At 45.9% G+C, this 57,671-nt stretch carries 55 protein-coding genes (2 of these 55 cut by a window edge); 12 read left to right on the top strand and 43 right to left on the bottom strand.

Annotated elements, in window-relative coordinates; translation table 11 throughout:
- Both BK120_RS22555 and BK120_RS22550 read left to right on the top strand, forming a co-directional pair.
- Positions 1–904, top strand: partial view of an N-acyl-D-amino-acid deacylase family protein gene (locus BK120_RS22555; RefSeq protein WP_076269752.1) — the 3' portion only. Its footprint begins 701 nt before the window's first position; only the last 904 of its 1,605 coding nucleotides appear in the window; its start codon lies beyond the left edge, outside the window; the stop codon is at positions 902–904.
- 43 nt (positions 905–947) lie between these two features.
- A complete protein-coding gene (locus tag BK120_RS22550; RefSeq protein ID WP_076269751.1) occupies positions 948–1,412 on the top strand; it encodes a RidA family protein in 465 nt (154 codons plus the stop codon).
- 102 nt (positions 1,413–1,514) lie between these two features.
- On the opposite strand, the gene BK120_RS35470 is transcribed toward BK120_RS22550, so the two are convergent.
- From BK120_RS35470 to BK120_RS22510, 9 genes are all read right to left on the bottom strand, one after another.
- Positions 1,515–1,682: a hypothetical protein gene (locus tag BK120_RS35470; RefSeq protein WP_179089870.1), complete on the bottom strand. Its 168-nt coding sequence runs from the start codon at positions 1,680–1,682 to the stop codon at positions 1,515–1,517.
- A 150-nt stretch (positions 1,683–1,832) separates the two neighbouring features.
- On the bottom strand, positions 1,833–2,900 hold the full coding sequence (locus BK120_RS22545; protein WP_179089869.1) for an S-layer homology domain-containing protein: 1,068 nt from the start codon (positions 2,898–2,900) through the stop codon (positions 1,833–1,835).
- A 115-nt stretch (positions 2,901–3,015) separates the two neighbouring features.
- Complete coding sequence (locus BK120_RS22540) at positions 3,016–4,128, bottom strand: putative 2-aminoethylphosphonate ABC transporter substrate-binding protein (protein ID WP_076269750.1); 1,113 nt, start codon at positions 4,126–4,128, stop codon at positions 3,016–3,018.
- A 210-nt stretch (positions 4,129–4,338) separates the two neighbouring features.
- The gene (locus BK120_RS22535; RefSeq protein ID WP_076269749.1) at positions 4,339–5,124 is read right to left on the bottom strand and encodes a DeoR/GlpR family DNA-binding transcription regulator; all 786 of its coding nucleotides are present in this window, start codon (positions 5,122–5,124) and stop codon (positions 4,339–4,341) included.
- A gap of 55 nt (positions 5,125–5,179) precedes the next feature.
- The gene (locus BK120_RS22530; RefSeq protein WP_076269748.1) at positions 5,180–6,367 is read right to left on the bottom strand and encodes a saccharopine dehydrogenase family protein; all 1,188 of its coding nucleotides are present in this window, start codon (positions 6,365–6,367) and stop codon (positions 5,180–5,182) included.
- Positions 6,368–6,380: 13 nt separating this feature from the next.
- Positions 6,381–7,523, bottom strand: a complete 1,143-nt coding sequence (gene phnW, locus BK120_RS22525; protein ID WP_076269747.1) for a 2-aminoethylphosphonate--pyruvate transaminase — start codon at positions 7,521–7,523, stop codon at positions 6,381–6,383.
- Positions 7,520–8,317: a phosphonoacetaldehyde hydrolase gene (gene phnX / locus BK120_RS22520; RefSeq protein WP_076269746.1), complete on the bottom strand. Its 798-nt coding sequence runs from the start codon at positions 8,315–8,317 to the stop codon at positions 7,520–7,522. The genes phnW and phnX overlap by 4 nt, the downstream gene beginning before the upstream one ends.
- 63 nt (positions 8,318–8,380) lie before the next feature.
- Positions 8,381–10,117 (bottom strand): putative 2-aminoethylphosphonate ABC transporter permease subunit, encoded by a 1,737-nt coding sequence (locus BK120_RS22515; RefSeq protein WP_076269745.1) that lies wholly within the window; start codon positions 10,115–10,117, stop codon positions 8,381–8,383.
- 3 nt (positions 10,118–10,120) lie between these two features.
- Positions 10,121–11,188 carry an ABC transporter ATP-binding protein gene (locus BK120_RS22510; protein ID WP_076269744.1) on the bottom strand — a complete coding sequence of 356 codons (1,068 nt, stop codon included), beginning with the start codon at positions 11,186–11,188 and terminating at the stop codon, positions 10,121–10,123.
- A gap of 260 nt (positions 11,189–11,448) precedes the next feature.
- On the opposite strand from BK120_RS22510, the gene BK120_RS22505 reads away from it, so the two are divergent.
- Both BK120_RS22505 and BK120_RS22500 read left to right on the top strand, forming a co-directional pair.
- On the top strand, positions 11,449–12,234 hold the full coding sequence (locus BK120_RS22505; protein ID WP_076269743.1) for an HAD family hydrolase: 786 nt from the start codon (positions 11,449–11,451) through the stop codon (positions 12,232–12,234).
- A 295-nt stretch (positions 12,235–12,529) separates the two neighbouring features.
- Positions 12,530–15,775, top strand: coding sequence for a LamG-like jellyroll fold domain-containing protein (locus tag BK120_RS22500; protein ID WP_076269742.1), 3,246 nt, complete (start codon positions 12,530–12,532; stop codon positions 15,773–15,775).
- Positions 15,776–15,913: 138 nt separating this feature from the next.
- On the opposite strand, the gene BK120_RS35465 is transcribed toward BK120_RS22500, so the two are convergent.
- The gene (locus BK120_RS35465; protein WP_179089868.1) at positions 15,914–16,075 is read right to left on the bottom strand and encodes a sporulation protein YjcZ; all 162 of its coding nucleotides are present in this window, start codon (positions 16,073–16,075) and stop codon (positions 15,914–15,916) included.
- A 179-nt stretch (positions 16,076–16,254) separates the two neighbouring features.
- Here BK120_RS35465 and BK120_RS22495 point away from each other — a divergent pair, with 179 nt between their 5' ends.
- Positions 16,255–16,632, top strand: a complete 378-nt coding sequence (locus BK120_RS22495; RefSeq protein ID WP_076269741.1) for a PH domain-containing protein — start codon at positions 16,255–16,257, stop codon at positions 16,630–16,632.
- Between the two features lie 40 nt (positions 16,633–16,672).
- Here BK120_RS22495 and BK120_RS22490 read toward each other — a convergent pair whose 3' ends face one another.
- From BK120_RS22490 to BK120_RS22395, 21 genes are all read right to left on the bottom strand, one after another.
- A complete protein-coding gene (locus BK120_RS22490) occupies positions 16,673–17,359 on the bottom strand; it encodes a peptidoglycan recognition protein family protein (RefSeq protein ID WP_083682323.1) in 687 nt (228 codons plus the stop codon).
- The gene (locus BK120_RS22485; RefSeq protein WP_076269740.1) at positions 17,352–17,897 is read right to left on the bottom strand and encodes a phage holin family protein; all 546 of its coding nucleotides are present in this window, start codon (positions 17,895–17,897) and stop codon (positions 17,352–17,354) included. Before BK120_RS22485 ends, BK120_RS22490 begins: the two co-directional genes overlap by 8 nt.
- Before the next feature lie 519 nt (positions 17,898–18,416).
- A complete protein-coding gene (locus tag BK120_RS35460; protein WP_179089867.1) occupies positions 18,417–18,554 on the bottom strand; it encodes a CD1375 family protein in 138 nt (45 codons plus the stop codon).
- A 56-nt stretch (positions 18,555–18,610) separates the two neighbouring features.
- Positions 18,611–18,754 (bottom strand): CD1375 family protein, encoded by a 144-nt coding sequence (locus BK120_RS35455; RefSeq protein ID WP_179089862.1) that lies wholly within the window; start codon positions 18,752–18,754, stop codon positions 18,611–18,613.
- On the bottom strand, positions 18,751–19,278 hold the full coding sequence (locus BK120_RS22475) for a PWWP domain-containing protein (protein WP_076269738.1): 528 nt from the start codon (positions 19,276–19,278) through the stop codon (positions 18,751–18,753). The genes BK120_RS35455 and BK120_RS22475 overlap by 4 nt, the downstream gene beginning before the upstream one ends.
- Positions 19,279–19,288: 10 nt before the next feature.
- On the bottom strand, positions 19,289–21,037 hold the full coding sequence (locus tag BK120_RS22470) for a pyocin knob domain-containing protein (RefSeq protein ID WP_076269737.1): 1,749 nt from the start codon (positions 21,035–21,037) through the stop codon (positions 19,289–19,291).
- Between the two features lie 4 nt (positions 21,038–21,041).
- On the bottom strand, positions 21,042–21,659 hold the full coding sequence (locus BK120_RS22465) for a putative phage tail protein (RefSeq protein ID WP_076269736.1): 618 nt from the start codon (positions 21,657–21,659) through the stop codon (positions 21,042–21,044).
- A 3-nt stretch (positions 21,660–21,662) separates the two neighbouring features.
- Positions 21,663–22,157 (bottom strand): tail fiber protein, encoded by a 495-nt coding sequence (locus tag BK120_RS22460; protein ID WP_076269735.1) that lies wholly within the window; start codon positions 22,155–22,157, stop codon positions 21,663–21,665.
- Between the two features lie 12 nt (positions 22,158–22,169).
- Positions 22,170–23,192: a DUF2793 domain-containing protein gene (locus BK120_RS22455; protein WP_076269734.1), complete on the bottom strand. Its 1,023-nt coding sequence runs from the start codon at positions 23,190–23,192 to the stop codon at positions 22,170–22,172.
- Entirely contained in the window at positions 23,193–23,606 is a 414-nt protein-coding gene (locus BK120_RS22450) for a phosphoglucomutase (protein ID WP_076269733.1), read from the bottom strand. It abuts the gene before it with no gap.
- Positions 23,607–23,609: 3 nt separating this feature from the next.
- Complete coding sequence (locus tag BK120_RS22445; RefSeq protein WP_076269732.1) at positions 23,610–24,647, bottom strand: baseplate J/gp47 family protein; 1,038 nt, start codon at positions 24,645–24,647, stop codon at positions 23,610–23,612.
- Positions 24,640–25,041 (bottom strand): DUF2634 domain-containing protein, encoded by a 402-nt coding sequence (locus BK120_RS22440; RefSeq protein ID WP_076269731.1) that lies wholly within the window; start codon positions 25,039–25,041, stop codon positions 24,640–24,642. The genes BK120_RS22445 and BK120_RS22440 overlap by 8 nt, the downstream gene beginning before the upstream one ends.
- Positions 25,038–25,340 carry a DUF2577 domain-containing protein gene (locus tag BK120_RS22435; protein ID WP_076269730.1) on the bottom strand — a complete coding sequence of 101 codons (303 nt, stop codon included), beginning with the start codon at positions 25,338–25,340 and terminating at the stop codon, positions 25,038–25,040. Before BK120_RS22435 ends, BK120_RS22440 begins: the two co-directional genes overlap by 4 nt.
- On the bottom strand, positions 25,340–26,308 hold the full coding sequence (locus BK120_RS22430) for an XkdQ/YqbQ family protein (protein WP_076269729.1): 969 nt from the start codon (positions 26,306–26,308) through the stop codon (positions 25,340–25,342). The genes BK120_RS22435 and BK120_RS22430 overlap by 1 nt, the downstream gene beginning before the upstream one ends.
- Positions 26,309–26,312: 4 nt before the next feature.
- On the bottom strand, positions 26,313–26,978 hold the full coding sequence (locus BK120_RS22425; protein ID WP_076269728.1) for a LysM peptidoglycan-binding domain-containing protein: 666 nt from the start codon (positions 26,976–26,978) through the stop codon (positions 26,313–26,315).
- Entirely contained in the window at positions 26,975–29,242 is a 2,268-nt protein-coding gene (locus BK120_RS22420; protein WP_076269727.1) for a phage tail family protein, read from the bottom strand. Before BK120_RS22420 ends, BK120_RS22425 begins: the two co-directional genes overlap by 4 nt.
- A gap of 229 nt (positions 29,243–29,471) precedes the next feature.
- Positions 29,472–29,894: a phage tail assembly chaperone gene (locus tag BK120_RS22415; RefSeq protein ID WP_076269726.1), complete on the bottom strand. Its 423-nt coding sequence runs from the start codon at positions 29,892–29,894 to the stop codon at positions 29,472–29,474.
- Positions 29,895–29,926: 32 nt separating this feature from the next.
- A complete protein-coding gene (locus BK120_RS22410; protein ID WP_076269725.1) occupies positions 29,927–30,385 on the bottom strand; it encodes a phage tail tube protein in 459 nt (152 codons plus the stop codon).
- A gap of 1 nt (position 30,386) precedes the next feature.
- Complete coding sequence (locus BK120_RS22405) at positions 30,387–31,703, bottom strand: phage tail sheath family protein (protein WP_076269724.1); 1,317 nt, start codon at positions 31,701–31,703, stop codon at positions 30,387–30,389.
- A gap of 3 nt (positions 31,704–31,706) precedes the next feature.
- Positions 31,707–31,895, bottom strand: a complete 189-nt coding sequence (locus BK120_RS22400; RefSeq protein WP_083682321.1) for a hypothetical protein — start codon at positions 31,893–31,895, stop codon at positions 31,707–31,709.
- 178 nt (positions 31,896–32,073) lie between these two features.
- Positions 32,074–32,694: an ECF-type sigma factor gene (locus BK120_RS22395; protein WP_076269722.1), complete on the bottom strand. Its 621-nt coding sequence runs from the start codon at positions 32,692–32,694 to the stop codon at positions 32,074–32,076.
- A gap of 255 nt (positions 32,695–32,949) precedes the next feature.
- Between BK120_RS22395 and BK120_RS22390 the strand changes: the two genes are divergently transcribed.
- Both BK120_RS22390 and BK120_RS22385 read left to right on the top strand, forming a co-directional pair.
- Positions 32,950–33,375 (top strand): helix-turn-helix domain-containing protein, encoded by a 426-nt coding sequence (locus BK120_RS22390; protein WP_076269721.1) that lies wholly within the window; start codon positions 32,950–32,952, stop codon positions 33,373–33,375.
- Positions 33,376–33,383: 8 nt separating this feature from the next.
- A complete protein-coding gene (locus BK120_RS22385; RefSeq protein ID WP_076269720.1) occupies positions 33,384–33,794 on the top strand; it encodes an ImmA/IrrE family metallo-endopeptidase in 411 nt (136 codons plus the stop codon).
- 356 nt (positions 33,795–34,150) lie between these two features.
- Here BK120_RS22385 and BK120_RS22380 read toward each other — a convergent pair whose 3' ends face one another.
- The 10 genes from BK120_RS22380 to BK120_RS22335 form a co-directional block, all read right to left on the bottom strand.
- Positions 34,151–35,383, bottom strand: coding sequence for an aminopeptidase (locus tag BK120_RS22380; protein ID WP_076269719.1), 1,233 nt, complete (start codon positions 35,381–35,383; stop codon positions 34,151–34,153).
- A gap of 224 nt (positions 35,384–35,607) precedes the next feature.
- Entirely contained in the window at positions 35,608–35,847 is a 240-nt protein-coding gene (locus BK120_RS22375) for a YolD-like family protein (RefSeq protein WP_076269718.1), read from the bottom strand.
- Between the two features lie 253 nt (positions 35,848–36,100).
- Positions 36,101–38,839, bottom strand: a complete 2,739-nt coding sequence (locus tag BK120_RS22370) for an alpha-mannosidase (protein WP_076269717.1) — start codon at positions 38,837–38,839, stop codon at positions 36,101–36,103.
- A gap of 20 nt (positions 38,840–38,859) precedes the next feature.
- Positions 38,860–41,991 (bottom strand): alpha-amylase family protein, encoded by a 3,132-nt coding sequence (locus BK120_RS22365; protein ID WP_076269716.1) that lies wholly within the window; start codon positions 41,989–41,991, stop codon positions 38,860–38,862.
- Positions 41,988–43,307 (bottom strand): glycoside hydrolase family 125 protein, encoded by a 1,320-nt coding sequence (locus BK120_RS22360; RefSeq protein WP_076269715.1) that lies wholly within the window; start codon positions 43,305–43,307, stop codon positions 41,988–41,990. The genes BK120_RS22365 and BK120_RS22360 overlap by 4 nt, the downstream gene beginning before the upstream one ends.
- 32 nt (positions 43,308–43,339) lie before the next feature.
- Positions 43,340–44,254 (bottom strand): carbohydrate ABC transporter permease, encoded by a 915-nt coding sequence (locus tag BK120_RS22355; protein WP_076269714.1) that lies wholly within the window; start codon positions 44,252–44,254, stop codon positions 43,340–43,342.
- A gap of 50 nt (positions 44,255–44,304) precedes the next feature.
- Complete coding sequence (locus BK120_RS22350) at positions 44,305–45,243, bottom strand: ABC transporter permease (protein ID WP_179089866.1); 939 nt, start codon at positions 45,241–45,243, stop codon at positions 44,305–44,307.
- 80 nt (positions 45,244–45,323) lie between these two features.
- Positions 45,324–46,790 (bottom strand): ABC transporter substrate-binding protein, encoded by a 1,467-nt coding sequence (locus tag BK120_RS22345; protein ID WP_076269713.1) that lies wholly within the window; start codon positions 46,788–46,790, stop codon positions 45,324–45,326.
- A 195-nt stretch (positions 46,791–46,985) separates the two neighbouring features.
- A complete protein-coding gene (locus BK120_RS22340; protein ID WP_076269712.1) occupies positions 46,986–48,506 on the bottom strand; it encodes a response regulator transcription factor in 1,521 nt (506 codons plus the stop codon).
- Complete coding sequence (locus tag BK120_RS22335) at positions 48,499–50,418, bottom strand: sensor histidine kinase (protein ID WP_305953901.1); 1,920 nt, start codon at positions 50,416–50,418, stop codon at positions 48,499–48,501. Before BK120_RS22335 ends, BK120_RS22340 begins: the two co-directional genes overlap by 8 nt.
- A 106-nt stretch (positions 50,419–50,524) precedes the next feature.
- On the opposite strand from BK120_RS22335, the gene BK120_RS22330 reads away from it, so the two are divergent.
- The 5 genes from BK120_RS22330 to BK120_RS22310 all read left to right on the top strand — a co-directional run bounded on the left by BK120_RS22330 (position 50,525) and on the right by BK120_RS22310 (position 54,191).
- A complete protein-coding gene (locus tag BK120_RS22330) occupies positions 50,525–50,767 on the top strand; it encodes a hypothetical protein (RefSeq protein WP_076269711.1) in 243 nt (80 codons plus the stop codon).
- 150 nt (positions 50,768–50,917) lie between these two features.
- Positions 50,918–51,226, top strand: coding sequence for a hypothetical protein (locus BK120_RS22325; protein ID WP_076269710.1), 309 nt, complete (start codon positions 50,918–50,920; stop codon positions 51,224–51,226).
- A 144-nt stretch (positions 51,227–51,370) separates the two neighbouring features.
- Positions 51,371–52,204: a non-homologous end joining protein Ku gene (gene ku / locus BK120_RS22320; protein ID WP_076269709.1), complete on the top strand. Its 834-nt coding sequence runs from the start codon at positions 51,371–51,373 to the stop codon at positions 52,202–52,204.
- Positions 52,204–53,109: an ATP-dependent DNA ligase gene (locus BK120_RS22315; RefSeq protein ID WP_076269708.1), complete on the top strand. Its 906-nt coding sequence runs from the start codon at positions 52,204–52,206 to the stop codon at positions 53,107–53,109. The genes ku and BK120_RS22315 overlap by 1 nt, the downstream gene beginning before the upstream one ends.
- 38 nt (positions 53,110–53,147) lie before the next feature.
- Positions 53,148–54,191 (top strand): hypothetical protein, encoded by a 1,044-nt coding sequence (locus BK120_RS22310; RefSeq protein WP_076269707.1) that lies wholly within the window; start codon positions 53,148–53,150, stop codon positions 54,189–54,191.
- A gap of 55 nt (positions 54,192–54,246) precedes the next feature.
- On the opposite strand, the gene BK120_RS22305 is transcribed toward BK120_RS22310, so the two are convergent.
- Both BK120_RS22305 and BK120_RS22300 read right to left on the bottom strand, forming a co-directional pair.
- The gene (locus tag BK120_RS22305) at positions 54,247–55,284 is read right to left on the bottom strand and encodes a glycoside hydrolase family 18 protein (protein ID WP_076269706.1); all 1,038 of its coding nucleotides are present in this window, start codon (positions 55,282–55,284) and stop codon (positions 54,247–54,249) included.
- Positions 55,284–57,671: the 3' portion of a transglutaminase domain-containing protein gene (locus tag BK120_RS22300; protein ID WP_076269705.1), read on the bottom strand. 258 nt of this gene lie beyond the right edge of the window; only the last 2,388 of its 2,646 coding nucleotides appear in the window; its start codon lies off the right edge, out of view — the gene reads right to left on this strand; its stop codon occupies positions 55,284–55,286. Before BK120_RS22300 ends, BK120_RS22305 begins: the two co-directional genes overlap by 1 nt.

Raw genomic sequence — 57,671 nt, 5'->3', positions numbered from 1 at the left:
ATGGATCGCTGAACGAGTCGGCATCTCGCTGCATATCAGTCATTTGAAAGCAGCAGGCCGCGCCAATTGGGGTAAAGCGCTTGATGCGCTGGAGCTTGTAGAAGCGGCAAGAGCACGTGGTATGGACGTCACAGTTGATGTTTATCCCTACGCGGCAGGCTCCACCACCTTAACAACCGTCCTCCCTCCTTGGGTGCTAGAGGGCGGCATTCATGCAACACTTGAAGCGTTCCGCGATAAGGCGCTCCGCCTGCGGATCAAAGAAGAGCTAAGCCGCGAGCAGGACACTTGGGATAATCTTGTATGTTCAACTGGCTGGTCCAGCATCATTATTTCTTCGATTCAGACCGAAGCGAACAAGGCACTCGAAGGCAAATCCATCGCCGAGGTTGCTGAGCTTCGCGGAGAACATCCCGTCGATTGCATGATGGATCTTCTGCTCGAGGAGAATGGTCAAATCGCGATTGTCTACTTCCATATGTCCGACGACGATGTGAAGCAGGTCATCGGTTATGAGAAATCATTGATTGCATCCGACAGCTTGAACTGCGAGATCGGCAAGCCTCATCCGCGCACGTACGGCACCTTTCCACGCGTCTTTGCCAAATATGTGCGTGAAGATAAGGTACTGTCGCTTGAGCAAGCGGTTCGCAAGCTAACCTCATTTCCGGTACAGCGCTTTAAACTTGGCAAAAGAGGACTGCTTGTGCCAGGATATGCTGCTGACATCACGGTATTCGACCCAGCTGTCATTCAAGATACAGCTACGTTCGAGGACCCGCGTCAATATCCGTCCGGCATCTCGCATGTTATCGTTTCCGGCCAACTCACGCTTTCACATGGTGAACACACGCATAAGCGCGAAGGTAATCTTATTCGCGCGCAGCATTGCTGCACGCATTAGTTAACCTGCAATATACAATTGATAAACAAGGAGCTGTCTTATAATGTCTATTATTGAAAAACGTCTTGCTGAGCTAGGAATTGTGTTGCCTGAAACGACTAAACCTAAATTCTCCTACATTCCGGTCAACCAAACGGGCAATCTCATCTACACTTCCGGCTTCGACTGCCGTATCGATGGTGTTCTCATGTATGAAGGTAAAATCGGCTCTGATCTAACGATCGAGCAAGGACAAGAAGCAGCGCGCCAAGTCGTTATCAACCTGCTTGCGGCGATGAAAGCTCACCTAGGCGACCTTGACCGTGTCGTAAAAATCGTAAAAATTCTTGGTTTCATCAACAGCGCTCCCGGTTTCGGCGATCAGCCTTATGTACTGAACGGCGCATCGGATCTACTCATTGAAGTATTCGGAGAAAATGGACGCCATGCAAGGTCCGCGATTGGTACAAGCGACCTTCCATTCCATACACCAGTTGAAATCGAGCTCATTGCAGAGGTTCGCGAATAGCATGAACAAGCAAAACCCCCAAGGCTCAGGCACTTGGGGGTTTAATACTATTTCAATTAGTGGAAAACGCATTGATTCCGATTTACAAGCAAGCTTTGTTGACTACCAGCATACAGCGCGGGAAATAATAACAAGCAAAATGAAGAGTACCAATATAATACCGATACCAGTTCCCCAGCCGCCAACTCCAGTTCCACAATTGCTAACACCTGCAACTGGATAAGAAGGTCCGCAATTTCCTGCGCCAACCCCTGCTACTCCATAGCCCATTTGTTCATCTCCTTTTTACTAAGGTACAGTATCCTATGATTTTTAGTAAAAAAGGTATAGGCTATTTCGTAAAATGTGCTCCTGCTCATTTTTTATGCCCGCCCACACTTTCTTGCAATGACTAAACGCCTCTGCTCTGGGTGAACAAGTCTATTTATTCTGGCTATCGATGAGCGTCAAAATAAACGTCAATGCTTCTGCACGAGTAGCCTTTGCCTGCGGTTCAAAGCGATTTCCGCTTCTCCCCTTAAGCAGATTGCGAGAAACAGCAGCCGCTACAGCAGGCTTAGCCCAAGCTGGTATTTGCGAGGCATCCGCAAAACGAATTGACGGGTTCTCGTCGAGCGGAAAACCAGCTGTACGCATCGTCATTGCCACCATTTCCGCTCTTGTAATATGGCGATTTGGACGGAATGTACCATCGTCATAACCGCTAATTACCTCAGCATTCACAGCCTCCGCTATGAACGCCTCTGCCCAAGCTGGAAACTGTCCCTTGTCTTTAAAATTAACTTCCTTCGCTTGCTTAGCATTCAACTCGAATGCACGTCCGATCATAGCAGCAAATTGCGAACGCGTTACCCAGCCATTAGGTTGAAAAGCACCGTTCTCAAAGCCTGTTACGATGCCAAGCGAAGCCGCTCTTGTAATATTTTCCTCGGCCCAGTGGCCTTTTATGTCACTGAAGGACACTGGCGTCGAAGAGCTTAAGAGCAAAGCCAGCTTCGCCGCATTTTTCAGCTGAACGGCCTTTACCTGACTATCGACCAGCTTCGCTTCAACAAGTTCAACGCTCGCCTTTCCATTCGCAACTCCCTCAAAAGTAAACGTGGCTATAGCTGCCGATCCGCTCACTCCGCTATCTTTCCCAATCTTCGTATGAGCGAATGTTATAACTCCATCCTTATCAATCGGTGAAATGGGCATTCCTTTCCACGCTGCTGTTGCCTGTTTGAATTTAAGCTTTGCTGTGTTGTACTTCAGTTTAATCTCGAAGCCATATAAATCATTTAATTGCTCCCCTTTTACAACGACCTCAACTGGTTGTCCAACCGCCGCATTTTTCTGATTGACGGTAAGCGACAAGGTTGCAGCCGCAGCATATGCCGAAGGCAGCAAGGCTGAGCGACCAACGCTCGTTAACGTAGAGACGCTAGAAAACAACGTCATCACTATTAACAAAATTGCTATTTTCTTCACTCTCAACAACATGTCCATTAAATCCATTCTCCTTCCAAATCGTGCTTTTCGTTATATTCAATAGGGAGCGTGCTAGTGAAAAGGCTGACAGCAGCTTAACTAGCGCTTGTCAGCCTTTTTCTTTATACAACTATTATGATTTTGGCTCGCTCTTGCTGTCGTAGCGGTTGCTCCACTCTTTTAAAATAGAGTCTCTTTGTTTAGCCGCTTCTTGCAGATCGTATTTGATTAATTGCTCAATCGGGTTTTTAGTATACCCTTCTGGAATGACGCTAGTGTCACTCTTCACAGCTACGATTGGATAGTTTTTGCTATATTCAGCCATTGCATCGTCTGTAATTGCCCAGTCCAAAAACGTCTGTGCTGCTTTTTTCATTTTCGATTTCTTAATCATAGCATTTGCCTCAACATCCCAGCCTGAGCCTTCTGTCGGGAACACTACTTCAACTGGCGATCCGCCGCTTTTTTCTTTAATACCGCGGTATCCGAAGGAGATCCCGATTGGATATTCGCCAGTACCAGCCATTTTTGCCGGCTTCGAACCTGAGTGCGTGTAGATGCCAATGTTTTCATGCAGTTTGTCCAAATAATCCCATGCTTTATCTGCTCCAAGCAGCTGCGCCAAGCCCGATACCGTAAGGAAACCCGTACCAGATGATGCAGGGTTAGGCATCGTAATTAGACCTTTATATTCTGGCTTAAGCAGATCCTCGTAAGTCTTCGGTACGGCCAAACCTTTTTTCTCCAGCTCAACCGTATTAGCAATAAATGCCGTCTCCCATGCATCAATGCCTACCCAATGCTCCGGACTTCTAGTATCTTTAAACTCAGCAAGAATCCGATCTACGCCAGCAGGAGAATAAGGCTCCAGCATGCTGTTTTGATCCAGTACGAGCAAGCTTGTTGCTGCAACGCCCCACACGACATCCGCTTGCGGATTATCCTTTTCAGCAAGCAGCTTAGCCGTAATGATACCTGTTGAATCACGAACAATATTCAATTTGATGTCTGGGTATTTTTCATAAAAAGTTTTCAAATACTCTTTAATAAGATCATCCTCAAGCGCAGTATATACGGTAAGCTCTTTACTGTCCGTATCAAGCGACGATTCTGTTGATTCTGTTGCTTCTGAAGTATTGCCCATTTTGTTATTTCCTTTATTGCTCGATCCTCCGTTACCTCCGCATGCGGATAAAACCGTAACAATAACTATCATGCTCACAAGCAGAAACCAGCTTCTTTTCATTTTTTTCTCTCCCTTTGTTTGTTCTTCTTCTCTATTACTACTATATGCTTGTTTGTTTAACGCACTGTAAAATGCAAGTAAATAAATTGTTTTGTTTTTGATTTCTGCTAATTAGATGTGTTTTTCCTTTGAGAAATTTGCATTTGGTTGGTATAAAAAAAAAGAACCTCCAAGTCCTATTAGACTCGAAGGTTCCTTTGCCATGAACAGCTATTCTGCTACAATCCAGTGCACATCCTGATCATCAAGCTTGGAACGCCAAGCCTGCGGAGGCGCTACATCGCTAATAATCATATCAATCTCTTTAAAATCGGCAATTTTATAAAAATGGTTCGTTCCAATCTTCGTATAATCAGCTAACACGATCGTTTGCTTGGCTTGCTTCATGAAAGTTCTAGCCAACACGCCGCGCTCATCCTCATAGCTTGTTACACCGCTATCAATCTGTAGTCCGTCAGCAACGATAAAAGCCTTATCCACATTAAAATTGGACATAAACTCCATCGCAAGCGTACCGGATGTCCGGTAATGCTTCGGGTTAATGCGACCGCCAATAAGCACGATTTCACCATCAAATATATTGCGATTTTTGTAGCCAATCAGCAAGTTTAAGGTATAAACGGATGTAACAAGAACGGTAAGTTGTTTTTTGTAAGCAAGTGAATCGATCATTTGCAGCGTGGTTGTTCCATCGTCGATGACAACAACGTCTTTATCCTGAATGAGAGAGGAGGCAGCTCGTCCGATCCTTCTTTTCTCTTCAGCCTGCTGCACCTCGCGCCGAACATAAGCGGGCTCTTCCCGCTCCACATTAATCTTAACGGCGCCGCCATATACTCGCTTGAGCTTAAGCTCATCCTCCAGCTCCTCCAAATAACGGCGGATCGTTTCCGATGATACATCAAGCGCCTGCACAAGCTCCGGCGTTCGAACCTTCCCTTTTAGCTGCAGCATATTAATGATGATCTGCTTCCGCTCTTCTCCGGCTAGCGACATCTCTATTTCCCCTTCGTCTTCAGCTTAGTCTACTGTTTTGATTATTAATCGTATTCTAGCCTACTTCAACTAAACTCTCAATCTTTTCATGAATGAGAATGCCGCGCTTGCTTAGCTGCTCAAATATAATGCTCGGTTCAAAAGCTTCTTCCGGTGTTATGATTCCTGTTTGATCTTTGCATAACGTTTGACCGCTCGCAATAAGCTCGGTCGCTATCGCAAGTGGAATTCCGACGTTTCTAGTGTACGCACGGAGTTTCTCCCAGCCTTCTACTGATCCATCCGATGCAGGATGTGTATGGGTAAGTGTATGTTTGCAAGCTTCGCCAGTCTGTGCCGAAATCCCCGTTACTTCAATATGAAGTGAATAACCGTATAATTCCGTTTCATGGCCTTCCTGCGATTCGAATAAGTATTGTCCAATCGCATCCATAATGCCAATTTCCTGGCCTGCAATGTTTATACGATCGTTGCGCATAAACCCGTAGTCATATAACGCACGGACGAGTCTCATATTTTGCTGAGGCCATGTTCCGCGTACTTCAATTAACTGAACATCCTTGCTCTCAAGCGCCTTTGCCAGCGTTCGTGTCTCTGCATGCGGAATAATGTATTGAATCGATGTGCCGTAAGGCTCTGGCAGCTCAATTTCTCGCGGCCTTGCAAAAGGCTCGACTTGTATAAACTGGCCATTCTCATAAACTACACGGCCCGGCAGCTTCGGATCATACTCATAAACCGTCGTTTCCGCTATCGATTTGGAGAATGCAATCGGCCGGTATGAGCCATGACTAACCCGTACCTCATGTACTTCCTTCAATTGATTTGCAGCATGCATCGCCATCATTTGCGTTACACCGGGCGTCATACCGAAGCCAGGCAAACACATTTTTCCGTTGCGGACAAATACATCGTGGCTTGCATCTTCTTCGCCAAAGCCGTTCAAATTAATGCCGTGGCAGCCAGCCTCTGCAATGCATGCCGTAGACAAGCCGTTTAATGTAATCGTAGTTCCATCCATTACAATATCGTAGCCGCGAAGCTGTTCTACCGTTGCCGCATGATCATGCACATTCACTCTGACTGCATTGACACGTTTATCATTCAGTGATGCAGCAAGCTGCTGCGCCGCTTCCAAATTGAAATCACCGATCGTAATGACCTCAAATGAGGAGTACTGAACAAGGTCCAGCACCGCTTCCATACAAATTCGACCTGCACCGCCAAGACAAAATACTTTCATCGTCTACACTCTCCTACTGTTCCTTGTCAAAGGAAGAATAAATGCTTTTGATCACATGAACCAATCGTTCCATATCTGCTGGATTAACATCACCGATGCTGCCAATTCGGAAAGTCGGCTCCGAGGTCAGCTTCCCTGGATACAGAACAAAACCTTCCTTCTTCAAGCTTCCGTAAAATGATTCAAATGAAAAGTTAGCGCTCGGGTAACGAAATGCAGTAATAATAGGAGATTGCCATTCACGAGGCAGCAGCGCACTGAAACCAGCAGCCTCCATCCCCTCAGTTATTACTTGTTGATTGCTGCTATAACGAGCTTCTCGAGCCGCGATTCCGCCTTCAAGCTCCAGCTCCTTCAGCGCTTGATCGAATGCGCGAACAACATGTGTCGGCGAAGTATAACGCCATTTGCTATTCGAGCGCTCCATCATGTCCCATTGGTCATACAAATCGAGCGATAAGGAGCGCGCATGGCCTTTGCACTTGGCAATGGCATCACGGCGGGCAACTACAAAACCAAAACCCGGTACCCCTTGGATACATTTGTTGCTGCTGCTAATGAGGAAATCAATGCCCAGCTCATCTATGTCCATAGCTACACCGCCAAAGCTGCTCATAGCGTCAACAATAAACGTGACATTATAGCGCTTAACAACTTGAGCTATTTCATTCAAAGGGTTAAGGATACCTGTTGTCGTTTCGCAATGTACGATGGCAACATGTGTAATCTGCGAATCATCCTGAAGTGCTTTCTCGATGACTTCCGGATCGATAGGACTGCGCTCGTCAAATCGGATTGGCGTAACTGAAATACCAAGCACGTCGGCAATTTGAACCATTCGCTCGCCATAAGCTCCATTAACGGCAATAGCCAATTTACCGCCTTGCTTCGGCATCGCCGAGCCTATTGTGGCTTCCACGCTAAACGTCCCGCTGCCCTGCATCAATATAGCAGTATAGTCTTCTGCCGCCGCTTGTACAGCAAGCTTCACGAGCCGCTCTCTTATCGAAGATACCAGCTGATTGTATTGATCATCCCACGTACACCAATCCTTCATCATCGCTTCCTTCACGGTTCGAGTCGTCGTTAGCGGTCCTGGCGTAAGAAGTAGATATGGATTTTCTGTTAGCAATAATGTATCATTATGTGATTTCATGGACGATCCCCCGCTTGTAGTCTTTCGTTGATGTGTGAAATAACGCCATCCAGCTCGCCAATCTCACGAATAATAAAATGTGCTCCCGCTTGCATCAAGCGATCCGAAACTTCAACAAACAGCTTCTCCTTCTCGCCCTCAGACAGAGCTTCCGTTTCCGCTTGTGTCAAACCCACTTCATTCCCGCCGAAAATAACGCCTACTGACCATACGCCTGCATGACGGCCTTCTCTCATATCCGCTTCGGTATCGCCGCATTTGACGATATGGCTCATCGGATACGTACCGAGCAGCTCCGCATTGCGAAAGATCATCCATGGATGCGGGCGGCCTTCGGCTGCTTCATCTGGCGTTACAGTACTATCTGGCGAATATCCTTGCTTCGCAGCTTCCGGTGCAATAATGTCCATCATGGGACGCGTATAACCTGTCGTCGTTCCAATCTTGATGCCCTGCTCGCGAAGTCTCTCAATAAGGGCAAGCGCTCCGGGCACTGGAGTTGCATATTGGTGGAGGATTGAGAACAACATCGGTTCAAACTTTTCATACATTTCATCGATGTCATTTTCATTTGGCTTGCTGCCAAACTTCGCTTGCCATGCAGCTGACACATCAGGATCGGAGCAAATATCGCGCAAATGATCCTTTTTCATACGACCCATCGGCTTCCGAATCGCTTTGAACGACGCCTCAATGCCTCTTTCTTCGAATAAGCGGCGAAACGCTTCAACCGGTGCAAAGCTTCCATAATCAACCACTGTACCTGCCCAATCCAATATGACTGTTTTAATCATGAGTAAAAACCTCCATCGTATAATGTGTAATTGTTTTTTTGAAAAATTGTTTTTGGCATCGCCTTATCGCTTCTGCCAAGCTGACATTTTGCGTCTCAGCCTTGCAGTGCCCGCTTCATATAGAAAGCGAACGACAACATTGAGGAGCACAACGAGTACAGACATCGCTGCCGCCGCTGCCGTATCGCCCGCATCGTCCATGCTGACGATAGTAACCGAGGCAATTCGCAAATCCGACGCATACAGAAAGACCAGTGCAGATACCGTCACCATTGCATTTACGAAAAAGTAAACTGCCATTTCTAATATGGCCGGCAAGGACAATGGCACCGTAATGCGCGAAAATGTCCGCAGCTTCGAGACATTCATGGACTCCGAGACGTTGTCGAACTCCTTGTCCAGCATTTTTAAAGTTGCGGTCGCCGTCATGAATGGAACGGAGTAAAAATGCACAACATTAGCCAAAACAAGAATGATCATCGTTCCATAAATAAAGTGAAACGGGTTGGCCGGATGATTAAAGAAATAAATAAAAGATAATCCGATGACCAGCCCTGGAAGCGCCAGTGGCAAAATCGACAAGAAATAAGCAGCTTGCCGGATCGGACGATAGACACGTCCATTTTCGATCAAATAAGCAAACAAGAACGTAATGATCGTCCCGATTACCGCTGTCCAAGCGGCCATCTCAATGCTGTTCCAGAACGGATCGAAGCCACCTGCCGCTGCATTGGAGAAGTCGAAGTTGCTCCACGTTAGCGACATGTCATACGGCCACTTTTTCACAACCGAAGCAAGAAGAACAGCTCCCATTAACAGCAATATCATGGCTGATAAAACAATCGCATACGTATACGCCCAAACATTGCGCAGCCGATTGTTCTTCACGGAATAAGGAACTGACTTTGATGTGACGTAAGCCTGCTGCTTCCGCGTGACGATTCGATCCACGATAAACGCGAGAATGGCAGGAATGGTCAGCACGATGCCGACTACGGCTCCCATAGACATATTTTGCTGACCGACAACCTGTTTGAAAATATCAGTAGCCAGCACGTTATACTGTCCGCCTACGACCTTCGGTGCGCCAAAATCGGTGAAGCTAAGCGTAAAACAAATGACGACTGCGCTGAGCAGCGCATATTTCACAGACGGCAGCGTTACGGTAAACATTTTTCGCAAGCTGCTCGCGCCCATCGACTCGGCTGCCTCATATAAGCGATAATCGCTGACGGCAAGCCCCGCGCACAAAATAAGAAACGCCTGCGGAAATGTATAAATGACCTCGGAAATGATGATGCCTACTTTTCCATAGAGCGGAATTCGCCATTCGAACGGCAGCAGTCCGAACAATCCGGTAGAAATGAGACCTTGATGACCAAATAAATAAGTAAGCGCGAGCCCGTGCATCATGGTTGGTGCGAATAAGGGCAGCATGGCAAGAGCTTTGAAGAAGGACTTGCCTTTAATATTTGTGCGAGTCAATACGAACGCCAGCCCAAAGGCAAGCGGCACTGCAATCGCGGTTGTAGCTGTGGATACGGTAATCGTGTTCAGCATCGATTGAATGAGTGATCTTGACTGCAGATACGATGAAAAATGGGTGAAGCCAACCAGATTTCCATCTGAATCCATGAACGCCTGCTTAAACATCGCGAACAGCGGCAGGACAATAACAGTAATAAGTGTGAGCAGGACTAGGACTAGCAAGAGCTTAATAACCCCATTGCTCTCCCGTAACTTTTGATTGCTTTTTCTCACCCACTGCGAGGGCAGAGCTTGATCTATTTTCCCTTTCATTCTCTACCTCCCTACGTTCCCAGCGATTGCCGCAGGATAATGAAGCATACGCTCTTGCGGCATTTGAAGATGAAACAGCTTATTTCGCGACCATTCAAATCGATTAGCTATTTGCGCGGATATATCTACCGTTACGCTTATGTCCGAGTGATTCCCGTGTTCATTCGCAAGCTGCAAGCTTACACGATAAAATGCGCCACGAAACTCCACGTGCTGAACAAATCCGCTAATTCCGCTATCATTAGAAAGGCCGCCCGTATGCTTTTCCTCATCAATCTGGATATGTTCCGGCCTTATAGCTAACAAATCATTTGGGCTTGCCCCCATCCATCTTTCAGTTCCTACAGGAAAAAAATTAATAGCCCCAATGAAATCAGCGACAAAAGGCGTATTCGGCTTGTCGTATACCTCCTGCGGCGTGCCAATTTGGACAACCCGTCCTTGATCCATGACGACAATCTGATCCGCCATCGTCAGCGCTTCCTCTTGGTCATGCGTAACCATAACCGTCGTAATGCCAAGCCGCTCTTGCAGCTCGCATAGCTGTTCGCGCAGCTTCTCCCGCACCTTCGCATCAAGCGCAGAAAGCGGCTCATCCAGCAATAAAATATCAGGCGATAAGGCGATTGCTCTTGCGAGCGCCACCCGCTGCTGCTGGCCTCCGGAGAGCTGTGCTGGATACCGATCCCTCACCTCAGTCAGTCCAATGAGCTCCAGCATCTCCCTCACGCGTTCCTCAATCTGACGCTTCGGCTGTTTCCCTTTGAGACCATAGCCAATGTTGTCGCTCACACTTAGATTTGGAAATAGCGCATACGATTGAAAAACGATGCCAAAGTTGCGTTTGGACGTATGCTGCGTCGTAATATCATTCCCATCAAGGATAACGGTGCCGGCATCAGTCTGCTCAAGACCCGCGATAATACGCAGCAATGTCGTCTTGCCGCAGCCGCTTGGGCCGAGCAGACATGTGAATTTCCCTTTCGGAATATGAACGCTGACATCATGGAGTGCTTGAAAGCTGCCAAATGCCTTGCGAATACCATGAATCGCTAATCCTTCATTTTTCATTCTCATTCTCCTTGTGTTCTCGTAATAATCGTTCAAGAACGGTATTATGAAGTTAAAGCATTTGCATCGTTGATCTATTAGCAGTTTAAAATAGATTTGTTAAGTGAGTGTCAAACACAAGTAAAGATTGTGTGTTTAATTGCTTTTATTATGGTTTTAAGTTGTTTTAAAGATCCGAATGCTGTATTTTATGTGCAACAACCTTTTTTTCATTTCTTTAGCAAAGACAACAAACTAAAAAAAGGACGGGTTCAACACTTATGACAACGATTATTTTCGATTTAGACAACACGCTGATTTGGGATGAGAAAAGTACAGACGAGGCACTCGATGCAACATGCGAAGCAGCCGAGCAAGCATTGGGTTTACAAATAGGACTTTTAAAGCAATCTATCATTCGATCTGCTCATTCTGTATTTCGTGAATTGGAATGTTACGCTTACTTAGCGAATATTGAAGTAACTGCGATGGAAGCGATGTGGGCTCGGTTTGATGATGGAGAAGCAGCAGAGCTGCAATTAATGAAAGAGGCAGCACCTGCTTTTCGTAGAAACGTTTGGGAGAGAGGACTACAAGAGCTCGGCATCCACGATGAAGACCTTGCAGTCAAGCTTGCTGAACAGTTTCCAGCCGAGCGGCGCAAGCGCCCCTATGTATATGAAGAAACATTTGAGGTGCTCGAAGCATTATCTGTAAAATACCCGCTTATGCTGCTGACCAATGGAACACCTGATTTACAGAAAGAGAAGCTCTATGGCATCAACGGATTATCCGATTATTTTCCCCATATCGTTATTTCGGGAGAGGTCGGCTGCGGCAAGCCGGCTCCGCAAATTTTCGAGCATACTATGAATCTCGCGGGGCTAAAACCTGAGCAATGTCTAATGGTAGGAGATAATTTGTTTACCGACATTTTGGGGGCGAGCCGTACCGGTATAGCAAGCGCATGGCTAAATAGATCGAGACAGCAGTTGCCAGAAGGTGCCGCATGTCCAACTTTTGAAATACAATCCTTAAGAGATATTGAAGCGCTGCTTCCTCTATAAGTTGTTATTTATACTATAAAAAGAGGCTCCACCTTGTCGTTTCGACGAGGTGGAGCCTCTTTTTAGTAATTTCTTCATATTGCGATTACACCTGTTTAACAACACAACCTTATGATAAAGAGGAATCAAAAACACACAAAAACAATTAATCACATTATTTAATGACATTATTTGTTTTGTTTTTAATCTATGTGTGGGAAGGATGTTGGATTATGGCCCATATGCCATAAAAGTAAATCTACTGTCCCTAAACGATTTTACCAGACGCCCATTCGAAAATTGGAGGTTATTATTCATGAATAAGACGATAAAAAAAGCGTTTGTATCCACGCTTGCTGCCGTTACATTAATTACCGCATCAGGAGGATTTGTACCGCTCAGCCAAACCGCTTTTGCAGCTGTTGTGAATGCCGACCTGCATGCAAAATTCAGCTTTGAGAACAATGCCGCTGATAGTTCCACAAACAATCTCTCGGCTGACATCGTCGGCACTCCTACTTACGTTCCCGGAAGAATCGGACAAGCCCTTTCTTTAAGTTCAACTAGCGCCAATAAACAATACGTAAATCTAGGCAAGCCATCACAGCTCCAATTCGGAGTCGATAAAAGCTTCAGCTTCTCCTTCTGGGTGAAGTCCTCCGGCGTAGATTCCGATCCTTCCATTTTATCCAACAAAGACTGGAACAGCGGTGCTAATGTTGGCTACAACCTTTCTCTTCAATCCGATAAAAGGCTAAGATGGAATTTCAACACGGCAGGCGGAACACGTATAGATGCTGATATACCAAACGTCGCTAATGGGAGCTGGCACCATATCGTTATCTCGCATGACCGTACCGTCGGACGCGTAGATTTTTATAAAGATGGCGTGCCTGTTGCAGTCTCGACTTCGAACGGGACCAAATTCAATAATATCGCAAGTGCCATTAGTATTACTGGTCGCACAGGAACGATCGATTCTGGTCTTTCCACAATGCTCGGCAATGATGGCACTGGCAAATATTCTGCAGCTTTGGAAGCGCAGCTCGATGAAGTTCTCATTTTGAATCGTGCGATCACCCCTGAAGAGGTTACAGAAATTTTCAATAGTGCTCCGCCTATTGTAGTCAGCGATAAATTCAATGGCACGCTAAAATTCGTAGGTGCAACAGCCACAGCTCCTGGCACAGAATTTAGGCAGATGCTCGACCTGCGCACCCCTTCCATGACAACCGCGATCGACAGCGCGAGCGTAGAAATTGCCTATGACAGCAGCAAATTCACATTCTCGCGTGCAACGAAAGCAACGAAAGTAGACACTTCAACACCAGGCATCGTTAAGCTGGAGCTCCCGGCTGGAAGCGTATATAACAAAACTAACCCTTTAGAATTCGCATCATCTACACTGTCCGATGTTTACTTTTTTGCGAAGGATGCAAGTGGACAAGGCACGATTCAAGTGACTTCTGCTGAGTTTTTCGTAGGCGGTAATAAATATGTGAAGGAAACGTTGAACACACCTGCGCAAACTGTTCAAATTAATACAAAAGCATCAGAGGATATTAACAAAGACAGTCATATTACGATCGGTGATGTTGCCTTGGCTCAAGGGAAGTCCGTTCAAGAACTAACCAATATTGCTGATAAAGTAAAATATATGCCTTACAAACGAGTTGTCGTTATCGGCATCGATGGTGCCGGCATGTCGGTATCAAAGGATGCGCCGTACTGGGAAACGCCAAACTCTGTGAAGGAAAAGGTAGGCGACCGATTAAATCTGCCTGCACTGCGCGGCATCATCGAGAAAGGCGCTGCTAGTTACTCCGTCACAACGACGCTGCCTACCGTTTCATCTCCTAACTGGGGTGCCATGTTAAATGGTGTGGACTACAGCAAGCATCAAATCGACAATACGATTAGCGCAAATAATACCTATAGTGAAACATCGCCTTATCCATCCGTCTTCAAAAAATTACGTGAACAATTCCCGGAGACTAAGCTTGCTGCCTTTACAACTTGGTCCAACATCATTAATGGACATATTGAACCGTCCCTTGGTGCCGAAGGATATTCTGCGGGCGATAAAGCAAACGTAAATGCTTTTGCAAAATATGCGGCAGACGGCAGAGCATACGATGCCTCCCTTATTTTCTTTCAATTGGATGATGTGGACGGTGTCGGACACTCGCTCGGTTTCTATACGAAGGATTATTACGCAAAGCTCATGGAAACAGATAATCTCGTAAAAACAATCTATGACTCATTAAGCAGCAAAAACCTTCTGGACGATACGCTTATTCTAATGACAGCCGATCATGGCGGCGGCACAGAAAACGCAGATCATACGCTCGGCAGCGCTACTGCTCATGGACAAGATTCGCCGCTTGCCAAAACGGTATTTATCGCAGCAAACGGAAGAACAATTGCAACCGATGTAGGCAAGGAGAAGCTTTTGCAAGGAGGAACAACGAAGGATATTGCTGCAACGATATTAGCTGCACTGGAGGTTGATTCGCCGATTGGCGATTCCAAGACGATTGATGGCATGTTCGTCCCTCAGAAGGATCAGAACAAACCGGATGCTCCGAATCTTCAGTTAACCAAAATTGTTGACACCACTTCTAAACAATTAAAAGGTTATGAGTTCGCCGTTAGTCATCTGAACACAGATGCTAAAGCCTTGGATATCGAATTAGAGACTGGCGATCTGATTGTCCAATCGATTAAGCCGCTTCAAGCTGGCGTTACCGTATTACGAAATGAAAGTGCCAATGGAAAAACAAGAATCGTCCTCGCAGCAGATTCCGCCATCTCGCCGGATCAGCCTATTGTACGGTTAGTAACGCAGTCCCAAAATAACGGTGCATCTGCGGTGCTTCATCAAGCGATGATCGCAAGTGGACAAGGAACAGAGTCATTGCCTAATTTCACCGCTTCCGTTAAAGAAGAAGAGACAGAAACATCCGGTCCAACTGCTGTATTGGAAGGAAAGACGTCTGTCGTATCCGGTTCAACCTTTACGATTAAGCTAGGCTTGAATGATGTTTCGGACAACGTCTATGCACAAGATATCTCATTTAACTATGACCCGAATGCATTTGAATATGTAGCTAGCCGTTCACTTCTTGAAAAGGTTCAAATTGTGAATACCATCCATGATGAGAAAGGTAAAATCCGACTCATTCTTGCTAGCGAAGGGGTAGAAAACGCAGTTACCGGCAGTAAACAGGTTGTGGAGCTTACTTTTAAAGCAAAAGAAACACCAACGGTTACTACAGGTAAAGTGACTGCGGATTCGATCTTAATTTCAAACGGCGAAACGGAAGTTAATGCTGCTCCATACACCTTGAATATCCAAGTAACGCCAAAAGAAACGACAAACCCTGCCGATCAAAACCAAGATGGCAAGGTCAGCATTTCGGATTTGGCCCTCATCGTTATTCATTACGGCAAAGGCGAAGGCTCAGCGGATTGGGAACAAATTAAACAAGCTGACGTTAACAAAGACGGTGTCATCGATCTATTAGATCTTATTCTCGTCGCTCGCTCCATTGTAGAATAACAGGTTTCAACTGTAACTTGTCCAGTTAGATAAACTATAACATCCCCATGGCTCAGGCCTATGGGGATGTTATTATACTTTCATTTAGTTAGAAAGCGTTTGGTAAGCCTTGCGTTTACGCTTTGGCCTAATTATTGCTTACAGCCAAGAACGTGAAATGATGACAAGAAGGATAAAAAGGACAAGAATAAAACCAATACTTGAGAATCCGCCACCGCCGCAGCCTACGCCTACTCCAGCAACTGGGTAAGGTGCGCAGTTTCCAGGACCTACATTAGCACCTGCTACTCCATAGCTCATTTGTTCATCTCCTTTTTGTTAACTTACACAGTATCCTATGATTCTGGGGCAAAAGTGTATGGGCTTTTGCAGGAAATGAGCAGATGCCTAAAAAAGCCATCTATTATTGCTTGTCTGCGCATAAAGTAAACGAAGGAACCTTTTTTAGGTACATATGGAATTAGAGGGATGGTGTTAAAATGGGCTTTTTGGACGCATTAATGGGGAACGCCTCTGAAGTAAATCCTGACGAGGCGCAAAGGGAATTTGGCAACTTGCTCAGTAGATCGGAGAATGTAGAAAGAGCGTACAAGCTGATTCGCGACATGTTTATTTTTACGAACAAACGCCTCATCATCATTGATAAACAAGGAATAACCGGCAAAAAAATCGATTTCCATTCCTATCCTTACAAAAGCATTACTCATTTCAGCATCGAAACAGCCGGAAACTATGATCTGGATGCCGAGCTGAAGATTTGGATATCAGGCAGCGTCGCGCCCATCCAAAAAACATTCAACAAAAACCTGAACATCTACGATCTTCAGAAGGTTTTGGCTGAATATGTCTTAAAATAAATGATAAACCCCGCAGACCTTAGAGGTCGGCGGGGTTCATTTATTTTCGCGAGAGTATCATTGTATTCAGCCATGCCAGCTCCGAGAGCGTTAACGTACCTTGCTCCGCTTTCTCCCTCCATTTGTTGTCCTGTAGAAGCTTTTGATCCGTAAATTGTCCGAGGGTGTTAATTAAAAGCCTTTGTTCTGCTTCTGATAGATTCAGATCTGATTTTCGATTATCGGTTGGCCGTTTCATTTTCTCCAGTACCTTCTGTTTGAAATGGTCCCATCCTGTCCACTTGCCATTATCGTACATCAATCTTGGACAAATCTTCCCGCTCCAATCGTAATGGCGACGCAGGCGATCGATTCCCCAGCCGTACTGCTTGAGCAGCTTTGCTGCTAATTCGCAAGTATTGGATAGTGTTTTTTCATAGTCTCCACTCTCGCAAATCTCAATGCTTATCGATGTTCGATTCCCGCTTGCAGCGCCGCTCCCGTCACCTGCATGCCACGCATTCTCATTCAGCGGCAAACACTCAATAACCTCATGCTCGTCCACAACAAGATGATAGGATGCGGTGCGATTATTAGTCGGGTTCGTGAGCCACGCCCTTTCATTTCTCGCTGAGCTGGTAGGGTTGCCAGTGTTGTGAATGGTAATAGATAGTGGCAAAAGCAAATGGCCTGGGCGGCGATTGTTGGGGGTGGATGGGGGGATGTGGTTGATTGTATAATTAGCCATTGTTGGACTTCCTTTTATTCGTAGTAGATTCGTTATTAATGGATAAATCAGATTGATCAGAATCATTAAATATATCTGGGCTGCTGCCTCGCTTTGTCGCTCGCTCTACCTTCGCTTTCAGCTCACTATCAATATGCTCGATGACCGATTTAGGAATCCACTTCTCCCAGCCCGCTCTGTAGGCGTTGGCGGTCAAAGACTGCCATGTGTGATAAATGATGCCTAGCGTAATGGCGTAAAAGAACAGCCCCGGCATACTGAGCATAGAGTCCAGCAGCTTGGCTAGGACGGGTAATGCCAAAAGAAAAAGGGTACGAAGTACCCCAAACATCCCATACTCGGAGGAGTATGTCTTGTCTTTATGTGAAGCGGCAATGCCTGTTATCCAATCCAGTACGATAACTGCTAGTAGAAGCGCAATTGGAATTAATCGGCCTCCTCCATAGATAGAATCAATCACAGGGGCAAAAAAAGCGCCCACCGCGGCTGCGGTGAGCTTTCCTTCTGATAGATATTGGGATAGGATTTGTTTGTACATGGGAGGCTCCTTTCTGGTTGATAGTTATTTTTTTATATTTATCCATATTATCTCTAATTTTTTCACAGAACGTTTGTTTAACTTAGGCACCACTACAAGTGAGGTTTAGCACTTGCTTATTAATACCTCAATTACAGCGGCTTCGATTCCCCTACTGGTATTTCCAGTGGATTTCCATTATTCTACTCTACAATAATCGAGTTCTGTTCCATTCTTACAATGTTCGCGGCAAACCTTGTCTTAAGCCATACTCACTCGAAAACGTCAAATCTTTTTAAGCAGCCGAAATACCTGTGACCCAATTCAAACCTATGACTTAAAAGTACAATCGGTATTAAGCGGCTATCTCCATAAATCAACGATACCCACGGTGCCAATACCGCTCCAATCCCTGCCGCTAATGCTTTACCGTCCGTTACCTCTACTGCAAACCATTATTTATACATGCCTGTTCATCCCCCTATTATCACTATCTCTTTGTAAACAAAAAGCCCCGCCTAAGCGGAGCCATGTTCATACTTAAAGCAACTTACCGTCTTTGCCAAACCCTAAAGAGAACAAATCAGCTTCTACGTCACTCCGAATAGCTGCAGGTACTTGGGCAAATGTACGATGTCCAGCAATAATAAGACTAACGGTAATTGTTACAAGTGGCATAAAATCACCCCCTTTATATGCAAATTTATATACAAGCCACAACAAAAAACGCAGTATCATACAACCGCCTCCGGCTGCTGATCTGCGTTAATTTGGGCTTGAACCGCATCCCTTAAATGCTCCGGCACCTCATCAATTGTACGGCGCCTAGATTGAATGAGATGTACTGATAGTGTGATCATACGTTTATCTAATGTCATGTTTGTTCACCCCCCACAGCCTGTAAATCAAGAACCATGAGATAAATATCAAATACTGCATCCATAGTATCGAGATTAGATTTCTTACTTAATGCCAACTCATTCTCAAGCTGCTCAATCCGTAATTGCTCCATAGTCTTAGGCGGCGGCGTATTCTCCTTGTCGATCTCTTCCTGTGTCTTCTCGCGCTTCATGACGTCCCGCAGCACGCCATCAACAACGGTTAACGTAAAGTATGGATATAGTTGTAGAATCTTAGCGGCAAGCGTAGCGCCTTCTTTTGTCCCATAATCGACGATGTAGTATGGCATTAACGAATCGGGATATGATTCAGTGTGTAGCCACTCCCCGACCTCATAAGTTCCATCTTCAAAAATAAGAAGCTTATTAGATGGCGACTTCACCGCGTTGCTAGGAAATTCTGGTACTGAAACAGGATCAGGCTCGAATGGAATCTCAGGTTCTTCTAAAGGTAGATCCGTTGGCACTTCAACCAGCGGCAATTCTTTTTCAATCTCGCTCATGCTTTACCTCCTATCTGAATGCAATGTAGTTATATATTTGACCATTTGTATTTGTTGCGGCGCCGAGTGTAGTAGGGCCTATAAAAAAAACAGTAAACTTATTAATCCCGCATACAACTTGAGATATGCCACCGACTATCACATTAGCACCTGGTATTGCTAAACCACCAGCAGCCCAATAATTACCTGAATTACTAGCTAAATTACTATCCAGTGGCATTATCAACACCGCACTAGGCGTAATAGGGAGTGTTATATCCCTTGATGCCGCACCATTACCTGTATAGGTGCCGATAGTGTAAGGCTTCACTTCAGAAGTGTAAAGCTCTGCCCATGCAGTCCACACGCCGTTAACCATACGCCTTGTATAAGTCTTCCAAGTATCTACGTCGTATGCATTCTGTACACACCAATTCCCTGCTGGATACTTACTAACATGTATGAAGTAATTCCTACCTGCTACAGGAGCGTTAAACCCCCCTGGTACATGATACCAGCCGTCTGTTTGCATGAAGTTTATCTCTGTGCCAGATGTTGTATAGTTGTACATGTCGTTACTCAACTGAGACCATGCTGTCCATGAACCTGTAATGCATCGTCTTGTGAATACTCTGTTACCATCTTGTGCATAGGCAGTTTGCGTTAAAGATGTTGCATGTTCAATTATCACGTCAATAAACCAATGACCTGATCCGCCCCCAGGGGAGTTAACAAGATTCGTGCCGTAATACTTACCTGTAAAGATAGCTGTGTTCAGATTAGTGCCTGATGTTAATAATATTGTATCGTTGCTAGTCTGTACCCAGCTAAACCAAGTACCGTTGATCTTATTACGAACATAAACCCTGTTACTACCTAGGCTGAAAGCGGTTTGCTGCGCATAACCTTCATCTGTTGATTGAATGTGGATTATCATATATAAGTCAGAAGCTGTTGGTGCATTTACGCTACCGCTTGGGTATGAATAGTAATCTCCAGAAGCTGATATGGTGTTTAGGCTTGTGTTAGCAGCTAGTATTATTATATCGTTAGTTATTCGTGACCAAGCTGTCCATGTGCTGCTATTCGTTTGTCTGCGAGTAAAGATTCTATTCGATCCTGACTCGTACAAAGTTTGCATACAAGCTGTTGCACTTTCAGCTATTACGTGTACCAAACCATAGGTAACTCCTGCTGGCGCGTTAGTTGGAGTACTAACAAAATACATTCCGTTACCATTCAATGTGTTCATATTTACGGAAGCTTTAGCTTGTGTGATCGTCGTTGCTTGAGAAGCATTCCAGGCTACCTTTTCAGCGTCAGTGACAAAGCGGTTAGCGGCATCCTGAGTAATAATTGATGCAGGATGATTAGCAGGATGCGTATAGTTATTCGCCCCCGCCGCAATCCCATCCAGCTTCACCTTATCAGCAGCAGACTGAAGACCAGCTGCGGAAGTGGTGGCTGCAGCCGTGCTCGCCTTAGCATTCCAAGCCGTTTTCTCAGCGTCAGTCACAAATCGATTGCTCGCATCCTGAGTAATAACGGATGCAGGATGATTAGCCGGATGCACATATGCATTAGCCCCAGTAGCAACGCTTGCCAGCTTCGTTTTCTCCGCTGTCGTATAGTCCTCTGTAGATAGCTGCTTCCCAGCCACTTTATCTACTTTGTTACTAACAGCCGCATCCAAAATATCCGCATTTCCATTCAAATCCGCAATATCGACAACATCTGTTCCTTCCGGTTTTTTCAATCCTAAATTCCCTGTCGTTTGCATATTTTCACACTCCCTCGTAAACTCTTAATTCACTCCATGTCTTGCTTCGCGCTTGATTCCAAGTCATCGTTCCTATCTGATTCCACACTGTATAGGTGTATTTCAATGCAAAAGCTAAATGAGCGGGCTTAATATCCTCTAGCATTTGAATAAAGCCAGCCATATTGGGTGGAATCCCCTTCGTCCCGACAAATACAACCTCGAAACGGCTCTCTGCCGGATATTCAATTACATTCACCTCACCGCCAGAGAAAGCAATAGCTGTTTGGATAATTTTAACTTTAGTCGTCGTACCAGCTCCGCGCAGCTTGGCAAAAATACTCTCGCGTCGTCGAGCATCCGGCAAAGAGGAGTCGCTTTTCAGTCCAAGCACATTTTCCCATCGCGTCAGTCCCCATGTAGCCGAATGTACAAAATATTGATCAAATGCCGTTTCAATCGCCTCAGCCTGCTCCCCTAGTTCGCCGCCAAGTTTAGATTGAATTGCAAACATTTCTACGATTTCATAATAATAGGGAGGCAAATATTTCATGAGATCTATTTCCGTATGGAGAGGCTCCTCCCCGTCGTCCCTATCTTCCCCATACGTCTGTTCGCCAAATAAAGCTTGACTATAGGACAATACCTACACCCCCTTTAGCTGATTCCAGGTTACTCCCGGTCCAAGCTTTCCGCTGGCTAGATCATAAGCGAGTTTCACCGCATTGGCCGTCGCCGCTTGTACAACACTCGTGCTGTTAACCGCATTGTTTAATTGAACAACGCCAGCAGCAGTTACCAACGCAGCAGGCAATCTGGCTACGGCAACGGTACCCGAGGTTATATCTGCAGCCGCGTGAGCATGCGCAGCCGGGGCAAAACTTACAGGTTTGCCGCTAATACCAGCCCAAGGCGCACTGTCCGCTGCTTCCGCATTATCGATCTTTCCGTTGTTGTTCGTATCGTAAATGCTTTTCAGCATGTCGCCCGTCGCCTGCGCTGCAGCAAGCACAATATTCCCGCCTGCAGTACCGATGTACAGCTTCTGGGTATCTGTGCAGTACCCTAGTTCACCGACTTCAAGCAGCCCAATGCTCGTTTCCAAACCCCGCCTCAATTGAATGAGTACTTTTCTTGGCATCTGCTCGCCTCCTTAGAACGTACCGCCATCAATGACGGCAACCCTTAAGCGATTTCCGTTCGCGGCATCATAAACGATGCTGTCTGCATCAATATTTGCTTCTATACCTGTCGCATTAACGAGCACACCTTTGCCAGCTTTTGCGCTAACCGCTGCACCTGCAACCGCAATCCCGTTCCCCGCTCCAACGCTAAGGGTGACGGTATCGGCCTGCCCTCCTCCAGTAAGACCACTGCCAGCTGTAATCGTCTGAAGCGCGCCGCCAGTTCGCACCCATGCGGTACCGTTCCAGCTAAAAATCTTCTGCTCATCGTCGATGTAGCATGTCCATCCTACTTGCGGCGTGTATAAATCCCAAGCTGTACCGTTCCACTCGGCAATTTTGTTAACTTGCGAAGCCCAAACGCCCGTTGCGCCTGCTGGAATCAAGTAACGATCCGCTAAAACAGGCGAAGCTGGCGGGGTCACTAAGTCCTTATCCTTAACCGAAGCTTGCGGCTCGATGTTATGCTTCGCCAGCTCAATTTCATTTCTAATCTTTTGCGCTGACCACAAATCGGTGATAGCCAAGCCCGCATCATTAATAAGCCTGTGCTTGGTTGAATCGTCCAGATGCGTCTTGATCTCAGCAGCTGTTTTCACGTTCACACCATCGGACACTTTGTTTACATTGCCGCTGGTAACGTTAGCTTTTAGCACCTTTGCATAGGTGGCACCTTCTGAAATGTCATCCAGCGTTCCCGTCAAATCGGTAAGCTTCTGCGCATTGATTCTTCTCCATACGGTACCGTCATCAGCATACAAATAACCATTGTTTGTACCACTGCTCACGTAATACAACCTACCCATGGCTGCTGCGGCTGGTCTAGCTGCTTCTGTGCCTGATAACGCGCGACCTACCATGCTATTTGTTGTCCCATCACCGACATAAACTTCCTTCGTATCTGTGCAAAATCCCATTTCGCCAGCCAATAAAGCGCCGAATGCAGTTAGCTCTGCTTTTGTTCCACGCTTGATTTGAATCGTCTGTGACATTTAATTCCTCCTCAAAAATGATCCGCCATCGATACTTCCGCTTTTTTTGTATCTTTCCACTTCTAATTGCGTTGCAGAAATACTCACCTGCAAATCATTAATATCTGCTGCTTCCACCCGATCGCCTGGCGTCTCGTAGGTAACAAAAACAGCTTCAGCTTGCGCAAAAAGCTTAATTCGGAGCCTCCAAGGCGTCTCAGCCGGTACAGTCAGAAAATAATTCTGTATCTTCTCACCTGATAAGCCAGGTCCTGTATAGACCTGAATGCTTTCCTTGCGTATGTCATCATGTGCAAGGTCTCCCTCAAATACCCCTCCAAGAACGGCAAGCTGCTCTTCTATAACGTACAGCTCGCTGCCTTCCTTTTTGTTCAGCTTCACCGTAAATTGATCTACCTCCGCAGGATATCGCATAGGCTACACCTCCAATTCAACAAGCCCCGCAATAGGTACTTCATCAATTTCAAGTCCGATATTTGCGCTTCCGCCATTCAGTAAAAGTCGATCGTAGTCTAAGACCCCGGGTACTGCTAAAAGCAAAGTGCCGAGCTTAGCGATACTCACATAATTAATGCGGAACGCCGTTTCATCTAAATAAGCAGTGAGTGCTTTAGCAAAAGCCGCGCTCACAAGCTGAATCGTATATCCTGCTGCAAGTGTAACCTTAGCCTTGATTCGAATGGGTACACTCGAAGCCGAAACGATTGAAACCTCTGCACCGATTGGCCTGTTCTCATTGATATAATCAAGCACCGCATGCTGCAGCACCTCGCTTGCTGGCTGCTTATCCGAATTGACGATAACAACCTTCACGGTCCCCGGACCATCCCATAAGGGCATCACTCTTGCTCCGCCAACACCGGGAACCGACAGCGCCCATCTCATATAATCTGATACATTGCCGCTCGTCCCCGGATTTTGAACCTCGGCAAAAAAGCGGCTGCGCAGCTGTGTATCCGACTCCTCGTCCTCACCTGGCACCAGCACATCGACTAGCTCTGCACGAGCAAGCGAGCTAATATAATCGATAGGCAGCATATCGCCAAACTGTTGATTACCAGCTGCTCCCTCTGTTTCACTTTCGAGAACAAAAGAGCCCACTTTCAATCTCTCTCTTACGATGTAATTAACCGATTCTGCCGAAAAACGGCTTCCAATCGGCACGTCCATTGCCGCTCCGCTGGAGCCATAAAATTTACCGAGCCGCTTCGCTCTCGTAGCCGCTTGCCTATTGACGCCAAAATCAGCTGTACGCCTAGACAAATATTCCCCGCTCGATGTATCTGCAAAAGCTAAATCAATATTGACGTCCAGCTTAGCATAAAGCTCAGAAAGCTCTGCAGCCGCCGGTGCCAGCGCATCATAAATAATGCTGCCTTCCCGCTTATCTACATTACCTTGTACACGATCCAGCATTCGCTGGAGCAAATAGCTAAAGGTCATGTTTTCATACATTTTGGCTTACCTCCTCTCCAAAGCTTCCAAACTCCGTTACGACAGTAAACTGGACAACGATAGCTTCATCCTTCATCTCATACTGAAAATCAATGACATCACTCACCCGCTCATCTTGCATAAGCGCCTCTTGAATGCTGCGCTTTAGCTCTGATTGAACATAAGAGGGCGATCCTCCAAGTAAGCTTTCCAGCTCGGTACCATAATTGGTGCTGTAGCAAAAATAGCGGTATCGCTCCGTTTGCAATATTTTGAATACAGCCTGCTTGACCGCTTCTAACCCGTCAGTCCTGCCTATGATCCGTTTGCTTGCTAAATCAAGCTTATAGGTCTCGCTCGTTTCGAGCTCCTCTACCGTCGTTACCTCCGCAACATTTGCTCCCTGTGGAATCATGGCTTAGCCACCTTATCGAGTACTACAAATTGTTGACCGCCTTGTACGCGGAGCATTAACACCGCATCTCCCGCTTCCAAGCCTGTGCGGATGATCAGCTTTTCAGATGTTTGCAGCTGGGTTTCATACTTAACGAGACTTTCCGGTATAATTAAAAAATCCTCTGATAAAGTAAAACGTTGATCGACGTTTACTTCCAGAGGATTGATTTGAATGACTTTTCCTACCATGACGGCTAGCGGATTCCCTGCAGCGTAGGCTGCGGCTCCCGCTTTCTTAATCGACTCCAATAATGCCATTAAATCACCCTCAATTCCAGCTTCATCGTATGCGAATCCGCTTCGAATTTATGCGAGCATTCATCTACGAGAAAATAGTGGTGAATGCCGAGCTCATCAATCACTACGGGCACATAGCTGCCCGCTCTAACTCGTAAATCACCAATAGCATCAATACTGATGCTCTTTTGCTCACGGTTTTTCAACATCATCAGCTGGCTAAGCTGTTCATTTATTTGTGCCACATTCATTTTCTCATCCGCCTGCTGATAAAGCAGAAGCCGTCCCCATTTCGCGATTGAAGCGTCATCCTTCTTGGGATGATGCTTACGTATGCCTGCTTCTTTATTATCCTCATAAATAATAATGTGGTTATAGGTATCACCGTCAATCGATCGCTTCATTCCATAATCAAACATAAGGCTGTAATCGCCAATTACAAAATCAACCTTCATCTCCTCCACATTGCGTAAGGAAAGCTTTCCGAAATCATCCAAAAGTATAAAATTCCCGCCTGAATGAATGAGTGTTAGATCAAGTGCCTTACAAATAATATCGAGCAGCTTTTTATTATCCTCCAGCATGGATGGAATTTTGTACTTGGTATCCACGAGCACGCCTGTCTCCAAGCCAAAATCATCGGCAATTTTCTTTACAATTTGAGAGGCGGTAACCCCTTGAAATTTATAAAAATAATTGCTTAATAAATAGCGAATCTGATCATAGGCTTTTATCGAGATTCTCTCATCCATACCGGTACTCACTTCAAATACATATCCGTAAAATACATTAATATTATCTTTGCGGACACGAATGACATCGCCATTGTTCACCTCAAATGAAGCACTCTGAAATGGACTTCCTTTAAGCACCGTCATATCCAGACTAGACGCCGCTCCAATTCGTTTCGTCTTGTAGGTGAGCGAAGGAACCAGACTCGTAATATTCCACACTTTACCATTGCGGTTATCAATTAATATTTCCAGCATATGATCACCTCGGCAGCTTTAGCGTCATCCCGATGGGAAGCTTTTTGAGCTGTGCATCCTTAATGCCGTTCAGCTTCTGAATTTCCCGCCAACGCTCTTCTTTGTGAAGCTGAACGCGAGCTACCTTAATAAGCGTATCCCCTGCAACCAGCTTATAGGTGCTTGGAGCTTGCTTATCCGATGGCCGTGAGTTGGGCTTCACGCTTGCCGCTCCCTTTTTAATCACTACGGGCCTGGCACCATAAAAAGCAAATTCTTTCAGTGATATACTGTACTCAATATCCCCAGAGCCCGCCGCTTCCTTCCATTCGAATTTTTCAATGCTCATCGGCAAATTAATATCGAAGGTTGCCCCGGTATAAACAAAACGGATCGGCCACTTTTTCTCCATCCAATCGAGGATAACCATGACATAAAAAGCAGGGTCTAACCATGTTTTGCTGACGACAAACGGATAGTTCGTCTTTGGGAAAAAGCTTTCAAAGGAGATCGTCGTGAGCTTCGAGCTTTGAATGAGATTGATTTCGCCTAAACCGGATACCTCGTAGGTCTTGCCCCCAGCACCATCATTAATTTTAATTTCTGGAGGATTGACCGGGAGCTGAAAGCCCTGCTTTTGATCATTGTAGCTGAGCCAGATTTCATAATCATAATGCGCATTTGAAATCATCTGTTGTACACCCCTTCCGCAGATGAGGCAATTTCATCGTTCAATGAACGCTCGATACGCCCGATAATCGTATCGATATCATAGCCATTGTTAATATCACCAGTTTGCACGCTGACCGTAGGCTGCAGCGACACGAAGTTCTGAATGTTCTTCATCTCCGCAAGCTCCCGCATCGTCTTCAAATCCTCGCTGGAAATCTCGACAGAATCGTTGATTTTTCCAACTTCGCCGACTCGGTCGATGTTAGGTGTTATACTTTGAAAACCTGTTTGGGGAGCTGAGCCCATATTACCCCCATTAGCGCCTCCATCTGATAACTTACTCCATTCAGCAGTAAGTTTATTGGGATCAATTATAGAATCTTCTTTTTTTGTACTTTTCTTAACATCATCTGAAGCTCGATCCTTTATAAATTCTTTAAGGCTCTGGTTTCTTTCTTCAGCTTTTTTCGCTGCCCTATCATAAGCATCCGCTTTCTGAGTTTTCATAAAATCAAGAGTGTTATCAATAAATTTATCTGTACTGAATGCAGCTGTTATTTCAAATTTCGAACCAGTTACCTTATTAATAACCCCCAAAATGGATTTAATACCATCAATGATTCCATTGAAAACCGCATCAAAAATACTACTCATTCCTTTGACTAAATTAAGCATTGGAGAATATATCCACTCTGCTAGTTGCCAAAAGTATGCAGGTAAACGGTCGAAAAAATTTAAAATACCGTACCACGCTCTTAAAAAACCAATCGCAAACGCATCATTCTTTTGCCAAAGAGCAATTAACCAAGTAATTAATCCTATTATTAAACTGATTACAAAAACTATAACATTTTTTTTCATGACTGCATTAAGAGTACCCCAAGCAGCAATAGCTCCACTCATTACTAATGTCTTCAAGGCAAAAGCTATTGTACCAGCGGTGGTTGCTGCAGTCATAAGAGTTGTATAAGCAGCTACTAGTGCTAATCTTGCGGCAATTGCCCCATTTATTAAAAACCAAGCCGTTAAAGCAGCGACTATTCCCCAAATTACAGGTTCAATAAACGGCCAAAGAACTGATATTATTAACGCAATCCACAATGCAACCGTAGCAAGCCAAGAAAATAAATTAGCCGCCAATGTTATTGCTTGACCAAGAGAATCAAAGAATGGTTGAAACACACCTGCTTGGAAGAAATTATTTAGCAGTTTAAGTGGTTCCAGCAAAGCCAGTAAAGGCTCTGTACCCAGACCTGCAAATGCAGAATTAATATTTTGTTCAAGAACTTGAGCTTGCTTCACAGGAGTCGCCATCATTTGTTCCATCGCTTCTTTTCCCATATTTGCTTGCTCAAGCGCTTGACCTAAAGCAGTGGTAAAGCCATCTATATCTCCTGACTTCCCTAATCCTTCTAGATTAAAGGCTTGAATAGTAGATTGAGGAATATCATATTGCTTAGATAATAATGAACTATCTCCCTTTACAGCTGACATCACAGCTCTTCCTGAAGTTTCTGTCCCTTTCCCTGAAGGATCAAGCGTTGCTAGCTGAAGAGAAAACTCAGAGAGTTTGCTTAACTGATCAGAGTTTTTCGTAGCTCCTGCTAAAATTAACGCTCCCTTAGCTACATCTCCCAACGCTGTCCCTGTCTGCAGCGCTTGACTCTTTAAAGAATCAAACAATGCACTTCCCTCACTTGAACTGTCAACTCTATTAATCAATATGCTTTTAATCTGTTGCTCTTCTACAGCATTACGTAGTGAAACATCCATTATTGTTTTTACTGGTTCCTTTTTAAAACTGGTTCCCAATTTAAGCAATTGATCAATGGTTTCTTTCCCCGTGTTAAGTGATATAGCCGATGTCGGAGTTGAAGCTGCAACGGGCGTATTCTGTCCCAGAGAAGCGGTTTTCGAAAAAAATTCTCTAACAAGAGGTACAACATTAAATTGAATTGAACCTGAGTTGTTTCCAGCAGACTTTGTCTTAATAGCCTGTGAATAAATAGAATAAGCCTTTTCTGATAGGCCATTTAGTTTTTGTTCTAAATCTTCTATTACAGTAACTGTACTATCCACAACTGAAACTACTTGATTTAAAGAAGCATTGATTGTCATCACTTGTTGATTGGTTTCCATTAAAGATTTGGTAAGTGAAGTACTTCTATTGACTTGTTTATCAAAATTTTTAAATACTAAAATGGATCGATTCATTGCTTTCGTCATTAATTTCAATGCCTTTGATGCTTGATTTTCTTCCCCTATATTACTAATGCTCGCCATCCTTCCACCCCCTTCACACGGGCAAAAGCGCTCCCTCATGGGAGCGCGGCCCGTCCTTATTTTCGTTTTGCTTTGGCGCGCTGTTTCTTCTCGTTCTCGATACGAACGTCGATCATGGCATAAATCGCCGCTTTCTCCCGCCGAGTCATGGTCATGAGCTCATGCGGAAGTATACGAAGCTCGTGGAGGGCGTAATAAGCGTAATTCGCTTCTCCGTCGCCCTCTTTTATTAGTTTTTTACTTCATCTGCCAAATCGTTTAGGCTTTGGTTAAAGCCGTTGATTTCCTGCACTCGTTGTACGAGTGAGGCATATTCGCCAGGGAGAAGCATTTTGCGCAAAAGGTTCTCAGCACCGATGATGCCGTACGATTTTTGCAAATCTGCATCCTTGAGGTTCGGGAATTGAATGCTGCTGACAACAAGCTTAGCCAAATACTCGTCTGTATTGGTTTCTGGAGTGAATGCGCCATTTTTCCCCTTTACCTTGCGGGTAGATGACTTGCGGCACTCCTCGTTCTCCGCTTCCGTCATGCTGCGCAGCTCCCAAGCAACAGCCTGTCCTTCTGCATCCTTAAACCGATCCGATACGATAAACGGTTGCGTTGACTCCACAGCCGCATTTTGTGCAAAAAATACACTTAAATCACTCATTGTCTCTTGCCTCCATCATTTTTAATTTCGCCTTAAGAAAGAGCTGAAAATTGCTCCGCAATATCCAATCCTTCAAAAGTAAATTCCAGCTCTTCTTCAAGAGCTTCACTTTCCGTATCCAGCTTACCGATAATGACCTTATTCAGATTCACCTTATGAAGGAAAACCGTCTGTTTGCCTGTAGCCGAGGACGGATCTTCATTAATAATGGAAATATCAAAATAAGCATCCACGCCGGTATTCACATAATCCAGCATCATCTGGCGGAATTTTGACGTTACATAATAGATGGTCATCGTGCCTGTACCCGACCATCCCGTCGCTTTATGCTGCAAACCGCGGTGGCCAAGCGTCTTGATCTCAGCTTTTTGCTTCTCAATGCTTGCCTCCAGCGTCTTGATATAAAACATCTCTTCCTGCAAACCATTAATAATGGTATAAGCCCGTCCTTCGCGACCCGAAATCGTATCTCCTGCGTTCAAAAATGCCATATTACTTCACCGTCACTTTCATATATACTTTTTCTACGCTATCAACCGGTTGGATATGTGCCTCGATAATAATGCTGTCCGTATCTTCGCCAGCTGCAACCGATAAATCGGCTTGGGCATCAAAGTTTTGAATAGCATTGAGCGACTGAAGATTGTTCAAATATTTCAAGCACTCATTGCGGAACAGGCTTCTGCCATCTGCGTTATTATCAACTTTTCCAATATAAAACGACTCGAAAATATGTTTAAAATCGTTCGCAATACCGTCCAGCACACGAATGACACGGTTTTTGGAGAAGGCTTTGCCTTTCTCTGGCGAGTAGCCAGTGAACGTATTGATATCCTGCTCAACAATGACTCTACCGCCGCTTACCGTGAACAGAAACTCACCAGCTTGCAGCGCCTCCACCGTTTGCGAATTCGTATAACGAATGTCCGCATCAGCAGCCTCCTCATAGGCTTCATAGGTCAGCGATTTGTTCATCGGTGCTCCGGCAGTTGCCGCTGCAACCCAAACCGTTGCCTTCTGTGCATCAAGAACCGTTCCATCCAGCAGCTTGACGCCATTTTTGACGCTGATGACCCCTTCAGAATCAGCTGACGGATAATTCGCCAGCACGACCTGAATTTTGCGGCCTTCTTCCTCGCGCAGACGGCGGGCAAAAGCAGCATATACCGATTTTAAGGACAAGTCGGCCGATACTAGCGCAATGGTATTGAAATCCTTCAGCTCAATTTGCGCCAAATAGTCGGTATGGTCTTGATTCGTTACGGTACCGTTGGAGCCGCCAACAAGCGGAACGCCTGCTGCTAACGTCAATGCTCCTGTACCGCCAAAGCTTACAAAGGCATTCGATTTCAGCTCTGCGATATTCGCTGCTGTTTGTGAGTCAACTGCCTCTTTAGCAACAAAAGTGATGACATCAAATCGTGCTTCATCGTCAACATTTTGTTTAACCGCAACGGTGATGTCATTGCCTCGAACACCGCCGAATTTGGCTGTAAGCGTGAGGCTGCCAGCGACAGCCGTCGCTTTTGTTCCTTCGTTTAGTCGGTATAAGAGCAGTGTTTTTGCTTTCTTAAATGCTTCGCGTACCAGCAATACCTCAGGCGCACTAAGATCATAACCAAGCAAGCTTCGCAGATCATCGCCAGCGTTGATTGCAATAACGGCCTTCGACTGCCCCCAGTTAAGGTTTAGCGGTACGGACACCGTTCCGCGCTCTCCCATGCTGCCAACCGTTTTCTTCTCGCCAACCAGGTTAATGTAAACGCCGGGGCGCACCTTATTTTGTGATGTATAAGTTCCTCCTGCCATGTTCTACATGACCTCCTTTTTCAAATAGGCTGTTATCATCGATAACGCTTGTTCGTGTGTATACGTTTCTTGCTCCAACAGCACGGCGGATAATATATCCTTCTGGGAAGGCGTATACCGTCTAGCCGACTTTAGCTGCTCCTTGCTGAACTTTGGTTCCAGCTCAGCTTCCTGCAATCTGCTTTTGTTCATTTTGTTCTGCCTCCGCCCTCTTACGATTTGCACCATTTCACCCACCCGCGCTCACATCTGAGCCACCTCCTCATCTGGATAAAACAAAAGGGACGCTCGGTGTCGTCCACCGCTCGTCCCCGTTTATGATCTTTGGTACAATATCATAATATCACGGTTATTTGAGCGAAAACGGACATTAGGCGGACAGAAAGCGGACAACTTCTTGAAGCGCCTTCTGCTTCCATCTTCGGAACGTGCGATCAACGATACCCAGCTCCGAAGCAACAAACTCTGTAGGCTTTCCTTCTATAAAACGAAGCTTCAGCAGCCGAGCGTAATCGGGCGCATATGCTTCTAACGCTTCAAGCGCTTGATCGATAGATTGCAGCTGCTTTTCTATATCCTGAAGCTCGCTTATTTTATCGATGACGCCCATATAACCTTCAAAGCCGCCGGAGCCTTCTCGCGCTTCAAGCACCTTCTCAATCTTTTTCTCCAGCTCTCGCAGCAGCTTTTCATCCGCTGGACTTGCTGTTGCACGGCTTTTCTTTACTTCGTTTAGCTGCGCTTTCGTTCCAATAGGATATTTCGATAGATTCGCATGCGCCGCAGCTTCGATACGCTGATCCTGCTCATCCAAGTACATATAGGAAGGCAGCTTGCGCAGCTGCCGATGAAGCTCCTGCAAATGATCATCCTCAGATACTGCGCTTAGCCGCATGCCTGGTCCTACCGAGGTACCCTCCAGCTGTTTCTTTCTTGCTTTTAGCCGTTTATACGCATGTAATTGATCAATCACCTTTTGTTCTGCATTCATTCAAATAACCTCCCCTAGGTTTTAATGAATATTGAGTATTTTAAATACCGTTAACAACAAAAAAATATAGCGAAATCTCTGGTATTGACAATACTCCCAATCAAAAATATACTTACTTTTAAGTAGTTAAAATAGCGATAATGATCTGCTGATACATTTCTTTAAGTGTTCGTCTGATGAATCTCATTGTATTTGGTATTTTAATTACCGTCAAGTATTTAAAATACCAATATTCAAAAACGGAGGGTATTTATAATGTCATTGGGTGCACGAATTAAACAACTGAGGGTTGAGCGCGGATTAACGCAGCAGGATGTCGCCGCAAAGCTCGAGATGGGCCGCTCTAACTTTGGTCATATCGAGAATGATCGGGTAACACCAACAAGTGAAGATTTGCAAAAAATGGCGGATATCTTACTGACAACAACCGATTATTTGCTTGGCCGCGATGCAGCCTCGGCAACTATACCTGAGTGGGCTACGTATAAAGATAAGCGCGACTTTAAAAAGCTGCTTGAGGAAGACGGGGAAATTATGTTTGACGGCGTGCCGCTTAGTGCTACCGATCGTCAGCGCGTCATGGATGTGCTTACAGGGTTGTTCTGGGAAGCTAAGCATATGAATAAGCACAAAAAAAAGACCGAGCCGACTAACGATGCTCCTGATGATGCCAAAGGGTAGGTGTTGCTATGGATAAAATGATTTTGAAGCTCATTCGAAAATATAGGACTAACGATCCATTCATCATCGCTGAGGGCCTTGGCATTCATATCCGTTACGCCGACCTCGGAGAAGGCACGCGTGGTCTCTATTTCAAAAAACTGCGCCGCCGGTTTATTGTCATTCACGATTCGCTTCCGGATGATTGGCGCCGCTTCGTATGCGCGCATGAGCTCGGGCATGACCGCTTGCATCCTGGCTTCAACCGTTTTTGGCTGGATGAGCAATCGTTTTTTAATGTTGGAAAATATGAGCGACAAGCTAGCAAGTTTGCCGTAAGGCTGCTGACAGCAGGCGATTCTCCTGCTCCCAGCGAGACGCTTGAAGAGCTGCTTCGAAGAAATGGCGTGCCTGCGGAAATGCAGAAGTTTTATTTTTAATTAGCTGTATTCTGCATTGTTCGATGAGGATGCTGCTGTGCAAATTCACACTTACAGGAAAAGCTCCCGCTAATCCAGCTGAAATTGGCGTATTTACCGCGTTTAACTGGAAATTCTCCTGTTAATATCGTGAAGACAGCCGTAAGTACTTGCGATTGGCTGAATTAGCTGGAGAAATTCCTGTTAACGGGCATTAAATGAGCAAAGCTGATTATTTAACAGGAGTTTTTCCCTTTACTTCGAGTACAAATCACATACGAACTCCCAGCTGCACCAATAAACACAAAAAGCTCCTAGACCACAGCCATTGCTGCGGAATAGGAGCCTTTTTTATATACTTTTTAAGATCAGACGAATTAAATCGCCCAATTGCCGTTGCGGAAGATAGGCTCGCGAGTGCCATCCTGCGTCACACCGTCAATATTCATATCAGCCGAACCGATCATGAAGTCTTCATGCGTAAGGCTTCTGTTTGCGCCATGAGCGAGAAGCTCCTCAGCTGACATTTTTGTACCGCCTTGAATATTGACCGGGTACGCTTGACCCAGCGCAAGATGACAGGACGCGTTCTCATCATAAAGTGTATTGAAAAACGTCACATTGGAGTTCGAAATCGGTGAATCATGCGGCACTAGCGCTACTTCACCGAGATGTCTTGCTCCTTCATCCGTGTTCAGCAAATTAGTGAGGGCCTCATATCCCTGTTCAGCGGAATGATCCACTACCTTGCCATCTTTAAAGGTCAAACTGAAGCCGTTAATGACTTGACCGTTGTAATTCAAAGGCTTGGTGCTGCGAACCGTTCCGTTCACACCATCCTTATTTGGCATAGTGAATACTTCTTCCGTTGGCATATTCGGATTAAAATAAACGCCTTTTGCATTTGCTTTGGAGCCGCCTAACCAAATATGTCCATCCGGCAGGTCTATCGTCAGATTCGTGCCTGGCGCTTCATATTGAAGCTGTTTGTAGCGCTTGCCATTCAGCAGCTCGACCATCTGAAGCAGCTTGGCATTATGCGCTTTCCATGCTTGAACAGGATCTTCCAAGCCAATCCGGGTAGCATCAACAATGCGTTCCCAAAGCTTCTGCACCGCTTCTTCTTGCGAGTGATTCGGGAATACTTTAGCTGCCCATTCCGGAGTAGCATAAGATACAAGCGACCAAGCATTCGTATGATTCATTAGTGAACCGCGATAGCCGCTAAGCGCAGTTGAAGCTGTTTTTGATGCTGTCGCAACGCGCTTCGCATCTACATCATTGAGCAAGTCCGGGTTCGGGGAGTAGATGGTGATAAACGCTGCGCCATTTTCCACAAACTCTTCCCAAGCTTTGGCACGCCACATCGGATACTCCGTGAAAGCCTCTTCAGGAGCCTGCTTGTATTTAATGCGAGAAAGCTCCTCATCGTTATATTCCACATGGACATTTTTTGCGCCTACTTTATAAGCCTCAGATGCAATAAGCCGTACGAGTGGAGCTGCTGTAATTGGTGCCATGACAACAACCGTTTGTCCCTGCTGCACGTTAACGCCAACCTTAACGACCAGCTCTGCGTAATTTTCTAATTGTTGCGGTGTTGGGTACATGTATGTAAATCCTCCTTCATAATCAGTTCATTTGTTGCTTCATCCATAACCTTCTTCTATTATAATCCTCCAAGGTAAATTGCTCAAATGATGTAGGCTCGAACATATCCATCTTATTATTAGAGCCAATATTCCAGCTTAAAAAAAGGCCCCCAACGTTCAACGAATGAACGAGGGAAACCTTTTATAGAAAGCTCATATGTTATTGCTGCCCGGTTATGACATTAATAAGGGCTTTCCACCTTCATAATATCCATGAAAGGAACCTTTGTTACGCTGCCCATGTATTCCACATGAACCTTCTTTGTTCTTGAATCGAGCACCGTAATGACGCCTCTTACTTGCTCTGCTGCCCATATCGTAAGAAGCAGCTCTGTGCCTTCTTGCTTTGCTTCAACCAGCCGCTCGCCCAGCTCTTCCAGCTCAAATTCATCTCTAGTAGGCCTTTTTGGTCCTTTTGCCACCTTGTTCCCCTCCTGCTAGGTATGTACCCGTATTTTCAATAAAAAAGGGCCCCTCCGCTCGAGGAGACCCTGTTCCTATCGATCTAAGTTACGCGAATATATCTATTATAGCATGCCGCAACTGTCTCTGTTAGCGATATTGCGAGAGTTTCAGCAACAATTATTGGAATGCGAGATCATAGCCTGAGCCTCTCCCTTAAATAAAAAGAAGCCCTCCGTATGGCAGTCCATAACAGAGGGCTTCGTTCCTATTTTATGAATGCTTAATTCCAATGGTCAAAATCTCACAAGGACCAACCGATACTTCAAGCAGCGATTGTCCATCTGCAGCAAGATTTTCGACTTCATGCTCAAGCACATTACTTTTATAAGCTTGTTCAAGTGATACAGCTGCTGCTTCTGACAGCTTAAGCGCCGTTTCAGAAGGCTTCATATTATACCATCTAAGCATGAAATCGCCAGATTGCTCATTCACCTTCATAGAGGAGAATGCTAGCCCACTGCCGTCCCAAGCGAATAAAGCGCCGTTTGGAGCAAGCTTGCCGGCATGAACGCCTGTCTGACTAACCGTCCACGGCACTTGGAACTGATATGCCGCTGCGTATGCGCCGGATGCAACTCCGTCGCCGTTATGCGGAAGGATCGTCAAGCTGAAGCTTTGCTCACCCAAGCATTGTGCTTCTGGTGTAGGGAATACGCCCCAATCGCCAAGCTCAGCAACTGCACGAAGCAATGTAATCGCAATGGTATTACGTCCATCGCGCAATACTTCGTATTCATTCAGGCCAAGGTTGGCAACCGTCAAACCAGCTTTATCACCGCTCACATCGACAAACGCTTGTTGATGCTGTGCGTTGCTAGGATTGATCCACTCTGCTGCCGGCTCGTTATCACGCGTTGCAACCTCGAAGATGGAATCAGCTTGATGAACAGCCGTTTCTAGATCCGTTGGAAATAATACGCGAACACGGTGATCCTTCGCTTGGTTGTTGAAGGAGGATTTCCATTCCACCCCTTCGCCTTTGCGGCTTATTGCAATTTCAGTCCGAATCGTAAGCGGAACTGTCGCTTCCGTACGCTGTGACTTCCGCTCAGGGAAATAAACAGCCTCTTGCTTCTCAACCTCGAAGTATGGTTCTGCTGACGCAGGAACTGCCCATTCATGAACGATTTCGAATGCCGCACGGTAATCAGAATTCTCGATTAGACGAATGCTTGCAGGAATACCCTTTGTTGTCAAATTTTGCTCTCCGGTTGGCTGCTTATACATATATTCGTTGCCGATATCGCCTGTATTCTCATACACGCCAAGCTCGCGATAGATTTGACCGCTGCGTTTATCGGTCAAGTTAAACGATCCGTCCTGCGCGATATCAATTCGAAGCCATTCATTCTCAAGCGCATGCTCGCCAGCAACCAGCGATTGTGATGGCTGCAATTCTGCTTTCGCATTTCGAACATAGCCATAAGCTGCCAAGCCTAGCGCAGCAACTTCCGCTGCTTCGAATGTCAGCTTCACTTTGCGGCTCATATATGGCTGACGGAACTTGTCGTCTGGCAGATCATAACCGAATTGAAGTCCCATATCAGAAGCTGTATGTGCAATCGCTTCGCCGCTTGAATTAACAAGCGTTCTGCCCGTTACATCGACAGCATACATTTTCTTGTTCATCTCATCCAGCGACAAACCGTCACGGAAGTAAATGCGAGCGATGTCCAGTTCTACCTCTACTACTCCGCTGCGAACCCAGCCCGTTGTATTGTACACAACAAACGGCAATGCATCTTCGCCATATTGTTCAAATATGGAAGTGTCAACCGCATTGGCAATTATCACTTTGCTATCGTCAATAATCGCTTCTGCAATATGACGGCTCTTATCGAAGCGAGTCACCATCTCACGGTGAACCTCGTCCACGCTGCAGCCGCAAATGCTGTCATGCGGGTGGTTCTGCATCAGTGTTTTCCAAGCGTAAGTAAACAAGTGATGCGGGTATTCGTGACCAAGTGAATAAGCAAGCGCAGCAAGCGGCTCCGCTACCTTCTCCAGCATGGCTTGACCAAGCTGATTCATTTGCTTCAAGTAAACACGTGCGGAAGCTGTATTCACGAGCGTTGACCAGCCGTCTGTACGTTGGCTGCGAAGCTCGCCTTTCACGACAGACAGCTCGCGTGTAAGCGAAGCATTCACCGAAGCCAAATAATCTTGGAAATTCGAATGAATGAATTCTGTATCAGGGAAAAGCTCTCTTGCTGTTTTCAGCGCAGCAGACAGATCCTGCTGAATCGGCTGATGGTCGCATCCGTTCATGAACAGCAATTGGCCTGTAGCAGCATACTTCTCTGCCTCAGCCAGCTTGCGCTCCCAATATTCCTTGGCGCTTGCTTCATCGGTAGGCACTTCCATGCCGTTGCAGTACCAGTTGGCGAACAATACGCCCAGCACTTGCGAACCGTCTGGCCCTTCCCAAATCAGCTCAGAGAAGGAAGATTCATAATCGGAATCTGCTACTGTATTGTTAAAGCCCGTTGGCTTCACGCCTCTGCCAAATACCGCATTATCGATGCCGGCTTGACGCAAAATTTGCGGAGCTTGACCGATATTTCCGAACGTATCTGGAAAATATCCTACTTTGGCAATCGTTCCATAACGGCTCGCATCCTGATGCCCGATTTGCAAATTGCGAAGATTCGCTTCACTGCTCGTCAGGAAGGCATCCTGCAAAATATACCAAGGTCCGATCGGAATACGGCCTTCTTTAATATAACGTTCAAGGCGCTCACGATTCTCTGGGCGAACCTGCAAATAATCTTCCAAAATGATCGTTTGGCCATCCAAATAAAAGCTTTTGAAGTCCGGATCCGTATCGAGTGTATGAAGCAGCGTATCCATCAATTTTACTAGCAATACATGGTGCTTCTCATATGGCAAATACCATTCCCGATCCCAGTGGGTATGCGAGATGATATGGGCTGTTCGTTTGTCTTTCATCACTAGAACACCTCTTCTTGTTAATCGTTGTTTGCAGGAATTACGTTCACATTCACCTGATTTGGTCGGTAAACGGACAGCAGCTGACCGTTTTTATCCACTGCAAAGAGTACAGACCGCTCTTTCTCCAGCGTAAAAGCGTAGGAAACGCCGGTTACAGGGTCCTTTACCTCAATATCAACATCCAAGCTGAACTCGGATACGAATGTGAATAACGCGCCGTCTTGGAAGGACAGTTTACGGCCATAAACGCCTGGCAGTTGTCCGCCTTTAATCCATTCCAGCTCCACGCTGCAGCCTGCATAGGTAAGTGCAAACTCATAAATGGCTGAAATCGGCTCAATGCGATCATTCAGCTCCACTGGCAGCGGACACCAAAGGATGTTTCCTTTGCCGTGCGATAGCTCGATAAGCTGATCGACTTCAGCTGCAGAAGTCCCCTTTTGCGCTTCCTTCCATACCTGAGCAATTCTCCGATTGCCATAAGAAACAGGCAGCAAACGATCACCGATGCGAAGCAGTTCTTCGCGGCGTACATTGACAAGCTCTCTTGATCCAAACAACTCAGCATGACGATCGACTTGACGCCAATATGCATCAAGGCTTGTTGGACCCGTCAGCAGCAAAGTTGCTCCTGTACGTTCAACGTAGCTAAGCAGCTGGTTCATTGCAGCGTCTTCTATATTATGAGCACTTGGTACAATAACGAGCTTAACCGGATTTGCTTCCAGCTCGTCCAGGTGATATTCCGAAGCGCCGCGGAATGGCTTGTTCAGCTCATAGGCTAGCACTCGCGTTGCTTTAGTTGTTGCATCAAACGCCAGCTTGCGATTGGAGAAATCATTGGAATAAGGGAAAACGACTGCAGTATCCTCAAGCTCCCGCCCTCTGAACAAATCTCTAATTTCACCCATAAAGCGTCCGAAATCATAAGATACATTTGCCTCAGGCTTCTCCGTGCCATCTGCTCGAAGTGCGCCAATATGCGATTCATTCGCATTATCCATATAGAAATTTGTATTCCAAATCCACTGCACCGCACCTGCGCCACCTGTTGCAAAAGCATAAGCATATTTGCGCTCAAGAATATCGCGTAGTTCTGCTTCCGAACGTTTCGCGCGTCCTTCTGGTGTTTCCACGTACATAATACCCGTTTCCTGCACCAAATTCGGCTTGTCTGCCGTCTTAGCAAAAATACTGTCCCAAACCAAATGATCATTCAACCACCATGAATGGACTGTTGTATAATCGACAGCCTCGCCGTAGAAGAAAGGCGAAGGTCTCTGCGCGCCAAGCGCTTCATCCTGCCCGACCGTAACCATATGATCCGGGCATTCTTCTTTAATGGCCTGATACAGCTCTTGTGCCCAGCGATTGTGCATATCCATAGAGAACAATACATAATCAAGCCAGCGCGTACCCTTCTTGCCTTGATGCATATCTTGAACGTCAAAGTTGATTTCCTCTGGCTCAGGCACTTTCACCGATTCAAAGCTTGGCAGCTGCTCTGGCGTCATATTCCATAGCTTCTGAAGCTTCTCCACAGATTCGTGGCGTTCCTTAAGCCAAGCTGCATAGGCCGCCTGCTCGAATGGATCGCGTGCTGATCTTGGTCCATCAGAAAAAATACGAGGAGGATCAAACATTGACGGCTCGTTAATTAAATCCCAATCGACATGCTTCGATTGTTTGTGGCGCGAAATGATCGAGCGGATAAACCGTTTCTGTGCTTCTAAACTCCGTGGATCGAGATAAGGATTTTGGCCTTCCCAAGTTTCCGGAGTGAATGAGAAGAAAGTAAAGGTTACCTGCAAATCATGGCGTTTGGCCGTAAGCAGAAACGCATCAATGGAGCGAAGCGCCTCTTCCGATGCATGGCCATCAACCTGCATAATATTGCGATAAGCCGTCCATATGCCGGTTCTAATCCAGTTGATGCCCGCTTTGCGCATCTGAGCCATATCACGATCCCATACCGATGCATTTGGCAAAAATAAAAACTTGCGCGCAACATCCGAAGTCATGTAGGTCATGCCGACAACTGGCATCGGTCTGCCGTCTTTTACGAAATAATCGCGTTCGCTCGTAACCGGAGTTCCCTCTGCAAGCAGTTCAGCATCAAAACCCCAGAAGCCTTGGCGAAGAATACGAACTTCTCCATCCGTTGACTCCGCGATACAATCCACCTTGTAGTAACCGCTCACGATTGCTAGAGGAACGGGAATACGAACGATAAGCTGTTTGCTCGCTGCTTCCGCACTGATGCTGCTCGTCCACCGCTCATCTGGCTTGCTTTCATGCTGGATCGCAATCGAAAAGTTCCAGCTTGCAGCTGGCAAATCTGTCGCAGCAGCAGAACGGCTAAGCTTCTGTACTTGCAGCGTCAGCATTGCACGCTCATCCAGCTCGAAGGACGCATAATTAGGCTTCAACCACAGCTCTGTTACGCCTGCTGAGCAGAATTCCGACCAGCGGCCAAGCTCGTCCGCTCCACCGCTTTGCCAGAATAGCTCCGTTAACGGTTGATTTACGAACAACCAGCGCGCTCCTGAGAACATTCCCTTCGTGTTCTCCCATAGTACGACTGGTGCTGCAACTTCTCTTCCTTCTGCTGAAACACCCTTTAGAAGCGGGTACAATTGTGCATCCATCGGTCCAGCAGAACCCATCTGATGCGGCAAATCACTCGTTTTGGTTACATGCGGCACTAGATTCCAAGTGCTTGAAACCTCAAACATGGACTCTTTGCCTTGCAGCAGCGGAAGATCTTCCATCGCACGCAATTTCATAATCGGTGCTGCATCTACAGGCAAAGCCTCATGAATATGAAGCTCGCGGTGATAGGCGGTTTGCTCAGATTCCGGCTCCCAAACGCCAGCTTCGTTTTTTGAAACTGGTTTTTTGAATGGAACGCCGCCGATGCTGATTAAACCTCCACCGCGCTTTAAGTAGGCTAAAATTTCAGACCATGCTTGCTTAGGGAAATACGGCGCATGCATATTTATAAAGCTTCCGCCATCTGCAGCAGCGAGTGCCGCTCCAAGATTATTCGCGCGAACGACGCTGCCGATTTGCAGAAGCTGTCCTTCCGCATCCGAGCTTATGCGAGAATCGATTGGAAACGATGGATCATAGAAAATAATCATGCTCATAGAATCTCATCCTTCATCGCTTGATAGACAAGCTGTGAGAAAAGACTGTTCGACCAAGCGAACCATTTGCGCGTGAACACAGTTGGATCATCCGCATGAAAACCTTCGTGCATGTAGCCTGTGTCCGCGTCAGTCGCTTCAAGCATCGCAATCAAATCTAGCTTTTCTTCGCTGCTAGTAGCTGTAATGCCTTGCATCGACAATGCCATATGCCAGATGTAGCCTGGAGGCGTATGCGGGCTGCCGATACCTTTTGCTGCCGTTCCTTCATAGTAGAAAGGATTATGTTTGCTTAGAGCAAATTTTCTCGTATTCACATAAATCGGGTCTTCCGCATCCACATAACCAAGGTAAGGGATCGAGATCAAGCCCGGAGTTCCTGCATCATCCATCAGGCAGTAGTTGCCGAAACCATCCGTTTCATAAGCATAAATAGGACCGAATTCCGGATGCTGATAAATACCGTAAAGCTGAATGCCATGGTTGACATCCTCTTCTAGCTTTTTTAGTTCCTTAAGGAAATCCATGTCACGGAATACCCATTCCGCTATTTCCTCCATTTGACGAAGCGTAACAACCGCAAACATGTTATCCGGGATGTTGTAATGGAAGTCACAAGCATCATCGCTTGGACGGAAGCCTGACCAAATCATACCCGTATAGTTTACAGGCATGCCTAGACCAGAATTGCGAAGTGAATCAGTTGGAATGCCATTATCACGAGTGAAACGGTAAGGCGATTGTTCAAAATGGCGCTGTTCTGTCTTCCAAAGCTCTACAATGCGGCGCATCGCTGCTTTGAAGCCGGAATCAAAAATATCCGTCAGCTCCGTTTCTTTCCAGTAAGCATGCGCGAGGCGCATGGAGAAACAAATGGAGTCAAGCTCGAACTTGCGCTCCCATACCCATGGAGACATATCCGTTTCATCCGTCGTATTCCAGTGCCAATCATTAGCGGACTCATTGAACGCATTCGCATAAGGGTCGATTTGAATATAGGAAATATGGCGTTTAATCAAACCACTAAGAATTCTTTGCAAATCTTTATCATGTTTTGCGAATGGAACGTAGTGCATCACTTGCTCGACGGAATCACGAAGCCACATCGCAGGAATATCGCCCGTGATTACAAATGTCGTGCCATCGTCCATCAGCTTCGTCGTTGTTTCCAGCGTATTCGGAAAGCAATTTTTGAACAATTGAAGCAGCTTCGGGCGATGTGCCAGCTTCTGCTCCGCTTCCTTCAGCACGTCTTGAATCGCCTGCGGCAGCGTTAGCTCAGGCATCGGAATTTTCGGTAATCTAAATTGCTCCATCGTATTTGCTCCTTTAGAAATAGGATTCGTAATTATTCCTTAACGGCACCAACCGTCAAGCCTTGAATGAAATATCTTTGGAAGAAAGGATAAGCGAATACGATTGGGCCTGTTGCCAGCACCACCATCGCCATACGCGAAGTATCCTGCGGCATCGACTGCAGCAAACCGGTGCTGAGCGACGCATTTTGCGAGTTTTGCATAATGAATTGCATACTATTCTCGATCCGCATCAGCATCGACTGAAGCGGCACTAAATTCGGCGTGTTAATGTACAGCAAGGCGTTAAACCAATCATTCCAATAGCCTAGTGTACTAAACAAAGCGATGGTTGCAAGCCCTGGAAGCGACAAAGGCAGCACCAGCTTGAAGAAGGTTCCAAACTCTCCCGCACCATCGATTTTGCCTGATTCTATAATAGCATCTGGCACCATGGTCGAGAAGAATGTCCGAAGGATCATAATGTAGAAGGCGTTGACCGCAAGCGGTAAAATAAGCGCCCAAATGGAATCTTTAAGTCCAAGCAGCTGTGTAACTACAATATAAGACGGCACGAGACCACCGTTAAATAGCATCGTAAAAAAGGCGAAAAATGCGAAGAAACCGCGATATTTAAAGCTTTTACGTGAGATTGCGTAAGCGAAAAGCGCTGTACATACAACACCAATGACAGTACCAATAACGGTAACAGCTATCGTTACCCCATAAGAGCGAAGCAGTTGATCCCCCGCTTTAAATAAATAGCTGTAAGCCTCAAAGCTCCATTTTTCAGGAAAAAGCGAATAGCCGTTTTTAGCTAACGTCGCCTCATCCGTAAACGAAATGATGGTGACGAATAGAAAAGGAAATACACATAACAATGCAAAAATACCAGCCACGGAATGGAATCCTATATTCCAAATGGGCGTCAACCTATGAAAGTCGCGGGTTTTCGTTTGAGCGGACATAGCGGTTTTCCTCCCTGCGCAATGCTTGTTCCAACAGTAAAGCCTTTAGACTAGAACAAAGCATTGTCTTTGTTGAATTTACGAACAATTCCGTTCGATGTAATAACGAGTACAAATCCAATGATCGACTGATACAAGCCTGCTGCTGTACTCATGCCGATTTCACCAGTTGATTTCAAGCCGCGATACACATAAGTATCGATAACATTCGTTACGCTGTAGAGTGTTCCAGAGTCCCTTGGCACTTGATAGAACAGTCCGAAATCCGCATAGAAGATTTTACCGATTGCAAGCAGCGTCAATATTGTAATGAGCGGTGTAAGCATCGGGATCGTAATGCTGCGAATTTGCTGCCATTTATTTGCGCCATCGATCATTGCCGCTTCATAAAGGGATTTATCAATACCCATGATGGCTGCCAAATAGATGACACTGTTGTAGCCGACTGATTTCCAAAGAAATACGACGACGATAATAATCGGCCAATAGGTTGGATCAGAGTACCAGTTTATCGGATCGATGCCGAACCAGTTGAACACTTGGTTCACAACGCCTTTATCCAAGCTCAGGAAGCTGAATACGAAATAACCGACGATAACCCATGATAAGAAGTATGGAAGAAACATACCTGTTTGATATACTTTTGCTAATTTCTTGTTCGTAATCTCAGCCAGCATAATCGCCATTGCAACGGCAATGACTAGACCAAGCACGATAAAGAAGATGTTATAAACGACGGTATTGCGTGTAATGATGTAAGCATCATTGGTACTGAATAGAAATTTGAAGTTTTGCAGGCCTACCCACTTGCTCTCGATAATGCTGGCAAGAAATCCATCCCGGCTGTATCTGTATTCCTTAAACGCAATAACCATACCGGCCATCGGCAAGTAAGAGAAGAAGATGAACCAGATTGTTGCCGGCAGCACCATAATCAACATCGCTTTATTTTTATTAATATCTTTAAAAAACCGTCCTATGGCTCCCACGTGATCACCTCTCAGTTGTCAGATTAATAAGCAAAGGTATGAAACGAATGCCGTGCATTCGCTTCATACCTCCCTCATGTTTACTTGTTCGCCGCTTTCCATTCGTCAAGCTGACGTTGTGCTTCAGCCATGATTTTATCAAGTCCAGCTGCTTTAAATTTCTCATTTGCACGTTTGATGTAAGTCTCAGGATCAACTGTTCCTGTCATAAGCGGTGCCCAGAACTCTTCTCTTACGTTTTGTACGGAAGCAATTTCAGTCGTTACTTTCGACGGATCGAAGTTGAAGCCAAGAAGAGGTGCTGGTGTTCCTGCATCGTTAAACTTCTTGAACTCTTCCCACTTGTTCGTAGGATCTGTTGTATTCAAGTACGTAAGCATTACGTTACCGAGTGAGAATGTTGGCATGTCATAGTTTTTTGACTCATCTAGGTTTTCCATAACATTGTCGCCTGTTTTCTTGTAGTGAACGTTTTCGATACCGGAATCAATCATGTTGCGAAGCACTGGATCTGTGTTAAGCAAGTTTAGGAATTCCATTGCTTTTTCCGGATATTTCGAGTTAGCCGAAATAGCTTGCATCGAGCCCATAACAGACCAGTTGTAAATAAGCGCTTTGCTTGCTGGTGTTGAAACTACTGGGTAGCCATAGCTTGCAGACCATAGGTTGTCAGCGAAAGGCTGAGTTGTCGCACGGTCTGAGAACCATTTGCCAGTCGTTTGAACATCTGTCATCGAATCCATTGTTGCTGCTTCAGTCGGAATGTAGCCAGCTTTATAATATTTGTGCATTGTAGTCAAAGCTTGTTTCATTTCTGGTGTATCTAGAACGTTAACCAATTTGTAATCCTTTGTATCGAGGGAAACAGCCATTGGAAGCTTCTCGATTACATAGTCATATGGCACGTAAGGCATTTGGTTTTTATCAACCGCGAAAGGATATACGCCTTGTTCGTTTTCTTTGATCGTTTTGAGCAATGGCTCAAGGCTCTCAAGTGTGTTCACTTTTGAAATATCGATTTTGTACTTGTCTACATACTGCTTGTTAAAGCGCCATACTTCTTGTGCTGGCAGCTCTTTGTTAGCAGGGATACCATAGTTGTGGCCGTCAATTTTGGAGCCTTCAAGGAAAGCAGGATCAAGTGTATCAACGATGCCTTGTCCGTGCGATTTCAACAAATCATCGATTTGCATGAATGCGCCTTTTCTTGCGTTCTGCACGTAGTCAAACGCCCATGAAGACGTAAACATAATGTCTACTGCTTCACCGGAAGCCGTCATAACTTGCAGCTTCTGTGAGTAATCGCCCCAGTCGATCATGCTCATTTTGACCGTAACACCAATTTTTTCTGCTGTATATTTGCTTACTTCCTGCATAACCTTGTCCACATCTTTTTGAGGCGTACCAATGGTGTACCAGAGCAGTTCTACTGGTTTCTCGGCAGTGCCTTCACCTTCGTTTTTGCTTCCGCCGCACGCGCTAAGCACGATTGACATGACCAGCATCAGCGCAAGCGCCGGCATAAATCTCTTTTTGTTTCTAATCATTGTAAGTCCTCCCTATGTCTAGTTACGAAGCACAATCCAATTGCGTAAGCATACGCTTACTTTATTGCTCTGACCTTAATTCGCGATGCGTTTTAGGGCTAACTTAAAAATAACGGATGTAACGGTTTTCAAATAGGGAACAAATTAAAGGTATGGTGTACAAATTAAAGAAAGAAAGGACAACTCCATCTTGCATTAGAGTAGTCCTTTGTAATCAGTCGGCGAAATGCCAACATATTTCTTAAATTGCTTGTAAAAATATCCAGTTTCCCAGTAGCCGACCTGCAGCGCAATTTCCTGCACCTTCAGATTCGTCTCCTTCAACATTTCTTTAGCCTTGCCTATTCGATATTTGTTTATGTACTCGGTAAAGGTTTCATTTGTCTCCTTCTGAAACAGATGTCCGAGATAAACAGGATGGATGTTGTATTGCTGGCTGAGCGATTTGAGCGACAGCGCCTGTGCATAGTTCTCATGCACATATCCGAGCAGCAGCTGAATGATCGGGCTTTTCACGTCGCGCATAAGCGAATCCACCGTCAAGGTAGCTGCTTCTTTGACGACGGAGGAGAGCCCCTCAATCGTCTCGGCTTGCATGATTTGCGTGAAACCTGCTTTGAACAGCTCAGGCTGATCTGCCTGTTTAATTTCTTTGAGCTCCATTTTGAACCGTATCATCATCTCAATGGCCATACTTTGAATATATTCCGGCGTAACGCCGTCCAGCGTCTGATAATGCTCAAATTCAGCATCGATCGCCGCATGAAGCTGCACTAGATCCTTCGCCTTAATCAGCTTCGAGAATAAGGACCAATTCAGCGGCTGCGACGTTACATTCTCAATGCTGTTCTTCAAAGGCAACAAGCTATAGTCCAAAATAGCCGGCTCGTCGGACAATAAAAAATATTCCTGCGCTTTCTTCGCATGCGCGTAGCTCTGCGGCGCACCCTCGCCTACCGCCTCCACACTGCCAAGCGAAATACGCATCGGGCTCGGAGCGAACCGCTTCTGCATATTTTCAAGCATGCTCATCGCCTTTTCCTTACCCAGCTCCTTGTCCTCCAGCATAAACACGATAACCAAGTCGCCATCAATGTCCACAAACGGCAGCATCGACGGGTCTTCCATGGCAAGCCGCTGTACGGCTTCATAGGACGGCTCGAACTGACTTTCCGTTCGAATAATCGCCGTCACAAGATAAGGAGCATCCAGCCGGATTTCAAGCATATCGGTACGTTCGATCAGCTCATTTGGCGCAATGCGTCCAGTCAGCCACCGATACAATATATTATCCCTAAGAATGCGAATATCATAATCACTAAATAATCGGTCAGGTCTTGTTGTGTTCAATTTGTCGATCGTATTAGCCAGCGTCTCCTGCAGCTCGTCAATATTGATCGGTTTAAGCAAATAATTTTCCACACCAAGCTTTAGCCCTGACTTGATATAGTCAAATTCGTTGAAGCCGCTCAAAATAATGACCTTCAAATCCGGCCGGAATTGTCTTGCTTCACGAATCAAAGTTAAGCCGTCCATCACAGGCATTGAAATATCCGTAAGCAAAATATCAGCCGACGACTCCTTTAACGCTTCAAGCGCATCCTGGCCATTTTCCGCTGAACCGACGATTTCAAGGCCAAACGCCGCCCAATCGATAATATCGTACAAGCCTTCTATAATAAACGGCTCGTCATCTACAAGAAATACTCTATACATGCTGCGCCTCCTCTAGCACTGGGAATTCAATCGTTACGATCGTTCCGACGCCTGGCGTGCTGTTAATTTCAACACCATATTCCGTTCCGTACAGCAGCTTCAGTCTCTCATGCACACTGCGAAGACCAAAGGAATCGCCGCTTTCCTCCAGCGTGTCCATCGACTCACGAATGGACTCGAGTCTCCCAGGCGCTATGCCTCTGCCATTATCCTCGACTTGAATTTGTATGCGATCCTCTATCTGCCGAACATTTATTTTCACTTGGTTATCCGGCCTGCGAGCTTCTAGACCATGCACAACATAATTTTCAATGATCGGCTGCAGTGCCATTCGCATTATATTTTTGCTAGCCAAGCTCTGATCGCAATGAATTTCGTAAGACAGCTTGTCCTTATAACGAATCCGAAACAGCTCCAAATAGAGCCGCGAAGTTTCTAGCTCATCCTTGAGCGTGTTTTCACCTTTGGGCTGAACGAAGCTTTTGAATAACACTGATAAGCTATATATCATTTCACCTACGTCCTTCGCTCCTTGCGATACGGCCCGCATCCGAATCACTTCGAGCGTATTGTACAAAAAGTGGGGATTCACTCTAGCCTGCAAAGCAGCAAGCTCTGTATGCTTTTGTTTAATCTCCGCTTTATAGACGCGATCGATATGCTTTGTCAGCTCGCCGAGCATATCGTTAAAGCTTCTGGAAATTTGCCCAAGCTCGTCCTCTTTCTCGTCTTGGATGCGTGCGGACAAGTCGCCGTTCTCCACCTTGCGCATAAATCGTATTATTTTATTCGTTCGTTTCGCGAAATTGATAACAACCAAGGTCGGAACCAGCAGCACCATAATGATACAAATGATACTAATTAATGTAATCGTGTGCTTCAAGCCTTGATAGGCAGCAGCAACCTCCGCCTTCGGCGCTACACCAACTACGGTATAACCCGCTTCGGTTTGCGTGAACATTTTGACATAAGATTCCTGCTCAAGCATTACAGTATCATTCAAGGAATCAATTTTATCGATATAAGGGTACCGTTTACCATAAAAGTTGTCTGAGGAATCGAAGAGCACTTCCCCTGTTGGTCCAAGGACAAGAATATAGCCCTTTAGTTGCTCTTTATAGCTCTCAAGTGCCTTTTGAATCCGTTCTGAGTTAAAATAAACGAGCAGCTGTCCTAGGTTTTTTAACGTATTTTTGTCCGTAATGGGGACACGTATCGCGAATAGCTTGGGATCCTGCTGTCCAATTGCCGTTCGTACCCATGCATTCGGCAGCGTTACTTTACTTGCTTCCATCGCCATGGCATCCGGGATATAGGAATGTGCGGCATTCGTAGATATTAACTTCGTTACATGCCCCTGCTTGTATGCGTACAAAAACTGCTTTTCCGAGCTGTACAGCAGCAGGTTCTCGATATCGGCATCATTTTCAACCTTATTTTCAAAATAATCCAGCCCCTTCGGCATGTCGATATTAATAGAAGAGGCATATTGATCCAATTGATAATTGATGTAATCCTCGAACGGATTTTGAAGAAAGTAAGTAAGATGAAGGGATAAGGCTTCATTCCGATACACATCAAGCATAATGGACTCCACCGATTCAAATTTACGAGCCATGTAGCTATTCACGCTATCGATCGCTTTTTTCTGATTTTCAAGTTCATTGCGTACAATCGATTCCGACATGACATTAAACATAAAATACGAAAAGGTTACGATCGTCACTGTTGTGATCAATGCAAACAACAAAATCATTTTCATGAAAAGATTATTTTTGACATAGTTGTGGTACAAGCTTTTTGCCTTCAAAATAAGCTCCTTTCCCGTGAATGATCGCTGCTCTATAGGTTGATCGGAGTTCACGATATGGGGTACAAGGTTTAATAATACTTCAGTATGATTTGCTGGCACAAGTATGCTCCTTATTAATCGGCAATTGAAGGGTACGGTTGAATGGCGCCTCGGAAGGGGCGTATAATGTAAAGGTGAGAGAATCCGCAAGATTGGAGATGAGAGCATGACAATTGGTAAAATGCTTCGAAATGTTTCCGTCGGACTGATATTCGGCATACTGGCCATTGGATTACTGCCGTTTCTGGTCATCTTTAACTGGGCGGAGATGCTCAATCTTGTCGAACTCGAAACCTCGCCATTATTTATGCTTCTTGGACGATTTATTAGACCGACCGTTCGCAAGAAAAGCATGAACAGCGTGAACAACATGGACAGTCAGGAACACAAACAAGATCTCAATCAATAAACTAGCAGCAGCCTAAACCGTTTGCATGAACGGAGACCCGGGAGAGCACCTTATGTTGGTGACATTCTTCAGGGTCTTTCTTTCTCGCTTAAACGAGCGATTTATAGTAAAATGGGGCGATGCAACACTATACGATTATGAGGTGCCCTTATGTCCATTAGCTTCACAACATCCATTATCAGCCGCTTAAAAAGAGAAATCGCTGACATGCAAAAGCAAACCAGCAACGATAAAAGCAAAAAAGAGAAAGCTCTCTCTAAAATAAAACAACTGCAAAAAAACATTAAAATGAGCTCTTCCCCCACCGACCTTAGCAGCAAGATGACTCAAATTACGAAATTAAACGAAGAAGTAGCCAGAATTGAAGCTTCGCAGGCTGCTTTAACTAAACAATTAGCAGCAAAAAATGCAGAGCTTCGGCAGCAGCTTTCCAAAAACGAGCAAAAAAGCGATAAATAGCTTTTGCATAGAGACCTTTCACAAGTTCAAATGAGCTTGCGAAGGGTCTTTTTGTTATCGGCTTGATATGGTGAGATTGTCCATTCCTCGTATACTTTAACCAAACGCGCGCATCCTATGGAAAAAAAGCAGGGCGGGGATTGTATGCATACAGTTTGGAAAGGTGCGATTAGCTTTGGGTTGGTTCATGTGCCTGTAAAAATGTTTACAGCAACAGAAGATAAGGATGTTCATTTTCGCCAAATACATAAGGTTTGCGGCATGCCTATTTCCTATGTGAAAACTTGTCCTCACTGTGATGAAGCCGTTAAACCAGAGGATATCGCTAAAGGTTTTGAATACGAGAAGGACAAGTTTGTCCTCTTTAATGAAGAGGAGCTTGAAGCGCTAAAGCCTGAATCTGCACGGGTTATTCAAATTCTCGACTTTGTCGATTTAACGGATATCGATCCTCTCTATTATCAAAAAGCTTATTACCTCACCCCCGACATGTCAGGGGCTGGAGCTTATACGCTGCTGCTTGAAGCGATCAAACAAACAGGTAAAATCGGCATCGCCAAAATATCGATCCGCAGCAAAAGCAGCTTGGCGGCGATTCGCGTTGTCGGAAACTGCTTATGCATGGAGACGATGCATTATCCTGATGAAATTCGGCCGCTAGCAGAAGTGCCTAACCTGCCTGGGTTTGCTAATGTCAATGAAAAGGAACTGCAAATGGCCAAACAGCTCATTGAGCAGTTGTCTGAACCGTTTCATCCTGAGAAATATACCGATGATTACCGGGCTGCCATGCTAGAAGCTATTCAGCATAAAATGGCGGGCGAAAGCGTTGATATGGTTTCGGCTCCGGCTGTTGGTCGGACGAATGTCATTGATTTGATGGCTGCGCTGCAAGCTTCCCTTGAAGCGGCCAAAACGCCACCTGCTGCTCCAAAGAAAAGGAAGAGCACCACTAGAAAAACGAAGGATGCCGGATAATGAACACGATGTCTTTGCTTCCTCTGCCGAAGGTGCCTATGGCGCCAGTCACTTCACCAAATATCCCTAAGGGCTCGGAGTGGGGATATCAAATCAAATGGGATGGCGTTCGCACACTCGCTCGATTAGATGGCAACGGCGGTGTTGAACTATTTTCCAAACGAGTAGAGCCGCGAAATACCACTTTCCCTGAAATTGTAGATCTCTTGTCGCCGCTGCGTGTTGGGCCTTGCATCCTTGATGGTGAAATCGTCTATTTTGACGGCACTCGTCCAAACTTTCAGCGCAGCCGCCTAGGCGTACAGAAAAGGTCAGGCAATGATGATCTCTTATTCGTCATGTTTGATATGCTCAATGATAACGGTGAAGATTTGCGCAGCTTTCCCTTCCGTGATCGTTACAGCCGGCTTGCTGCCAAGTTTCCTGAAAAATCGCCGCGGCTGTTTGTCACCGACTTGTTTGATGATGGTCAGTCCTTATGGGAATGGCTTATCGAGCGGGAGTGGGAAGGGCTCATATCGAAGCGTCTGGATAGTCCTTACAGCGAGGGCAAAGGCCATAAGGATTGGTTCAAAAAGCGGAAGGAAGTACGAATCGTCGCGGACGTTGTTGGGGTGAAATTAAGGGATGGCCTTGTGTCGAGCCTCGTGCTGCAATATGAGAATAAATATATTGGGCATGTGTCGGGGCTCGACAACGCGTCCAAAAAACTGCTGCTCCAGTTCATGCATGACCACCCGGGAGATTGCCCCTTCCCGTCGCTATCGCAAGGCATGAAGAAATCCGACGTAGTCTGGCTTGCCGTACATTTCCCATGCAGGGTGACCGCACTCGAGTTTACCGATACGGGCCTGCTTCGCCAACCGAAACTGCTAGGTTTTGGTGCGGGAGGCGGCGAGGTTTAGCGCTGATGTAAAGTTTGCTCAGACGAATAAAGAGGCGGTTGCCCCACAAGGTCATATTACTTGCGGGACAACCTCCTCTTACACTTTTCCGCCCAAACCCGACAAATACCCCACTATGCGTCGATTCAGTCAAAATAGCGCTAGAATCTAGTCCTATTTTCAACAAACATGCAACTTTCACAGAAATAGGACTAGAAAGTAGGCTTATTTCTGCTCACAACCCGTCAAATGCCCCACTATGCGTTGATTCAGTAAAAATAGCGCTAGGATCTAGTCCTATTTTCAGCAAACATCAGCTTTTCGCGGGAATAGGACTAGAAAATAGTGTTATTCCTGCTAACAACCCACCAAATGCCCCACTATGCGTTGATTCAGTAAAAATAGCGCTAGAATCTAGACCTATTTTCTACAAACATGAGCTTTTCGCGGAAATAGGACTAGAAAATAGTCTTATTTCCACTCATAACCCGCCAAATGCCCCACTACACGTTGATTCAGTAAAAATAGCGCTAGAATCTAGACTTATTTCCAACAAACATCAGCTTTTCGCGGAAATAGGGATAGAAAATAGTCTTATTTCCACTCACAACCCGCCAAATGCCCCACTACACGTTGATTCAGTAAAAATAGCGCTAGAATCTAGACTTATTTCCAACAAACATGAGCTTTTCGCGGAAATAGGAGTAGAAAATAGTGTTATTCCTGCTAACAACCCGACAAATACCCCACTATTCGCTGATTCAGTAAAAATAGCGCTAGAATCTAGTCCTATTTTCTACAAGCATGAGCATTTCGCAGAAATAAGTCTAGATAATAGTCTTATTTCTGCTAACAACCCGCCAAATGCCCCGCTACACGTTGATTCAGTAAAAATAGCGCTAAAATCTAGACCTATTTTCAACAAACAAGCACCTTTCACGGAAATAGGACTAGAAAGTAGGCTTATTTCCACTCACAACCCGCCAAATGCCCCGCTACACGTTGATTCAGTAAAAATAGCGCTAGGATCTAGTCCTATTTTCAACAAACATCAGCTTTTCGCGGAAATAGGACTAGAAAGTAGGCTTATTTTGAAAAACTGACTTCCACTTGTGCTTCAGAGCCACACCGATACCACAAAGCAACTTCCCAATCCAGCTACTCCTTAAGCCCTTCATATATCGCGTGGAGCAAGCGGTGCGTTTCATCGCAGCTGTATTCCCAGAACATTACGCCGCCAAGCTCACTCGCCTTAACATACTCGCATTTATGATGCAGCGATTGTTCGTCGTCGTAAGAGATAAAGCTGCTTCCGTCGTAGAGGTAAGGCGCCTTCGCTTCGTCGTCCCAATATCGAACATAATTGTTTTTATTAATGTATTCCGCTGCAAGCTTGGTGAAATCTGGTCCATATCCGCCTGTGCTGCCCGCCATTTGATGAAGCCCATTCGCGCGATTAGGAACGTTATGCCAAACCCGAGTATAAAACGCCGCGCCTATAACGATCTTCTCCTTCGGCACGCCTGCTCGGATAAACAGGTTAACGGATGCATCCGTACTGATGCGGAATAAATCCCCAGTTGGTGTATACAGATTCGTATGATGCCCCGTTAAAATTTGAAATCCACCGCGCATATCGTAGGTCATCAGCTGAACAAAATCCAAGTATTGCTGGACTTGATCCATTTCCGTACCGTCTACATAATATTGATCCGCGCCTGCTGCAATCGTTAGCAGATAATGTTTCCCGTCACTTGCGCCCTTCTCGTCCAAAGCTTCGCGGATGGTTTTGAGCAGCAGAGTGAAATTGGTCTTATCATCTGGACTAGACGCTATGCCCGCTTCACCATAACAAGGATATTCCCAGTCGAGATCGACTCCGTCGAATGGAAGGTTGGTTAATACACGAACCGCCGAATCTGCGAAGCGGCTTCTCCCTTCAGCGGTAGATGCAGCTTCAGAAAACCCGCCTGCGCTCCATCCGCCGACAGACAATAGAATAGTCAGCTCTGGATGCTCATGTTTAATCCTGCGAAGAACATCAATATACTGCAAATGCTCTGTAATAATTTCATCATTGCGCACATGGCCAAATGCCACATTCAAATGGGTAAGCTTCGTTAAATCTTCCCGCGTCATGTCTGGAAGCTTCGAATCTGATGCATAACCCGCCACAATATATTTTCGACTTGCCATTACGTATCACTCCGTTTCGTTGGTTGCTGCCATATGCTAGTGAGAATCTGCAATGCTTCTTTCCCCGTACCGATCTTGTATCCTGATGCTGTGTAACGAATTTGATCTTGGCCATCCAGTACGAGCAAATGCGGGAAACCCGCTTCGCTAGCTGGCGGCACTGCTATAAAGTCCGGCAAAGACGCGTAAGTGGAATCACGAACAAACACGGTACGCGAAGGCAACCCCTTATAACGAGAAGGATCAAAAGATGCCGTCCATTCGGAATCACCTACGACAAGCACAATCGGCGCTCCAAGTTTGTTCAATGGCTCAGCAAGCTCGCCGAGTTCACGGAATAAATGTTTGGTAGGCTCACGCTCCGGCTCCAGCCAAGCAACAATTGCCCCATTCATGCCGATAAGCTCTCCAATCGATTGGTCTGAACCACCCTGCATCGTAAACGTATCGTTTCTGTTTAGCGTCCCGAGTACTGGAATACCTTGCTTCGCACTTCGGAAAGTCAGCGGAATATCCATTTGTTCTCCTGCACGCAGCTCAAAATAGGAAAAGCGAACGCATGCGGTGCCATCCTTTAACCGAATACCTGTGGTCAATCGATAGCTGCCTTGCGCAAGCTCGAACGGCTCATCGTATACATCAGATTTCCCATTAGGGTAGACCAACGTTTTATATATGCCGTTCTCCAGCCGGGCGAATGTGAAGTTCTCAGAGTACGAAGCTGCCGGAGCTTCATCGGATGACTCGTTATCTTTAAGAAGCCGCAGCTTGCCGTTTTCCTTCTGCTCCAATTGCAGCAACGCTCGATTTGCAAATACTGCATCCTGCCAGCCACCGTTAGCCATCGCCATGTATTGCGGCTTATGCTCACTCGGATGCAAGCGTGCTGGAATGCCTATGCTGCGGCAGATCGCCACAAACATAATATCGAGAGAAGCCTGATCCCCTTTCTTGATCTTAAAGGTACCAACTGGGTTTCCTCTGCCCTTCAGATTGGGAAGGTCCTCCCACAACGACCACTCTGACTCCAGATGGCGTACAAGCTCAGCAGCATTTTGCCGGAACAATGCCACTTGTGCTTCAGTGAACACCTCTTGGAAAAAATGCTTATAAGGCACGATCATTTCATATAACACTCGCGGACAAAGGATGTACCGCAAGAAGATGTCTTCGGGAAGCTCGCCGCGCTGTGACAGAGAACCGATGAGATGATCGTCAAGCTCCTTGCGGAACGAATCGGAAAGATCCTTCTCGTTCAAGCTCTCCAGCAGCTTTAGCGGCCATTCTCCAAATTCAGCGGAGCGTTCCTGCAAGAAAGCTGCGATCTCGTGGCTATTTCCCCGTGCCTTGCGCAGCACATCCCACACCCGCTCCTGCGGAAGACCAGCAGCCTCGGCAATATCCGACGCCTGCGCTTCGCTTAGGAATGTTTGTTCATAGCTGCTGCGGATGTTCGTGCCTTCTTCCAGGCGGCTATTATGCCGCTGAACCTTCTCCTCGGAAAGTACATCGAGAGCTTTGCCATTACGTTCAGGAGGTGGAACCATATCAAAGTCAGTTATCCCTTCGGGCTGCTGCACTTGATCCAGAACGATCTCGAAGCGCACACGATCACTAACTGTAATCTTCTTTTCTCCCCACTTGCCATCCATCACAGCACGAATCAACAGATCTCCGTAGCCTGTCTTAAACGCAGCTTCACCCAGTTCGTTTGTCTTCAGCTCAGCAATCGGATAAAATTCAGCCATATTATAGAGCTCAAAATAAACATTCGCGCCGCTGACCGGTTGGTTCAGCTCATCCTTCACAGCGACAGTGATGCTTCGAGTAGGCGCATAACCTTCAAGCAAATTGATTTCTGTAAACCAATTGTCCGCAAGCGTGATGTCCTCAGGGCCAGGGTAATTTGCGAATACTCGAGTATTGATCAGCATTGCCCGCCGGGCTGGAGGAGTGAACCAGCCTTGATCAAGGCGAGCTTCAGGCTCACAGGCGCCGATATAGTGCCACTGCCCGTCAGCCCAAGCTTCTACCCAAGCATGGTTATCGTCACAATGCGCCCAACGCGGGGTGTATACTTGGCGAGCAGGAATGCCAATGCTCCGAAGCGCTGCAACAGCAAGTGTCGATTCCTCACCACACCGGCCTCGAGCATTTCGAATCATCGTAAGCGGCGAGATCGTCCGCAGATCACTGCCAATGTAGTTCGCCTTCTCATGGCACCAGTAGTTCGTCTCCAGAATCGCATCCTCCATCGACAAAGACGCGGTACGCTCCGCCAGTTCACTGTATAAGATACCGCGTGAATCCTCGATGTTCTCCGTGTTCACACGGTAGGGCAACACAAAATGCAGGAAGAGATGATCCGGCACCCGTTTTCCCCAAGG

It is taken from the genome of Paenibacillus sp. FSL A5-0031 (genome assembly GCF_001956295.1).
Lineage (GTDB): Bacteria > Bacillota > Bacilli > Paenibacillales > Paenibacillaceae > Pristimantibacillus.
The sequence above is the reverse complement of the archived record's forward strand: the minus strand, read 5'-3'. Positions and strand labels throughout refer to the sequence as shown.

What these genes read in the sequence shown, in the direction of transcription:
- BK120_RS22435 (WP_076269730.1), bottom strand. Translation starts at nt 25,340, where the DNA reads ATGGCATTATTGGAGTCGATTAAGAAAGCGGGAGCCGCAGCCTACGCT.
- BK120_RS22535 (WP_076269749.1), bottom strand. Translation starts at nt 5,124, where the DNA reads ATGTCGCTAGCCGGAGAAGAGCGGAAGCAGATCATCATTAATATGCTG.
- BK120_RS22430 (WP_076269729.1), bottom strand. Translation starts at nt 26,308, where the DNA reads ATGCTGGAAATATTAATTGATAACCGCAATGGTAAAGTGTGGAATATT.
- BK120_RS35465 (WP_179089868.1), bottom strand. Translation starts at nt 16,075, where the DNA reads ATGAGCTATGGAGTAGCAGGTGCTAATGTAGGTCCTGGAAACTGCGCA.
- BK120_RS22325 (WP_076269710.1), top strand. Translation starts at nt 50,918, where the DNA reads ATGTCCATTAGCTTCACAACATCCATTATCAGCCGCTTAAAAAGAGAA.
- BK120_RS22400 (WP_083682321.1), bottom strand. Translation starts at nt 31,895, where the DNA reads ATGAACAAAAGCAGATTGCAGGAAGCTGAGCTGGAACCAAAGTTCAGC.
- BK120_RS22440 (WP_076269731.1), bottom strand. Translation starts at nt 25,041, where the DNA reads ATGATTCCACAGGGAGCAAATGTTGCGGAGGTAACGACGGTAGAGGAG.
- phnX (WP_076269746.1), bottom strand. Translation starts at nt 8,317, where the DNA reads ATGATTAAAACAGTCATATTGGATTGGGCAGGTACAGTGGTTGATTAT.
- BK120_RS35455 (WP_179089862.1), bottom strand. Translation starts at nt 18,754, where the DNA reads ATGACATTAGATAAACGTATGATCACACTATCAGTACATCTCATTCAA.
- BK120_RS22540 (WP_076269750.1), bottom strand. Translation starts at nt 4,128, where the DNA reads ATGAAAAGAAGCTGGTTTCTGCTTGTGAGCATGATAGTTATTGTTACG.
- BK120_RS22490 (WP_083682323.1), bottom strand. Translation starts at nt 17,359, where the DNA reads ATGGCTAATTATACAATCAACCACATCCCCCCATCCACCCCCAACAAT.
- BK120_RS22345 (WP_076269713.1), bottom strand. Translation starts at nt 46,790, where the DNA reads ATGATTAGAAACAAAAAGAGATTTATGCCGGCGCTTGCGCTGATGCTG.
- BK120_RS22330 (WP_076269711.1), top strand. Translation starts at nt 50,525, where the DNA reads ATGACAATTGGTAAAATGCTTCGAAATGTTTCCGTCGGACTGATATTC.
- BK120_RS22515 (WP_076269745.1), bottom strand. Translation starts at nt 10,117, where the DNA reads ATGAAAGGGAAAATAGATCAAGCTCTGCCCTCGCAGTGGGTGAGAAAA.
- BK120_RS22425 (WP_076269728.1), bottom strand. Translation starts at nt 26,978, where the DNA reads ATGATTTCAAATGCGCATTATGATTATGAAATCTGGCTCAGCTACAAT.
- BK120_RS22380 (WP_076269719.1), bottom strand. Translation starts at nt 35,383, where the DNA reads ATGTACCCAACACCGCAACAATTAGAAAATTACGCAGAGCTGGTCGTT.
- BK120_RS22420 (WP_076269727.1), bottom strand. Translation starts at nt 29,242, where the DNA reads ATGGCGAGCATTAGTAATATAGGGGAAGAAAATCAAGCATCAAAGGCA.
- BK120_RS22365 (WP_076269716.1), bottom strand. Translation starts at nt 41,991, where the DNA reads ATGAGCATGATTATTTTCTATGATCCATCGTTTCCAATCGATTCTCGC.
- BK120_RS22395 (WP_076269722.1), bottom strand. Translation starts at nt 32,694, where the DNA reads ATGAATGCAGAACAAAAGGTGATTGATCAATTACATGCGTATAAACGG.
- BK120_RS22450 (WP_076269733.1), bottom strand. Translation starts at nt 23,606, where the DNA reads ATGCGATATCCTGCGGAGGTAGATCAATTTACGGTGAAGCTGAACAAA.
- BK120_RS22360 (WP_076269715.1), bottom strand. Translation starts at nt 43,307, where the DNA reads ATGGAGCAATTTAGATTACCGAAAATTCCGATGCCTGAGCTAACGCTG.
- BK120_RS22445 (WP_076269732.1), bottom strand. Translation starts at nt 24,647, where the DNA reads ATGTATGAAAACATGACCTTTAGCTATTTGCTCCAGCGAATGCTGGAT.
- BK120_RS22340 (WP_076269712.1), bottom strand. Translation starts at nt 48,506, where the DNA reads ATGTATAGAGTATTTCTTGTAGATGACGAGCCGTTTATTATAGAAGGC.
- BK120_RS22385 (WP_076269720.1), top strand. Translation starts at nt 33,384, where the DNA reads ATGGATAAAATGATTTTGAAGCTCATTCGAAAATATAGGACTAACGAT.
- ku (WP_076269709.1), top strand. Translation starts at nt 51,371, where the DNA reads ATGCATACAGTTTGGAAAGGTGCGATTAGCTTTGGGTTGGTTCATGTG.
- phnW (WP_076269747.1), bottom strand. Translation starts at nt 7,523, where the DNA reads ATGAAATCACATAATGATACATTATTGCTAACAGAAAATCCATATCTA.
- BK120_RS22485 (WP_076269740.1), bottom strand. Translation starts at nt 17,897, where the DNA reads ATGTACAAACAAATCCTATCCCAATATCTATCAGAAGGAAAGCTCACC.
- BK120_RS35470 (WP_179089870.1), bottom strand. Translation starts at nt 1,682, where the DNA reads ATGGGCTATGGAGTAGCAGGGGTTGGCGCAGGAAATTGCGGACCTTCT.
- BK120_RS22355 (WP_076269714.1), bottom strand. Translation starts at nt 44,254, where the DNA reads ATGTCCGCTCAAACGAAAACCCGCGACTTTCATAGGTTGACGCCCATT.
- BK120_RS22370 (WP_076269717.1), bottom strand. Translation starts at nt 38,839, where the DNA reads ATGAAAGACAAACGAACAGCCCATATCATCTCGCATACCCACTGGGAT.
- BK120_RS22510 (WP_076269744.1), bottom strand. Translation starts at nt 11,188, where the DNA reads ATGAAAAATGAAGGATTAGCGATTCATGGTATTCGCAAGGCATTTGGC.
- BK120_RS22505 (WP_076269743.1), top strand. Translation starts at nt 11,449, where the DNA reads ATGACAACGATTATTTTCGATTTAGACAACACGCTGATTTGGGATGAG.
- BK120_RS22495 (WP_076269741.1), top strand. Translation starts at nt 16,255, where the DNA reads ATGGGCTTTTTGGACGCATTAATGGGGAACGCCTCTGAAGTAAATCCT.
- BK120_RS22530 (WP_076269748.1), bottom strand. Translation starts at nt 6,367, where the DNA reads ATGAAAGTATTTTGTCTTGGCGGTGCAGGTCGAATTTGTATGGAAGCG.
- BK120_RS22475 (WP_076269738.1), bottom strand. Translation starts at nt 19,278, where the DNA reads ATGAGCGAGATTGAAAAAGAATTGCCGCTGGTTGAAGTGCCAACGGAT.
- BK120_RS22470 (WP_076269737.1), bottom strand. Translation starts at nt 21,037, where the DNA reads ATGCAAACGACAGGGAATTTAGGATTGAAAAAACCGGAAGGAACAGAT.
- BK120_RS22390 (WP_076269721.1), top strand. Translation starts at nt 32,950, where the DNA reads ATGTCATTGGGTGCACGAATTAAACAACTGAGGGTTGAGCGCGGATTA.
- BK120_RS22500 (WP_076269742.1), top strand. Translation starts at nt 12,530, where the DNA reads ATGAATAAGACGATAAAAAAAGCGTTTGTATCCACGCTTGCTGCCGTT.
- BK120_RS22550 (WP_076269751.1), top strand. Translation starts at nt 948, where the DNA reads ATGTCTATTATTGAAAAACGTCTTGCTGAGCTAGGAATTGTGTTGCCT.
- BK120_RS22405 (WP_076269724.1), bottom strand. Translation starts at nt 31,703, where the DNA reads ATGGCAGGAGGAACTTATACATCACAAAATAAGGTGCGCCCCGGCGTT.
- BK120_RS22315 (WP_076269708.1), top strand. Translation starts at nt 52,204, where the DNA reads ATGAACACGATGTCTTTGCTTCCTCTGCCGAAGGTGCCTATGGCGCCA.
- BK120_RS22415 (WP_076269726.1), bottom strand. Translation starts at nt 29,894, where the DNA reads ATGAGTGATTTAAGTGTATTTTTTGCACAAAATGCGGCTGTGGAGTCA.
- BK120_RS22305 (WP_076269706.1), bottom strand. Translation starts at nt 55,284, where the DNA reads ATGGCAAGTCGAAAATATATTGTGGCGGGTTATGCATCAGATTCGAAG.
- BK120_RS35460 (WP_179089867.1), bottom strand. Translation starts at nt 18,554, where the DNA reads ATGCCACTTGTAACAATTACCGTTAGTCTTATTATTGCTGGACATCGT.
- BK120_RS22460 (WP_076269735.1), bottom strand. Translation starts at nt 22,157, where the DNA reads ATGCCAAGAAAAGTACTCATTCAATTGAGGCGGGGTTTGGAAACGAGC.
- BK120_RS22545 (WP_179089869.1), bottom strand. Translation starts at nt 2,900, where the DNA reads ATGGACATGTTGTTGAGAGTGAAGAAAATAGCAATTTTGTTAATAGTG.
- BK120_RS22455 (WP_076269734.1), bottom strand. Translation starts at nt 23,192, where the DNA reads ATGTCACAGACGATTCAAATCAAGCGTGGAACAAAAGCAGAGCTAACT.
- BK120_RS22410 (WP_076269725.1), bottom strand. Translation starts at nt 30,385, where the DNA reads ATGGCATTTTTGAACGCAGGAGATACGATTTCGGGTCGCGAAGGACGG.